General features: G+C 72.1%; 48 protein-coding genes and 1 pseudogene (1 of these 49 cut by a window edge). 25 read left to right on the plus strand and 24 right to left on the minus strand.

Going from position 1 to position 56,988, the window contains the following annotated elements:
• Positions 1–27: 27 nt before the first annotated feature.
• Positions 28–498, plus strand: a pseudogene (locus ABZ862_RS00255) (4'-phosphopantetheinyl transferase superfamily protein); the annotation flags it as partial.
• Between the two features lie 141 nt (positions 499–639).
• Here ABZ862_RS00255 and ABZ862_RS00260 read toward each other — a convergent pair.
• The 4 genes from ABZ862_RS00260 to ABZ862_RS00275 form a co-directional block, all read right to left on the minus strand.
• On the minus strand, positions 640–1,254 hold the full coding sequence (locus ABZ862_RS00260; RefSeq protein WP_360949686.1) for a response regulator transcription factor: 615 nt from the start codon (positions 1,252–1,254) through the stop codon (positions 640–642).
• A gap of 23 nt (positions 1,255–1,277) precedes the next feature.
• Positions 1,278–2,489, minus strand: a complete 1,212-nt coding sequence (locus ABZ862_RS00265) for a histidine kinase (RefSeq protein WP_360949689.1) — start codon at positions 2,487–2,489, stop codon at positions 1,278–1,280.
• Between the two features lie 90 nt (positions 2,490–2,579).
• On the minus strand, positions 2,580–4,847 hold the full coding sequence (locus tag ABZ862_RS00270) for a TOMM precursor leader peptide-binding protein (RefSeq protein WP_360949692.1): 2,268 nt from the start codon (positions 4,845–4,847) through the stop codon (positions 2,580–2,582).
• A complete protein-coding gene (locus ABZ862_RS00275) occupies positions 4,844–5,230 on the minus strand; it encodes a hypothetical protein (protein WP_360949695.1) in 387 nt (128 codons plus the stop codon). Before ABZ862_RS00275 ends, ABZ862_RS00270 begins: the two co-directional genes overlap by 4 nt.
• Positions 5,231–5,476: 246 nt before the next feature.
• Here ABZ862_RS00275 and ABZ862_RS00280 point away from each other — a divergent pair, with 246 nt between their 5' ends.
• From ABZ862_RS00280 to ABZ862_RS00310, 7 genes are all read left to right on the plus strand, one after another.
• Positions 5,477–6,271, plus strand: a complete 795-nt coding sequence (locus ABZ862_RS00280; RefSeq protein WP_360949698.1) for an AfsR/SARP family transcriptional regulator — start codon at positions 5,477–5,479, stop codon at positions 6,269–6,271.
• 265 nt (positions 6,272–6,536) lie between these two features.
• The gene (locus ABZ862_RS00285) at positions 6,537–8,126 is read left to right on the plus strand and encodes an acyl-CoA carboxylase subunit beta (protein ID WP_360949701.1); all 1,590 of its coding nucleotides are present in this window, start codon (positions 6,537–6,539) and stop codon (positions 8,124–8,126) included.
• Between the two features lie 212 nt (positions 8,127–8,338).
• Entirely contained in the window at positions 8,339–9,661 is a 1,323-nt protein-coding gene (locus tag ABZ862_RS00290) for a beta-ketoacyl-[acyl-carrier-protein] synthase family protein (RefSeq protein ID WP_360951337.1), read from the plus strand.
• Positions 9,658–10,872 (plus strand): ketosynthase chain-length factor, encoded by a 1,215-nt coding sequence (locus ABZ862_RS00295; RefSeq protein WP_360949704.1) that lies wholly within the window; start codon positions 9,658–9,660, stop codon positions 10,870–10,872. The genes ABZ862_RS00290 and ABZ862_RS00295 overlap by 4 nt, the downstream gene beginning before the upstream one ends.
• 193 nt (positions 10,873–11,065) lie before the next feature.
• Complete coding sequence (locus tag ABZ862_RS00300; RefSeq protein ID WP_360949707.1) at positions 11,066–11,353, plus strand: acyl carrier protein; 288 nt, start codon at positions 11,066–11,068, stop codon at positions 11,351–11,353.
• Positions 11,354–11,475: 122 nt separating this feature from the next.
• Positions 11,476–13,275, plus strand: coding sequence for an acyltransferase domain-containing protein (locus ABZ862_RS00305; protein ID WP_360949710.1), 1,800 nt, complete (start codon positions 11,476–11,478; stop codon positions 13,273–13,275).
• Positions 13,272–13,499: a DUF6059 family protein gene (locus tag ABZ862_RS00310; protein WP_360949713.1), complete on the plus strand. Its 228-nt coding sequence runs from the start codon at positions 13,272–13,274 to the stop codon at positions 13,497–13,499. Before ABZ862_RS00305 ends, ABZ862_RS00310 begins: the two co-directional genes overlap by 4 nt.
• Positions 13,500–13,675: 176 nt before the next feature.
• Here ABZ862_RS00310 and dps read toward each other — a convergent pair whose 3' ends face one another.
• The 4 genes from dps to ABZ862_RS00330 form a co-directional block, all read right to left on the minus strand.
• Complete coding sequence (gene dps, locus ABZ862_RS00315) at positions 13,676–14,248, minus strand: DNA starvation/stationary phase protection protein Dps (RefSeq protein ID WP_360949716.1); 573 nt, start codon at positions 14,246–14,248, stop codon at positions 13,676–13,678.
• Between the two features lie 102 nt (positions 14,249–14,350).
• Positions 14,351–15,616, minus strand: coding sequence for a phospholipase D-like domain-containing protein (locus ABZ862_RS00320; protein ID WP_360949718.1), 1,266 nt, complete (start codon positions 15,614–15,616; stop codon positions 14,351–14,353).
• Positions 15,617–15,774: 158 nt separating this feature from the next.
• Positions 15,775–16,596: an SDR family NAD(P)-dependent oxidoreductase gene (locus tag ABZ862_RS00325; protein ID WP_360949720.1), complete on the minus strand. Its 822-nt coding sequence runs from the start codon at positions 16,594–16,596 to the stop codon at positions 15,775–15,777.
• Positions 16,597–16,731: 135 nt separating this feature from the next.
• Positions 16,732–17,586 carry a helix-turn-helix transcriptional regulator gene (locus tag ABZ862_RS00330; protein WP_360949722.1) on the minus strand — a complete coding sequence of 285 codons (855 nt, stop codon included), beginning with the start codon at positions 17,584–17,586 and terminating at the stop codon, positions 16,732–16,734.
• 102 nt (positions 17,587–17,688) lie between these two features.
• Between ABZ862_RS00330 and ABZ862_RS00335 the strand changes: the two genes are divergently transcribed.
• Positions 17,689–18,522: an oxidoreductase gene (locus tag ABZ862_RS00335; protein ID WP_360949724.1), complete on the plus strand. Its 834-nt coding sequence runs from the start codon at positions 17,689–17,691 to the stop codon at positions 18,520–18,522.
• Between the two features lie 497 nt (positions 18,523–19,019).
• Positions 19,020–22,598 (plus strand): ATP-binding protein, encoded by a 3,579-nt coding sequence (locus ABZ862_RS00340; protein ID WP_360949727.1) that lies wholly within the window; start codon positions 19,020–19,022, stop codon positions 22,596–22,598.
• A gap of 75 nt (positions 22,599–22,673) precedes the next feature.
• Here the strand turns inward: ABZ862_RS00340 and ABZ862_RS00345 are convergent, their stop codons facing one another.
• Together ABZ862_RS00345 and ABZ862_RS00350 are read right to left on the minus strand one after the other, a co-directional pair.
• Positions 22,674–22,868, minus strand: a complete 195-nt coding sequence (locus ABZ862_RS00345) for a DUF397 domain-containing protein (RefSeq protein ID WP_360949730.1) — start codon at positions 22,866–22,868, stop codon at positions 22,674–22,676.
• Complete coding sequence (locus tag ABZ862_RS00350; RefSeq protein ID WP_360951340.1) at positions 22,865–23,692, minus strand: Scr1 family TA system antitoxin-like transcriptional regulator; 828 nt, start codon at positions 23,690–23,692, stop codon at positions 22,865–22,867. Before ABZ862_RS00350 ends, ABZ862_RS00345 begins: the two co-directional genes overlap by 4 nt.
• A 248-nt stretch (positions 23,693–23,940) precedes the next feature.
• On the opposite strand from ABZ862_RS00350, the gene ABZ862_RS00355 reads away from it, so the two are divergent.
• Entirely contained in the window at positions 23,941–25,374 is a 1,434-nt protein-coding gene (locus ABZ862_RS00355) for an ATP-binding protein (protein WP_360949733.1), read from the plus strand.
• 61 nt (positions 25,375–25,435) lie between these two features.
• On the opposite strand, the gene ABZ862_RS00360 is transcribed toward ABZ862_RS00355, so the two are convergent.
• Together ABZ862_RS00360 and ABZ862_RS00365 are read right to left on the minus strand one after the other, a co-directional pair.
• Positions 25,436–26,878: an NAD(P)/FAD-dependent oxidoreductase gene (locus ABZ862_RS00360; protein WP_360949736.1), complete on the minus strand. Its 1,443-nt coding sequence runs from the start codon at positions 26,876–26,878 to the stop codon at positions 25,436–25,438.
• 66 nt (positions 26,879–26,944) lie between these two features.
• Positions 26,945–27,478: a phage holin family protein gene (locus ABZ862_RS00365; protein WP_360949738.1), complete on the minus strand. Its 534-nt coding sequence runs from the start codon at positions 27,476–27,478 to the stop codon at positions 26,945–26,947.
• Positions 27,479–27,597: 119 nt separating this feature from the next.
• Here ABZ862_RS00365 and ABZ862_RS00370 point away from each other — a divergent pair, with 119 nt between their 5' ends.
• Positions 27,598–28,227, plus strand: a complete 630-nt coding sequence (locus ABZ862_RS00370; RefSeq protein ID WP_360949741.1) for a hypothetical protein — start codon at positions 27,598–27,600, stop codon at positions 28,225–28,227.
• On the opposite strand, the gene ABZ862_RS00375 is transcribed toward ABZ862_RS00370, so the two are convergent.
• Positions 28,203–28,781, minus strand: a complete 579-nt coding sequence (locus ABZ862_RS00375; protein WP_360951343.1) for a TetR/AcrR family transcriptional regulator — start codon at positions 28,779–28,781, stop codon at positions 28,203–28,205. The two genes, ABZ862_RS00370 and ABZ862_RS00375, sit on opposite strands and share 25 nt — an antisense overlap.
• Before the next feature lie 479 nt (positions 28,782–29,260).
• Between ABZ862_RS00375 and ABZ862_RS00380 the strand changes: the two genes are divergently transcribed.
• On the plus strand, positions 29,261–30,286 hold the full coding sequence (locus ABZ862_RS00380) for an LLM class F420-dependent oxidoreductase (protein WP_360949744.1): 1,026 nt from the start codon (positions 29,261–29,263) through the stop codon (positions 30,284–30,286).
• A gap of 65 nt (positions 30,287–30,351) precedes the next feature.
• A complete protein-coding gene (locus tag ABZ862_RS00385; RefSeq protein ID WP_360949746.1) occupies positions 30,352–32,163 on the plus strand; it encodes an AMP-dependent synthetase/ligase in 1,812 nt (603 codons plus the stop codon).
• A gap of 105 nt (positions 32,164–32,268) precedes the next feature.
• Here ABZ862_RS00385 and ABZ862_RS00390 read toward each other — a convergent pair whose 3' ends face one another.
• Entirely contained in the window at positions 32,269–33,408 is a 1,140-nt protein-coding gene (locus tag ABZ862_RS00390) for an acyl-CoA dehydrogenase family protein (RefSeq protein ID WP_360949749.1), read from the minus strand.
• Between the two features lie 104 nt (positions 33,409–33,512).
• Here ABZ862_RS00390 and ABZ862_RS00395 point away from each other — a divergent pair, with 104 nt between their 5' ends.
• The gene (locus tag ABZ862_RS00395; RefSeq protein ID WP_360949752.1) at positions 33,513–34,139 is read left to right on the plus strand and encodes a TetR/AcrR family transcriptional regulator; all 627 of its coding nucleotides are present in this window, start codon (positions 33,513–33,515) and stop codon (positions 34,137–34,139) included.
• Positions 34,140–34,191: 52 nt separating this feature from the next.
• Here the strand turns inward: ABZ862_RS00395 and ABZ862_RS00400 are convergent, their stop codons facing one another.
• The 4 genes from ABZ862_RS00400 to ABZ862_RS00415 form a co-directional block, all read right to left on the minus strand.
• On the minus strand, positions 34,192–35,751 hold the full coding sequence (locus ABZ862_RS00400; protein ID WP_360949755.1) for an aldehyde dehydrogenase family protein: 1,560 nt from the start codon (positions 35,749–35,751) through the stop codon (positions 34,192–34,194).
• Positions 35,748–36,641: an oxygenase MpaB family protein gene (locus ABZ862_RS00405; protein WP_360949758.1), complete on the minus strand. Its 894-nt coding sequence runs from the start codon at positions 36,639–36,641 to the stop codon at positions 35,748–35,750. The genes ABZ862_RS00400 and ABZ862_RS00405 overlap by 4 nt, the downstream gene beginning before the upstream one ends.
• 63 nt (positions 36,642–36,704) lie before the next feature.
• A complete protein-coding gene (locus ABZ862_RS00410) occupies positions 36,705–38,267 on the minus strand; it encodes a DUF6114 domain-containing protein (protein WP_360949761.1) in 1,563 nt (520 codons plus the stop codon).
• Between the two features lie 42 nt (positions 38,268–38,309).
• A complete protein-coding gene (locus tag ABZ862_RS00415) occupies positions 38,310–38,942 on the minus strand; it encodes a DUF6230 family protein (protein ID WP_360949764.1) in 633 nt (210 codons plus the stop codon).
• A 220-nt stretch (positions 38,943–39,162) separates the two neighbouring features.
• Here ABZ862_RS00415 and ABZ862_RS00420 point away from each other — a divergent pair, with 220 nt between their 5' ends.
• The 3 genes from ABZ862_RS00420 (at position 39,163) to ABZ862_RS00430 (ending at position 42,061) form a co-directional block, all read left to right on the plus strand.
• Positions 39,163–40,101 carry an oxygenase MpaB family protein gene (locus ABZ862_RS00420; RefSeq protein WP_360949767.1) on the plus strand — a complete coding sequence of 313 codons (939 nt, stop codon included), beginning with the start codon at positions 39,163–39,165 and terminating at the stop codon, positions 40,099–40,101.
• A gap of 1 nt (position 40,102) precedes the next feature.
• Positions 40,103–41,071, plus strand: a complete 969-nt coding sequence (locus tag ABZ862_RS00425) for an oxygenase MpaB family protein (protein WP_360949770.1) — start codon at positions 40,103–40,105, stop codon at positions 41,069–41,071.
• A 504-nt stretch (positions 41,072–41,575) separates the two neighbouring features.
• The gene (locus ABZ862_RS00430; protein ID WP_360949773.1) at positions 41,576–42,061 is read left to right on the plus strand and encodes a hypothetical protein; all 486 of its coding nucleotides are present in this window, start codon (positions 41,576–41,578) and stop codon (positions 42,059–42,061) included.
• Between the two features lie 142 nt (positions 42,062–42,203).
• Here the strand turns inward: ABZ862_RS00430 and ABZ862_RS00435 are convergent, their stop codons facing one another.
• The 5 genes from ABZ862_RS00435 to ABZ862_RS00455 all read right to left on the minus strand — a co-directional run bounded on the left by ABZ862_RS00435 (position 42,204) and on the right by ABZ862_RS00455 (position 48,813).
• On the minus strand, positions 42,204–43,019 hold the full coding sequence (locus tag ABZ862_RS00435) for a C39 family peptidase (protein WP_360949776.1): 816 nt from the start codon (positions 43,017–43,019) through the stop codon (positions 42,204–42,206).
• 183 nt (positions 43,020–43,202) lie between these two features.
• Complete coding sequence (gene meaB / locus ABZ862_RS00440; protein ID WP_360949779.1) at positions 43,203–44,189, minus strand: methylmalonyl Co-A mutase-associated GTPase MeaB; 987 nt, start codon at positions 44,187–44,189, stop codon at positions 43,203–43,205.
• Between the two features lie 7 nt (positions 44,190–44,196).
• Positions 44,197–46,371, minus strand: a complete 2,175-nt coding sequence (gene scpA, locus ABZ862_RS00445; RefSeq protein WP_360949782.1) for a methylmalonyl-CoA mutase — start codon at positions 46,369–46,371, stop codon at positions 44,197–44,199.
• The gene (locus ABZ862_RS00450; protein ID WP_360949785.1) at positions 46,371–48,203 is read right to left on the minus strand and encodes a methylmalonyl-CoA mutase family protein; all 1,833 of its coding nucleotides are present in this window, start codon (positions 48,201–48,203) and stop codon (positions 46,371–46,373) included. The genes scpA and ABZ862_RS00450 overlap by 1 nt, the downstream gene beginning before the upstream one ends.
• Positions 48,204–48,321: 118 nt before the next feature.
• Entirely contained in the window at positions 48,322–48,813 is a 492-nt protein-coding gene (locus tag ABZ862_RS00455) for a MarR family transcriptional regulator (protein ID WP_360949788.1), read from the minus strand.
• A 126-nt stretch (positions 48,814–48,939) separates the two neighbouring features.
• Here ABZ862_RS00455 and ABZ862_RS00460 point away from each other — a divergent pair, with 126 nt between their 5' ends.
• Positions 48,940–49,458: a YceI family protein gene (locus ABZ862_RS00460; RefSeq protein WP_360949791.1), complete on the plus strand. Its 519-nt coding sequence runs from the start codon at positions 48,940–48,942 to the stop codon at positions 49,456–49,458.
• A gap of 152 nt (positions 49,459–49,610) precedes the next feature.
• Here the strand turns inward: ABZ862_RS00460 and ABZ862_RS00465 are convergent, their stop codons facing one another.
• Complete coding sequence (locus tag ABZ862_RS00465; RefSeq protein ID WP_360949794.1) at positions 49,611–51,284, minus strand: hypothetical protein; 1,674 nt, start codon at positions 51,282–51,284, stop codon at positions 49,611–49,613.
• Positions 51,285–51,549: 265 nt separating this feature from the next.
• Here ABZ862_RS00465 and ABZ862_RS00470 point away from each other — a divergent pair, with 265 nt between their 5' ends.
• The 6 genes from ABZ862_RS00470 to ABZ862_RS00495 all read left to right on the plus strand — a co-directional run.
• Positions 51,550–51,939, plus strand: a complete 390-nt coding sequence (locus tag ABZ862_RS00470) for a cell division protein SepF (protein ID WP_360949797.1) — start codon at positions 51,550–51,552, stop codon at positions 51,937–51,939.
• 187 nt (positions 51,940–52,126) lie between these two features.
• Positions 52,127–53,371, plus strand: a complete 1,245-nt coding sequence (locus ABZ862_RS00475; RefSeq protein WP_360949800.1) for an ATP-binding protein — start codon at positions 52,127–52,129, stop codon at positions 53,369–53,371.
• Positions 53,368–53,763, plus strand: coding sequence for a nucleotide pyrophosphohydrolase (locus ABZ862_RS00480; protein ID WP_360949803.1), 396 nt, complete (start codon positions 53,368–53,370; stop codon positions 53,761–53,763). Before ABZ862_RS00475 ends, ABZ862_RS00480 begins: the two co-directional genes overlap by 4 nt.
• Positions 53,764–53,953: 190 nt before the next feature.
• Complete coding sequence (locus tag ABZ862_RS00485; RefSeq protein ID WP_360949806.1) at positions 53,954–54,427, plus strand: DUF6099 family protein; 474 nt, start codon at positions 53,954–53,956, stop codon at positions 54,425–54,427.
• Positions 54,428–54,549: 122 nt separating this feature from the next.
• Positions 54,550–55,473, plus strand: a complete 924-nt coding sequence (locus ABZ862_RS00490) for an LLM class F420-dependent oxidoreductase (protein ID WP_360949809.1) — start codon at positions 54,550–54,552, stop codon at positions 55,471–55,473.
• A gap of 128 nt (positions 55,474–55,601) precedes the next feature.
• Positions 55,602–56,988 carry the 5' portion of a 3' terminal RNA ribose 2'-O-methyltransferase Hen1 gene (locus ABZ862_RS00495; RefSeq protein WP_360949812.1) on the plus strand. It continues 278 nt past the right edge of the window, so only the first 1,387 of its 1,665 coding nucleotides appear in the window; its start codon is at positions 55,602–55,604; its stop codon lies off the right edge, out of view.

Below are 56,988 nucleotides of genomic sequence, written 5' to 3' on the forward strand. Positions count from 1 at the left end.
CGCGAGCGGTTCGTGGCCTCACGGCTGATGCTGCGGCACGCGGCGGCCGCGGTCCTCGGCACCACCCCCGACCTGGTGGACCTGGCCTACCAGCCGGGCGGACGCCCGTACGTCCGCGGCTGCGACCAGATCGACGTGAGCCTCAGCCACACCGGGGACGTGCTGGTCGTCGGGATCACCCGGCGCGGCCGGATCGGGGTGGACGTGGAGCGGGCCGACCGGCGCCTCGCGCACACCGGCTCGGAGGAACAGGCGTGCACCCCGTACGAGCGGCGGCTGCTGGACGCGGGCCCGGAGGACACGCGCAACGGCACCCTGATCCGGCTGTGGACCCTGAAGGAGGCGTACAGCAAGGCGCTCGGACAGGGACTGCGGTTCCGCTTCACCGAGTTCGGCTTCGCGCTGGACGGCCCGGGGCCGCGGCTGGTGCGCCCCGACGGTTCGCCGGTGCCCGGCGCCGAGTGGCAGTTCGGCACCTTCCCGGCGGGTCCCGGGTACGTGCTGAGCGTCGCCGTCTGCGACACCGGCTTCGGCGACCTCGCGGACCTGTCCGTCCGGACCATGCTGGACGACGGCATGCTCGACGCGCTGCTCGGCGCGTCCGGCCCGGCACGCGGCCCGGACCGAGGCGCGGACCGCTCAGGGCAGCCAGCCGGCCTCCTCGGCGATGCGGATGGCGTCGATGCGGTTGCGGGCGCCGAGCTTGCCGACGATGGCGGTGAGGTAGTTGCGGACGGTCCCCTTGGACAGATAGAGACAGCCGGCTATCTCGGCGGCGTCGGCGCCCCGGGCCGCGAGGCGTAGGACCTCCAGCTCGCGCGGCGACAGCGGGTTCTCCGGGGAGTCCCACGCGGTCAGCGCGAGCTGCGGGTCCACCACCCGGCGGCCGGTCGCCACCGACCGCACGGCCAGGGCGAGCTGGTCGGGCGGTGAGTCCTTGAGCAGGAAGCCGGAGACCTGCGCGGACAGCGCCCGCCGCAGGGTGCCCGGGCGCCCGAGGGTCGTCAGGATGAGGGTGCGGCAGCTCGGCAGCCGCTCGTGCAGCTCGGCCGCCGCCGTCAGCCCGTCGATGCCGGGCAGATCGATGTCGATCACCGCCACGTCGGGCTTGCAGGCCAGCGCGGCCTCGACGATCGTGTCGCCACGGTCGACGGTGGACACCACATGCAGGTCCGGTTCCAGCTGGAGCAGCGCGACGAGCGCACCCCGGACCATGTGAACATCCTCCGCCAGGAGGATTCTCACGGACAACATCCTTACCCCCGGTCAGATGGCTTTCAGGCCAGGGAGGTCTTCTCCCGGCGGGCCGGCTGGAACAGCAGCGGCTCCGCCTCCTCCTGACTCCGTGGCCTGAGCGGTGCCCACACGTCCAGCCGGAACCTGCCGTCCCCCTGGAGCCCCGCGGAGAGCCCGCCGCCGATGGCGGTGAGCCGGCACCGCAAATTGTCCAGACCACTGCCGCCGGAATCGTCCGAGGGGATGTGGCCCTGTTCGTGCGGGTGATCGTTGGTCAGGCCGAGCCGGACCGTCTCCTCGTCCCGCTCCGCCCTGATGGTGCACACCCGTACCCGGCTGTGCCGGAGGATGTTGGTGACGCCCTCGCGCAGCGCCGTCGCCAGCACCGTGTCGACGACCGGGTGCAGCCGCCCGCACCGGACGTCGACCTGCGCCCGGACATCGGCGGCGGAGAGCACCGTGCTCGCCGACTCCGCCTCCTCGGCGAGCGACATGTCGCGGTAGCCGCTGGACACCAGCCGTACGTCGGCCAGTGCCTGGCGTGCCACCTGGAGCACCGAGGCGGTCTCCTCGCGCGCCTTCTCCGGGCGCGTGGTGATCAACCGCTGGATCAGCTCTCCCTTGAGCGTGATCGCGGAGAGACTGTAACCCAACAGGTCGTGCAGGTCGCGGGCGAACCGCAGACGCTCCTGCGCCACGGCCATCCGGGCCAGCTCCTCCCGGGCGTCGTGCAGCTCGCGCACCAGGTCGGTGAGCCGGGTCAGACCGTAGATGACCAGCCCGGTCAGGGCGCCGGCGATGGTGAAGTAGAGCACCAGGTCGACCGTCGCCCCGGCCAGCAGGTTGTACGCCGGGATGAACGCGACGAGCGCGCCGTAGCCCGTCCAGGCGTACCGGGACGGCAGCGTCAGCAGCAGGGAGGCCGCGAGCGGCCCCTCCATACTGCCCCAGCTGACGCCGAACCAGACCAGCGGCGCGAAGGTGAGCAGCGCCTGGAGCCCCAGCATCAGTGCCTTCCGCGAGGTGGGCCACTGCCGGGCGCCCGGGGAGGAGACGGCGAACTGCACCCCGAACAGGGCCAGTACGAGTCCGACACAGACGACGAGCTGCCCCTCCGGCGGTCTGGCGCGCACCACGTTCAGCACCGTCATGGTGCCGTAGAGGAGCAGCGCCACGACGATGATCGCCTGGGCGAGCCGCGGAGCCGGCGCCTGCGACCGGGGAGAGACCGGAACGACATTCCTCGTCGGCATCGCCGCCTCCTAGCGAGGGATCCGTAAGGGCGGACGCATGTTATGCCGTTGCACTGGCCGGTAGCCAGCGAATCGAACCGACGGCCGAACTCAGACGAACAGCGGAATCGGATTGATTTTCCCGTACGGAGTGGGGCGGTCCAGCCGGCCGAGCCGGACCGGTGTGTCGAAGAGACGGCCCGGGGCCAAACGCGCCCAGAAGTGACGCATCCCCGGAATGACCACCTTCACCACGGGAAGCCCCACGTCGGGCCGGGTCTGGTCGAGCACCAGCAGTTCCATGCCGTGCTCGCGTACGAGTGTTTCGGCCAACTCGACGTCGTCGCGGAGGTCTTCACGGAGAGTGAAGGAGTAGGCCGCCGGGGTGCGCGGGACTTCGGCCGGATCCGGGCGGAGATATGGCTGATTCTCCACCGTCGCCCCCCGCCACCAGGCAGACCAGTCAGGGTCGTTCGACGCGAGTTCGTCCGATTCCGCTTCCGTCGGAAGCAGCTGTGCGGCCTCTGTGACCGCTCTGCGGAGCGCCAGCCGGGGATCGAAATGAGCCCCGAACCCGAAGGAGACGCCCTGTACCCCTTCCGTGGTGCGCCGGGACACCGCGGCCATGACCGGGATGCCGAAATCGGCCGTCAGGTCGAGCACCCACAGTTCCCGCCCGAGCCGCTCGTAGGCGAGCCTGGTGCGGGCGAGCCACGGCTCGTCGAACGCGTCGAGGTCCACGGCGGGCTGGCGGGTGCGGTTGTACCACCACAGGGCGACCGCGTCCCGTTCCACCAGTTCCAGGAACCCCTGGACGACGGCGTCCTCCGGGCTGCTGCCCGCCGCGTTGCCGTTGGAGTCCGCCCACGGTGCGGCCGTCACCCCGTCCGGGCCCGGCCCGAAGTACAGCATCGACGTGGGCAGCAGCCGGTGCGTGCGCGAGGTGAGGGACCACACCGGCGTCCAGTCGACCGGCGTGCGCGGGTCGAACGGCGGGGGGACCTGCTGGAAACGCGAGTGCAGCGGGTTCCAGAGATCCCTTTCCCGGAACTGCCGTTCGGCGAAGAGCTGGCAGAGATTGGGGTGCAGGGCGGCGTCACCGAGCCCGGCGAGCGTGTCGCGCACCGTGGGCTCGTCGCCCTGGCGGCTGCCGGAGTAACGTTCCAGCGATTCGCACAGCGCGCCGACCTCGGCCTCCTCGGGAGTGGTCCCCTTGCCGCCGCTCTGGCCGCGCAGTCCACCGCGCAGACCGGCCAGCGAACGGCTGTCGCCCAGCGCCAGGTTGCGGCCGCCGAGGTACCGGTTCAGACCGTCCGGGGAACCCGGGGCGGGACGCAGCTCGGACACCACGCCGGTGACCGGATCCGCCAGGTGCCGGTAGCGGTCCAGCACCGTCCGCGCGCTCAGCGAGCGGTGGTTGCCGCCCACCACGGCGGCCTTGGGACTGGAGACCGGCACGAAGGGACGCCGCACCCGGCGCCCGACGAGCCCCGGGTCACCGCAGGAGGGGCACTGCGGCCGGCGGGACACCGGGTGCCGTTCGGTGGCCAGGGTGCGGGTGTCCAGCGTGCACACGGCGCGCTGGCCCTCGTACCGCATGCCCGCCACCCACTTCGCCGCCTCCAGCACCGCCGCGTTGAGGCCCAGCGCCCGCGCGGTGGCGAAGGACGCCTCCGGTACGGGCACCGTCCCGGCCAGCCCCAGGGCGTGCCGGACCGGCGCCGTCGACGTACGGTGCTCGCGCAGCCGGTGCGCCAGACACGCCCAGCACGGACCGTCCCCGGCACCGAACACCGGCCCCACCCAGGTCTCCCCGCCGTACGGCTTGGCCGGCAGCCAGACCCGGCCCGCCGCCCGGTGCCGGGCGTCCAGCCCGGCCAGCCGGGGATCGAGGTAGTCGTCGCACAGGACCAGCGACAGGACGGCGCCGTCCTCCTCGCCGGGACCCGCCACCCGCAGACCCGCCGCCCGGCACTCGGCCGCCGCCGACTCCCCCCGGCTCAGGTTCACGAGCCGTACGGTGCTGGTACGGAACGAGGCCGACGCGCTCGGGCCGTTCAGCCCGGCGAACTCCCAGTACGCCTCCGTCGAGACGTCCGAGGCCGGGTCGTGGTAACCGACCAGATCGGCGCGGGCGAGTTCGGCGATCACACGGGCCGCGGTCGCCGGCGGCACCGTCGCCGCCGCCTCCCGCAGCACGCCCGTCAGCGTGCGGGTGCCGTCCAGCAGCACCGCGAGTTCCTGGATCTCGCGGCCCTGCAACGCCGTGGTGCCCCGCTCCGAGAGCAGATAGACGGCGTCCCCCTGGATCGCCTCCACCCGCAGATGCCTCTTGAACCCCACCGGCAGCTCGGTGCCCGTCCCCCCGGTTGCGGTCATGCAAGCGCCGTCCCGGCCTCTTCACCGGGCAGGGGCGCCATGCCGGTGGCGCAGCCGTAGCAGCTGCCCGGCGCGGCGAGGCCCGGCCGGTCCAGGTGGTCGATGACCAGCACCCGGCCCGTGCCGCCGGACCCGGCGCCGTACGCCGCGCCGAACACGGCCGCGAAGTCGTCGCCGTACACCGGCTCCGTCGCCGGGAGACCGAACTCGGCGAGCACCGACACCGGGTCGCTCGTGTAGCGCTGCGCCAGCTCGGGCTCCAGGCCGGCCCGGGCGGTGAGCAGGGCGAACCGGTGGTCGCAGGAGAGCGGGACCGTGCCGGGCACCAGGGACGTGCCGGTGCCCCGGACGTCGGATGCGGAGAGATGCGTGACGGTGTTCATGGTGATCCCCCTGTCGGGTCGAACCTCACGAAACTGCGTTCGCTTGCCGGATGCCAGGAGTCTGCGGCCCGCCGGGCGGCACGGCACAGTGCCGGGGTCACCACCGGGGCATGACATTTTCATGCCCGCCGACGTGACCGCCTCACTGGGACTCGAACACCGCAGGTGCGAGGCTCGCTGGAGACTCCGCAGCCCGTGCAGGCCCGCTACGGGACCTGCCGTACCGCACAAGAGGAGGGCGTGAACATGGAGATCCAAGTCCTGGGACCACTGGTGGCCCGTGAGAACGGGGTGTCCGTCGTCCCCACCGCGGCCAAGCCCCGCCAGATCCTCTCGCTCCTCGCCCTGCAGGCCGACCGGGTGGTGACGGTGGCGACCCTGATGGAGGAGATCTGGGGCGAGGACATCCCGCGCAGTGCCGCCACCACCCTCCAGACGTACATCCTCCAGCTCCGCCGCAAGATCGCGGCGGCGCTCGACGGCGACCCGTCCCGCCGCCCCAAGGACGTCCTCGTCACCCAGCACGGCGGGTACCTCCTGCAGGTGCAGCCCGGCCAGATCGACGCGCACGAGTTCACCCGGATCACCGCCGCGGGACGCGCCGCGCACGAGGCGGGGGACCACCGCACGGCCTCCGAACTGCTGGGCCGCGCCCTGAAGATGTGGAAGGGCTCCGCGCTCGTCGACGTCCGGGTGGGCACCGTCCTGGAACTGGAGGTGCTGCGCATGGAGGAGGACCGGATGGCCGCGCTGGAACGGCGGGTGGACGCCGACCTGAAGCTCGGCCGGCACGCCGAGATCGTGCCCGAACTGCGCGTCCTGGTCGCGCGTCACCCGATGCACGAGAACTTCTGCGCCCAGCTGATGACCGCCCTGCACCGCGCCGGCGGTGCCTGGCGCGCGCTGGAGGCGTACCAGCGGCTGCGGGGCACCCTCGTCGATGAGCTGGGGCTCGAGCCCTCCGCCCGCCTCCAGCGGCTGCACCAGGCGGTGCTCTCCGCCGACCCGGCCCTCGACCTCCCGGTGCCCTCGAACGGCTGACCCACCCGAACGACCGGACCGCACGGGTGACGGTCCGGCAGGGGGTGCCGAACCATTGCGGCGACAGGCCCACTTGGGCGACCGGACCGTGCGGGTGGCGGGCCGACATCGGGCGACCGGACCGTCGGGGCGGCGGGTCCACATCGAGCGGCCGAACCATTCCGGCACCGGGCCCACTTGGGCGACCGGACCGTCCGAGCGGCTGACGCGTCCGGCCGGCTGCCGCCTCCAGTCCGTCTCGAGGCCGCGTTCCTACGTTCGGCCGATGACGATCCTCGACGACCTGACGGTCAGCCAGGCAGCCCCCGACCTCCGCCGTGCCACCGCCGAACTCCGGCGGCTCAAGGAGGAGGTGAGCCGCGGTCCCGATCCGGCGGCCACCGCACGGCAGCACGAGAAGAACAAGCTCACCCCGCACGAGCGGCTGGAACTCCTCTTCGACGAGGGCACGTTCACCGAGATCGAGCCGCTGCGCCGGCACCGCGCCCACGGCTTCGGCCTGGAGGAGCGCAAGCCGCACGGCGACGGCGTCGTGATCGGCTGGGGTCTGGTCCACGGCCGGACGGTCTTCGCGTACGCCCACGACTTCCGGGTCTTCGCCGGAGCCCTCGGCGAGGCCCACGCCGCGAAGGTGCACAAGGTGATGGACCTCGCGGCCGACGCGGGCGCACCGCTGGTCAGCCTCAACGACGGCGCGGGCGCGCGCATCCAGGAGGGCGTCACGGCCCTCGCGGGCTACGGCGGCATCTTCCGCCGCAACGTCGCCGCCTCCGGCGTCGTCCCGCAGATCAGCGTGATGCTCGGCCCGTGCGCCGGGGGAGCCGCCTACTCGCCGGCCCTCACCGACTACGTGTTCATGGTCCGGGAGACGGCGCAGATGTTCATCACCGGACCCGACGTGGTGCAGGCGGTCACCGGTGAACGGGTCACCCACGACGGTCTCGGCGGCGCCGATGTGCACGCCACCGCCTCCGGCGTCTGCCACTTCGCCCACGACAACGAGGCCGACTGCCTGGAGGACGTACGGTTCCTCCTCGCGCTGCTGCCCTCCAACAACCGCGAACTGCCGCCCGCGGTGCCCTGCGAGGACCCCGCCGACCGGCGCACCGACCGCCTCACCGACCTGGTGCCGGCCGACCCGGGCCGCAGCTACGACATCCGTGCGGTCATCGAGGAGATCGTCGACGACGGCGAGACCTTCGAGGTCCACGAGGCGTGGGCGCCGAACGTGGTGTGCGCGCTCGCCCGCCTCGACGGCCACCCGGTGGGCATCGTCGCCAACCAGCCGACCGTCCTCGCCGGGGTGCTGGACATCCACGCGAGCGAGAAGGCCGCGCGGTTCGTGTCGACGTGCGACTCCTTCAACATCCCGCTCGTCACCCTCGTCGACGTCCCGGGCTTCCTGCCCGGCGTCGACCAGGAGCACAACGGCATCATCCGGCACGGCGCCAAGCTGCTGTACGCGTACTGCAACGCGACCGTGCCCCGCGTCTCCCTCGTGCTGCGCAAGGCGTACGGCGGCGCCTACATCGTCATGGACTCCCGTTCCATCGGCGCCGACCTCTCCTTCGCGTGGCCCACCAACGAGATCGCCGTGATGGGCGCCGAGGGCGCGGCCAACGTCATCTTCCGGCGCGAGATCGCCGCCGCCGCCGACCCCGACGCCGTACGCGCCCGCCGCGTCGACGAGTACCGCACCGAGCTGATGCACCCCTACTTCGCGGCCGAGCGCGGCCTCGTCGACGACGTCATCGACCCCGGCGACACTCGGCGCACCCTCATCCGCTCACTGGCGATGCTGCGGACCAAAAAGGCCGAAACCCCCTCCCGCAAGCACGGAAATGTACCGACATGACGGGGCGGTCCGGCTGGTCCACGCTCACACGAGTCCGGTTCTAGGGCCCGGACGTTCCATGGCTTCACCGGTCACGGCGACCCGTTACGAGCAGGCCGCCGCCCGGCCCGGCCGGCCGAGAGGGGGTCCACACCCCCGGACCCCCTCCGGCCGCCGCTACCGGATCTCGCATCACGACAGCACGGACGAAGGGATCGACAGTGACCCCCACAGTGCCAACCGGCCGGAGCGCAGCCGCCCACCCGGCTCCGTCGAGGGCCGGGCAGACCCCGCGCAGAGTCGCCATCACCGGCCTGGGCGTCGTGGCGCCGGGCGGGGTCGGCGTCAAGGAGTACTGGGACCTGCTCACGGCGGGCCGCACGGCCACCCGCCGCATCTCCTTCTTCGATCCCTCGCCGTTCCGCTCGCAGGTCGCCGCCGAGGCGGACTTCGACCCGCTCGCGGCCGGCCTCACCCAGCAGGAGACCCGCCGGCTCGACCGGGCCGCACAGTTCGCGGTCGTCTCCACCCGCGAAGCCCTGGCCGACAGCGGGCTGGAGACCGCCGCCCTCGACCCGGGCCGTATCGGCACGGCCGTGGGCAGCGCCGTCGGCTGCACCACCAGCCTGGAACGCGAGTACGCGGTCGTCAGCGACGGCGGCCGCGCCTGGAACGTCGACCACACCTACGCGGTGCCCGAGCTGTACCGGCACTTCGTGCCCAGCTCCATCGCCGCGGAGGTCGGCAGGGCCGCCGGCGCGGAGGGACCGGCCGCGGTGGTCTCCACCGGCTGCACCTCCGGACTCGACTCCCTCGGCCACGCGGTGGAACTCATCCGCGAGGGCACCGCCGACATCATGATCGCGGGCGCGACCGAGGCACCGATCTCCCCGATCACCTCGGCCTGCTTCGACGCGATCCTCGCCACCACCCCGCGCAACGACACCCCGGAGAGCTCCTGCCGGCCCTTCGACCGCACCCGCAGCGGCCTCGTCCTCGGCGAGGGCGCCGCGATCCTGGTCCTGGAGGAGCTGGAGCACGCGAAGCGGCGCGGCGCGCACATCTACGCCGAGATCGCCGGCTTCGCCTCCCGCTGCAACGCGTACCACATGACCGGACTCAAGCCCGAGGGCATCGAGATGGCCGAGGCCATCGACGCCGCCCTCGCCGAGTCCCGCCTCGCGCCGGACACCGTCGACTACATCAACGCCCACGGCTCCGGAACCAAGATGAACGACCGTCACGAGACGGGCGCCTTCAAGCGCAGTCTCGGCGCGCACGCCTACCGCACGCCGGTCAGCTCCATCAAATCGATGATCGGCCACTCGCTCGGCGCCATCGGCTCCCTGGAGATCGCCGCCTGCGCCCTCGCGATGGAACACGACATCCTGCCGCCCACCGCGAACCTGCACGAACCCGACCCGGACCTCGACCTCGACTACATCCCGCTCACCGCCCGCGAGAAACGGGCCGACGTGGTGCTCAGCGTGGGCAGCGGCTTCGGCGGGTTCCAGAGCGCCATGGTGCTGGCCCGTCCGGACAGGAGGACCGCATGACCACCGCAGTGGTGACCGGCCTGGGCGTCACCGCCCCCAACGGCCTGGGAACCGAGGAGTTCTGGAAGGCCACCCTGGCCGGTGAGTCGGGCCTGGGTCCCGTCACCCGCTTCGACGCCGCCCAGTACCCCTCCACCGTCGCCGGGGAGGTGCCCGGCTACGTCGCCGAGGACCACATCCCCAGCCGGCTGATGCCGCAGACCGACCACATGACCCGCCTCGCGCTGACCGCCGCCGACTGGGCCCTCACCGACGCGGGCCTCGACATCGGCGAACTCCCCGAGTACGGCATCGGCGTGGTCACCGCCGCGTCCGGCGGCGCCGTCGAGTTCGGGCAGCGCGAACTCCAGAACCTGTGGAGCAAGGGCAAGGAGTACGTCAGCGCCTACCAGTCCTTCGCCTGGTTCTACGCCGTCAACACCGGCCAGATCTCCATCCGGCACAAGCTGCGCGGCCCCAGCGGCGTCCTGCTCACCGAACAGGCCGGCGGCATCGACACCCTCGGCCACGCCCGCCGTCACATCCGCAAGGGCTTCCCCGCCGTCGTCGCGGGCGGCGTCGACGCGGCCCTCTGCCCCTGGGGCTGGGTGCCGCAGATCGCCTCCGGCCGCATGAGCACCGTCGACGATCCGGCCCGCGCCTACCTGCCGTTCTCCGCCGACGCCACCGGGTACGTCCCCGGTGAGGGCGGCGCGATCCTCCTCGTCGAGGACGCCGGCTCGGCCGCCGCACGCAACGCCGGACAGGTGTACGGCGAGGTCGCCGGGTACGCCGCCACCCTCGACCCGGCCCCCGGCACCGGACGCCCGCCCGGCCTGCGCCGGGCCGCCGAGAACGCCCTCGCCGACGCCGGGATCACCCCCGGGGACGTCGACGTCGTCTTCGCGGACGCCGCCGGCGTACCGGAACTGGACCGGGCCGAGGCCGAGGCCCTGACCGCGCTGTTCGGACCGTGCGGCGTCCCCGTCACCGCGCCCAAGACGATGACCGGCCGGCTGCTCGCCGGAGGCGCCGCCCTCGACGTGGCGACCGCGCTCCTCGCCCTGCGCGACGGCGTCGTCCCGCCCACCGTCAACGTGGCCCGCCCGGCCCCCGAGTACACGATCGACCTGGTCACCGAGGCCCGCGAGGCCGACCTGCGCACCGCGCTGGTCCTCGCCCGCGGCCACGGCGGCTTCAACGCGGCGCTCGTCCTGCGCCGCGCCGCGTGAACCGGCCCGCCCGGGAACCCGCCGGCGCCACGGCGCCGGGTTGCGGTACCGGGGGCGGTATCGGCACCGCCGACACCGCCGGCGTGTCCGGTCCGCCGCGGCCGGGTGTGCCACAGGCCGCCACCGTGCTTCTCCCGTTCGCCCTTTTCCTCCCGCTCCACCACCGCGCCCAACCGAGAGGACGGCACCAGCCATGACCACCACGACCGACACCACCACCGCCATCACCGCCGTGACCCTGGCCGACCTGACCCGCATGCTCCGAGAGAGCGCCGGCGAGGAGGAGGGCGTCGACCTCGACGGTGACGTCATCGACACACCGTTCATGGACCTCGGCTACGACTCCCTCGCCCTGCTCCAGGTCATCGGCGAGATACAGCGCGACTACGGGATCAGCATCCCCGACGACGCCGTGGTCGACGCGGAGACCCCGCGTGCCCTCCTCGCGCTCATCAACGCCGGCCGGGCCACCCACGCCTGAGCCGGACCCCGCGCGGCTGTCCTGTCCCCGTACACCCCCGGCGGGGCAGGACAGCCGCTTCCCGTACCACCCCAGGACAGGCACCCGCGCGGCCCGGTCCGCGGTCCACGGAGGAGGGAACCATGTCACTCACGTCCCAGAGCGCCGTAGTGCGCCGACTGATCGTCCGGCCCGGCCCGGCCTCGCAGCCGACGGGCCCCGTCGTGGCGTCCGCCACCGCCGTGTCGGCCGTCCTGCGGGCCTTCGGCCGGTCCCCCGAGGACCTGCCGGCCCGCACCGTCGTCCTCGTCGGAGCCGCCGCCGAGCCGGGCCCGCCCGCCGGAACCGGCCTGCCCGCCGAGCACGAGGGCTTCGCCGTACGGACCGCACCGTCCCCCGGCCTCGCCCTGCGCCGCGCGCACCACGAACTCCACGACGGCACCGCCGATTTCGTCCTGGTCGCCGGCTTCGGCGAACCCGACGCCGGGACCATCACCGTGTACGCCGTCAAACGCGCCGCCGAGGCGGTGGCCGACGCCGACTCCGTCCTCGGCGTCCTGGACATGAGCGCACCGCACCGCGCGGACGCCGCCCCGCCGCTGCGCCCCCTGCCGCCGCACCCGCGCGGCACCGGCCCCGACCGGCACCGTCTGATCCTCTGGTCCGGCCGCACCGCCGACGACGAGGCCCTGGCACGCGGCACCCTCCTGTCGGCGCTCGACGGCCTGCCCCCGGAGGCGTACCCGGGCCTGCCCACCGCGGTGCCCTGCGGCACCCCGCCCGGACCGGTGCGCGGCGCCGCCGTCGCCGTGTCCGCGCTCGCCGCCCCCACCGTCCGCCGGACCCGCCCCGCCGAGGCCGGCCGACCCCGCCCCGTCGCCCTGCTCTTCCCCGGCCAGGGCTCCCAGCACGCCGGCATGGCCGCCGGCCTCTACCGCCGCGAACCCGTCTTCACCGCGGCCGTCGACGCCGCCCTGTCCCACCTGGGCGAGGAAGGCGCCCGGATCCGCGCCGACTGGCTCGACCCGCACCACGCCGCCATCGACATCGACGACGTGCGCCGCGCCCAGCCCCTCCTCTTCGCGATCGACTACGCCCTCGGCCGCATGATCCTCAGCTGGGGCGTACGGCCCGTCGCGTTCCTCGGCCACAGCGCCGGCGAACTGGTCGCGGCGACCTTCGCCGGAGTGGTCGGCCTGCGCGACGCCGTCGCGATGGTCCAGGCACGGGTCAGGGAGGCCGTGAAGATCCCGGCCGGCGGCATGCTCGCCGTCGCCGCGAGCGAGGAGCGGCTGCGGCCCTACCTCGTCGACGGCGTGGGCATCGCCGCGGTCAACGCCAACCAGCAGGTGATGCTCGCCGGTGCGAGCCGCCCGCTGGCCGCGGTCGCCGCCCGGCTGAAGGCCGACGGACTCACCGCGGTGACCGTCCCGGCCACCAGCCCCTTCCACTCCCCGGCGATGGCCCCCGCGTCCGACGCCGTCGAGGCCCACTACCACGGCATCCCGCTGCGCGAACCGAGGCTGCCGCTCTACTCCGGCTACACCGGCGGCCTGATGAGCCCCGACGACGCGCGCGGCGCGCGCTTCTGGGCCCGCCAGATCACCGACACCGTCCACTTCCGCGACGCCCTGGACGAGCTGCTCGCCGCCGACGACGTCCTGCTGGTCGAGGCGGGTCCCCGCCAGACCCTCACGGCGTTCGCCCGCAGGCACCGCTCGGTCCGGCTCGGCGCCGGCGCGGTCTCCCCGCTCCTGCCGGCCCGCGCGGGCACCCCCGAGGCCGACCGGCAGTCCGTGCTCACCGCCGCCGCCCGCATCTGGTCGGAGGGCCACGACCTGGACCTCGACGCGGTCGCCCGGCTGTGGACCTGGCGCGAGGACGACGCACGCCCGGTGGGCGCCACGGCGCCGCGCGTACCGGCGGAGGTGCTGAGCGCATGAGGTTCGTCAGGAAGGCACTGCACGAGATCTACGGTGCGCTGATCGCGGCGGGCTGGCTGTGGATCGGGCTGCCGCCGGACACCTCGCGGACGCGCCGGCCCCGGGCGCTGCTGGCACAGCCGCCGCGGGGCCATCCGGAGCGGCTGCGCCCGGACATCGCGCTCTCCGCCACCGAACTCTCCCTGCAACGGCAGCTCATGGAACCGAGCGGGGAGCACCGGTGAAGAAGCCGCGCGGCCCGCGACCGGCCCGGTGAACGGCCGGTCCGGTTGACCGCCGGCCTGGTGAACTGGCAGCCCGGTGGCCGGCGCGCCCGGGGCACACGGAAGCGCGGCCCCGCACGCCCCGGCGGGTCCGCCGGCGTGCGGGGCCGCGCACGGGTGTGCCGGCCGCCGGGTCCTCAGCCGAGTGCGGCCCCCTTGGCCGCCGCTTCCTTCTCGGTGCGGGCGTCGCCGGTGGAGAGCACGCCGCCCGCGCTCTCCAGATGGGCGCGCACGAACCACTGGAACTGCTCGAGGTCGCGCAGCTGCTCGATCAGGAGGTCCTCGGTGGCCGGGTCGAGGTCACCGGCCTCCTTGATCGAGGCGCGGATGTCCTCGATCACCCCGGTGTAGACGAGGTCCAGGGCGCCGAGGTGCGCGATCGCGTCGGCGCGGCCGAGGGAGTAGTCGTCCCAGGTGCGCTCGGCGACCAGCGTCCCCGGGGTCCCCGGCGCCACCCCGCCGAGGGCGGCGATGCGTTCGGCGACGTCGTCGGCCATCTCCCGTACCCGGTCGACCTGCGGGTCGATCATCTCGTGGACGGCGATGAAGTGCGGTCCGACCACGTTCCAGTGCACGTGCTTGAGGGTGAGATGGAGGTCGTTCAGGGTGTGGAGCCGGACCCGCAGCAGGCCGATCAGCTGCCCGGCCGCCTCACGCTCGATGCCGGGGACGGTGTACTTCGGGGTCAGGTCCCGGGTCTCCTTGCTCATGGTTCACCTCATGTCACTCGGTAGGGCGTGCGTGTGTTCCCGCGTGTGTTCCTTGCCTGTGCACGGGTTCCCCGGGACGGGCCCGTCAGGCATCCCCGTCGCTCACAGGAAGCGCCGCACCGGGGTGACGGCCGCTTCCTTGGCCCGCTGCACGACCGCCCGCCGTTTCCACCGGCCGAGGTCGATGCTGACGCTCTGCTCCAGGTCCGCGTCGTAGTCATGGTCGAGCAGGGCGGTGAACTTCTCGTCCAGGACGGCGAGCATGACCTCCTCGTCGTGGTCCATGGACCGGCGGTTGAAGTTGGTGGATCCGATGAGGGAGGCCACCGAGTCCACGGTCATGATCTTGGTGTGCAGCATCGTCGGCTGGTACTGCCGGATGTGCACCCCGGCCTCCAGCAGACGCGTGTAGTGCTGCTGCCCGGCGAGCTGGCAGGCCCGCTGGTCGGTGTGCGGGCCGGGGAGCAGGATCTCCACCCGCACGCCGCGCTCGGCGGTCCGGCACAGCAGGTCGATGAAGTAGGTGTCGGGCGCGAAGTAGGCGGTGGCGAGGCGGAAGCGTTCCTCCGCGGAGGTGAGCATCACCCGGATGAGGGTCTGCATGTCCTGCCAGCCGATGCTGGCCGATCCGCGCACCACCTGTACGACCGACGAGCCGGCCTGCCGGTGCTCGGTGAACCGGTCGCGGTCGTCGTAGAGGTCGTCATGGCACTCGGCCCAGTTCTGCGCGAACGCGGCGGCGATGCCGTCCACGGCCGGCCCGCGCACCTGGACGTGGGTGTCCCGCCACTCGCCGGGGTTGCGGGCGTCGCCGCACCACTCCTCCGCGATGCCGACGCCCCCGGTGAAGGCGGTGTCCTCGTCGACGACCAGGGCCTTGCGGTGGCAGCGGTGGTTCTGCTTGAGCGGTGACAGCCAGAGGGGCTTGCGGAACCAGGCCACCTGCACACCGGACTCGTCCATGAGGTCCAGCAGCTGCCGCTCGATCTCCTTGGCGCCGAAACCGTCCAGCAGCAGCCGTACCCGCACCCCCGCACGGGCACGGTCGGCGAGGGCCGCGGCGAAGTCCCGGGCGATCTGACCGCGCCAGTAGACGAAGGTCATCATGTCGATCGTGTGCTCGGCGGCGCGGATCGCGTCGAGCATCGCGGGAAAGATCTCGTCGCCGTTGCGCAGGGGCACCAGCTCGTTGCCCTCGGTGGCGGCCACGCCGATGAGGCGCTCCAGCCGGCGGCGCAGGCGCTGTTTACGGGCCTCCGCGTCGGCCTTCTGAACAGTCCTGGGGGCGGACTCGGTACCGGGCTCAGCACCGGCTTCCGTGCCGGGCGGGGTCCTGCCGGCGGCGGGTGCCGGTATGCCGTCGAGCATCACTGCGTCTCCTGTGGTCCCAAGAGGTGAAGAGCCCCGTGGGCAGGCGGACGCCCCGGGACGGGCCCAGAGACAGATGCCCGGCCGCCGCCGCCTCACTCCCGGGCCCGCCCCGCGGCCGGGAGTGAGGCGCGCCACCGCCGATGGGCGGTACCCCCTCAGGCCGTCCGGTAGCGCGTGGCGAGCTCGGTGCTCTGCCCGCCGAACGCCGCGAGGTCCGCCCGGGACACCGCGTCCAGCAGACCGGCGTCCTCGACGCCCGGGGCGCAGACGGTCTCGCCCAGCTCCAGACCGCGCAGACTGGCGGTGACGACGTCCTCGGCGGTCATCCGGGGGATGCCGCTGAGGTCCAGCCCCTGCCGCTCGTGGAACTCGGTGGCCACCACGCCGGGGCACACGACCTGCACGGCGACGCCGGTGCCGTCGAGCTCCGCGGCCAGCGTCTGCGACATCGTGACGAGGTAGGCGAGGCTCCCGCCGTAGACGACGCGCCGCGGCAGCTGCGAGTGCGGGGCGGGGCCGCTGAAGGCGATCATGCCGGCCACGTTGACGACGGTGCCCCGGCCGCGTTCCTGCATGCCCCCGACTGCGGCCCGGGTGAGCAGGGTGGGGGCGAGGACCTTGACGTGGACGAGTTCGGCGGCCTTCTCGGCGGGGAGGTCGGCCAGCGGCATGTAGTGGGCCACCCCGGCGTTGTTCACCAGCATGGTCAGCGGCTCGGCCGCGCAGATACCGGCGACCGTGTCGATGCCCGCGGCGGTGGACAGGTCGGCGGCCACCGTCCTGACCCGGGTCCCGGGGTGCGAGGCGGCGAACTCCTCCAGGCGGTCCTTGCGCCGTCCGACGATCACCAGGTCGTAGCCGTCCGCGGCGAGCCGCTCCGCGAAGGCCCTGCCGATGCCGGAAGTGGCACCGGTGACGAGGGCGAGTCGGCCGCTCACGGCTGCGGTCTCCGCCGTGCTGTACGTACTCATGCTCATGACTCCAGCCTGAGCGGGGGCGGCGCGGCGAGCCAGCCGTCCGCTTGTCCTGGGAACCGCAGTACCAGCCTCCGCCCGGTTGCCCGGTTGCCCGGTTGCCCGGTTGCCCGGTTGCCCGGTTGCCCGGCCGCCCGGTCACTCGGTCGTGCGTGATGTCTCGCCGCGAGCGGTGAGGCGCTGGCTGCCGATGGCGGCGAGAAGACCGAGCTTGCTGCGCGCGTCCGTCCCGGGCCGGGGCGCGTAGACGACGATGCGCAGATCGGAACCCTGGGTGACGAGGGTGTCGCTGTCCAGGTCGATGTCACCCACCTCGGGATGCTCGATCGTCTTGCTCGCGCCCTTGTGCCCGGCCACCGACCCGAGGGCCCAGAGCTCCCGGAAGCGGGCGCTGCGCCCCAGCCGCTCGACGAGCGCGGCGACGTCCGGATCGCGCGGGTACCGGCTGGTCGTGGTGCGCAGGTCCCCGACGAGGGACTTCTCGAACGCGGCCAGCCCCTCCGGGGTGTAGCGCACTCCGGTCATCCCGCTCTCGAAGAGCCGGATCAACGGGTTCCGCTCCTGTGGGCGCCCTGCGGTCGGGTCGCCGAACGTCGCGGCGAACAGGGCGTTCCAGTGCAGCAGGTGCCACGTCGCGTCGTACAGCGCGACCGGCGCCCCGGCCAGCTGGTCGACGATGCGCTGCACGTTCGCGGGAACGAGCCGGGGCACCCGGCCGGTGCCCTCGGCACGCCCGGCGAGCCGCAGCAGGTGCGCCTGCTCCTCGTCCGTCAGCTGGAGCGCACGGGCCAGCGCCGCGCAGACCTGCGCCGACGGGGACGACGCCCGGCCCTGCTCCAGCCGGACCACGTAGTCGATGGAGATACCGGCCAGGAACGCCAGCTCCTCGCGGCGGAGCCCGGGCGTCCGCCGTGTCCCGCTGTGCGCGAGCCCCAGGGCGGCCGGGTCCAGCCGCTCCCGCCAGGTACGCAGCGCGTCACCGAGCTCGTCCATGCGGCCGACCCTACCCGGCTGCGGCGGCCCCTTCCTGGTACAAGCCGTACCAGGAAGATCCTTCGCTCCCCGCCGCCCCGGGCCCCGTGCAGTCTTGGAGGCATGAACAACGACACCCTCACCCTCGCCGACGACCTGGAACTCACCCGCATGGGCTACGGCGCGATGCAGCTGGCGGGACCGAACGCCTGGGGCCCGCCGCGCGACCGCGCACAGGCCGTGGAAGTGCTGCGCACCGCCGTCGATCTGGGCATCACGCACCTGGACACCAGCGACTACTACGGCCCGTACATCACGAACGAGATCATCCGGGAGGCCCTGCACCCGTACCCGGCGGACCTGAGGATCGTCACCAAGGTCGGCTTCCGCCGCGGCCCGGAAGGAACCTGGGACCCCGCCCCCAAGACCCTCCGCGAGCAACTGCATTACAACCTCGACCGCTTGGGCCTCGACGTCCTCGACGCCGCCAACCTCCGTGTCCCCGGCCCCGGTTCGATCGCCGAGTCCTTCGGCAGGATGGCCGAGCTCCAGAAGGAGGGCCTGGTCCGCCGTCTCGGCCTGTCGAACGTCACCGCGGAACAGGTCGCCGAGGCACGCGAGATGGCGCCGGTCGTCTTCGTCCAGAACCTCTACAACCTGGCGCACCGCACCGACGACGCCCTGATCGACTCCCTCGCCGCGGACGGCATCGGCTTCGTCCCGTTCTTCCCGCTCGGCGGCTTCCAGCCCCTCCAGTCCGCCGTGCTCGCCGAGGTGGCCGCCTCCCTGGACGCCACACCCCAGCAGACCGCCCTGGCCTGGCTCCTGCACCGTTCCCCCAACATCCTGGTCATCCCCGGCACTTCCTCGGTACCCCACCTCCGCGAGAACGTCGCGGCCGCCGACCTCCATCTCCCGGCGGACGCTCTGGACCGCCTGAACCACCTGGCGGACTGACGGCCGGCGCCAGGGCGGGGGAACTCACCGGCACGGAAGAGGGCGAGTGTGCGGCGTGTCCGCATCGAGCGTGCGGGGTTCTTTTGCGGGTTTGAGAGGCTCGTGGTACGACGGGAGAAGGGCCGGTGATGCCCGGCCAATACGGCACCGGCCTTTTCCGGGAATTTCCTTGATTTCGGCGCATCGGCGGCGTATGGGGTGCTTCCCCTGTGATGAATTGCCTCTGGTGCTCCTCTGCATGCCTTGTGATGCATGAATCTCCGGCCGTCAGACAGGGAGCGTTCATGAGTTCCGGTAGAGAGACCAGAGCGAAGAGCCGGCCCGGACCTGAACCGGCCGGGATGTGGAGCCGGGTCTGGTTCCAGATGACCTGGCCCTTTGTGGCCGGTTGGCGAAAGGTGCGTAATTGGTGGCTCAGGGTCAGGGGGGAGCGGAAGGCGCGCCATTGGTGGCGGCTCCGGACCTGGATGGTCGGCGTGTACTATATCCTATTTGTCGTGTACGTGCTGTGGATAGCGTACTCGCTCTGGCCGAACGGGCCACTCGGGGGCCCCTTGGGGTGGGTCGCGCATTGGCTGGACAGTCATGATCTGCAGACCGCACTGTCAGCCATTGGGTTTTCGTCCACCACGGTGGTGGCGGCCGTGGTGTTCCTGATATGGCGTTTCAGGCGTACCCGCCACTACTACCTGCGCAAGGCGAAGCGGCATCCTGATGAGCTGGTAAGACCGGGAACCATCATCGGCGATGTCGTAGGGCGTGACAAATTGTGTGACGCGTTGATGAACAATCTGCAGGACAGTGAAAATCGCCGTCCGCATGTGATTGTCGGTGCCATCGGCGTGGGTAAGACAGCGCTGCTCGTGCGGCTTACTCAACGCCTTGCCGGGAAAGGCGTGGTTCCCGTCGCACTGCAACTCCGTGACGTCGAGATCAACGAAGAATTCAATTTCACGGAACTCGCCAAGAGACAATTCTGCTCCGAGGTGCTGGATCGTGTCTACGCCATGGCAGAGGCAGAGAAAGTCTGGCAGCGGCTGCGATACACCCAGGACCGGGTAGTCGTGCTGGCGGACGGTCTGGAGGATGCTCTGAAAAGAACTCGTGACCGCGACAGCAAGATCCGAAAAGCCATCGATGATGCGCGGGAGGCTGGACTCCCGCTCGTCATCACCTCCCGGCCGCAGAAGTCGCTGGAGGCCATCAACGCGGCCCAGACGGTTCTGGAGCCGCTGAGCGAGGAGGCGGCACTCGAGTATGTCGCCGGAGGCAGCAACTGGAGGTCGGACAAGCAGCGCATGGACTGGGTGGTGGAGGCCGCGGGAATTGCCGAGTCCCCGCTCTACCTCAACATCGCCAAGGATCTCGAGCGCCGCGACCTGCTCGAGCCGCTCGTGGGCGGCGGGCAGGATGAGAACTGCGATCCGCGCGACCAGGATGCGTGGGTGCTGCGGTACGACCTGCTCGATGCCTGGGTCGATGCGCTCGTCGACGGCCACCTCTACCCGGAGCAGCCCCTCTCCTACTATGGCCGTCGCCGGACTGTCGAGTACCTCTCGGCGCTTGCCTGTGCGGCTTTGCACACTAACTCGACCTACGTCCGCTACGGCGCCCTGACGGAGAAGACACCTACACAAGTCAGGGAGAGCGCAAAAGACAGAAACCTCGTCGTCGAGACACTGACCAAGTGGCTCACATCGCTTCAGGACCGTGCCGGAAACAGGGACGGTGCCGTCCGGTATCCGGCCGTGGACAACGGCGAGGCCGACGCGGATCCGGCCCGGGACATCGACGAGCGACTGGCGGGCAGTTGGGGTGCACGTCTGGGGTTGGTGGAAGAGGGGGAAGACGGTGTCAGGTTCCACCACAGCGTGCTGCAGGCGTTCCTCGCCTCTCGCTGCATGGACGCGTTCGTGCGCCCCAAAGCTGGGTCGGGACGGCGTCGGAAGTCCGAATCGCTCGCCGTCGTGTCATCGCAAACATCCCTCGCCTGGGTGGAGACGCTGATCGATTCCACCCTCACTAGCGGGGAATCTGCCGAGTTCGTCACAGATGCCTACTTCAATCACGCTCTGGGATGCCCGGGCCGCGAACTTGCCATGGCGCTCGTTTTTTATACGAGATCTCTCGACGCGCTGTCGGGGTGCCAGGCACGGAACGGGCCTTCTGTGCACTCTCCTGATGGCCGGTGCCCGATCGGCATCGTCCGGAAACGGCTTCTCGAGGCGGCAGCCCGCGCGTTGAAAGAGATTTCCGCGGTTGGCACTGCCGACGAAAATAGTGCCGAGGAACACGGTGACATCGAGCAGGACCCGAAGATCCGAGCGCTGGAGCTTTACTCGGCCGCACTGGACGTGGACAGTTTTCACCACCGGCCCCAGCACCGTGAAATCGTCGGTGAGATCTGTGTCGGGTGGGGCAAGCTGCAGGCCTACAACGACCGTAAGCTCGATGACCCGAAGAAAGCCTTGATCAAACGAATCGGAGCGACAGGACGGCTGCTGAGCAGACGTCAGGCTCTTCCAGCCAGCAGGGAAAACCAGGTCGAGAACGCCACCGCATATGACGTTCTGTTCGATATGGCCGGGAAGGAACCTTCCCACGGAGTGCGGTTCGCTATGGCCCAGGCCATCGGTGACGACGGCAATGCGGCATTTCTCGCCCTCAAGGACAGACTCTCGCCTGATATGGTCGGCCTTTCTTCTTCGTGCCGGAGCGAGATGAAGCTCACCTCCGCGCGAGCAAGCGTCGATGACCTTCTCGACGCCGTCTCCTTCAGCTTCGGATACCGGACAGCAAGGGGAGGCGTGGGGTCCCCACCCTCAGAGATGCCCGTACGGGAAGGCCCCATCGATGCACCGGGTACCACCAGGACCGAGCGGCTGCTGCGTAAGTCGCGATCTGCGGTCCTCGTCGACCGGCGACACGATGAGGAGAGGGCGGAGAAGACGGAGCGGAAGACAGGGGAAGTCGAACGGAGAAAGGACGTCATGCGGGCCTGGCTCGCTCCGTTGTTGGTCCAGTCCTGCTCATTCACTCGGCACGAAGACACTCCGTACGAATTGCTTACCCAGTGGATGCAGTGGATCACCACCCGCGGCTTCGATGACCTTGAGCTACAGGTCGCGCTCGCCCAGGGCTTCCGGCAGGCCGCCAACCACCGCACCCTTCCGACCAAACCCGCCAGAGCTCGCAACTTCCTCAACGAGCAGGCGTGGGAGATGCTCAAGCACACGCACTACTGGGCCGCCCGGCTCGCTCTCCTGCATGCGTTGACCCTGTGGGCGCTCCCGGACGACGTCACGCAGGCGCAGCCCCGGTACGGGCATGGCGCCAGCCCGGCCAAGCAGGTACGGCAGTGGTTGGAACACACCGCCGATCCCAAGATCAAGCGCAAGATCCGGCATGAGCACCCGCTGGTGAGGGCGGCGGGCAAGCTGGCGTGCCAAGCGCTGCAGACCCGGCGTCCAGATCGGTTCCTGTGGATCGACGAGGCGGGTACGGCCTCGCAGATCGGCTCCAAGACCAGCTCGCCGCGCGAATGGCGGATGCACAACCTGTGGATCCCGCCGTCCAGAGGCTGGAGCACGCTGGACCCGAGAGCCCAGCAGCTGCTCGGCGACGTACTCGTGCTGCTGATTCTCACCGAGGAGCGGGGCGACCGGCCAGAAGACGCCCTGAACCGTTTGAAGCACGCGTACCCCAACGAGCGGACTCAGCTTCCCCCGTGTATGGCCAGGGACCGCACTCCCCTCAACCCCATGCAAGCGCTCGTCGTGGACGTCCCGCTCTCCTTGCCCGGCTCCAACTGTGCCGACAACTGCCTGTTCGAGTTCTGCCCGTATCCCCCGAAGGGGCCTCAGTGCCGCACCGAGCTGAACGAGCTCTTCTGCATCCATCAGCGCTCGATGCTCGACAAGCTGCAGTTCCAGGCGTGGCGCTCTCTCAGGTTCCGCCGGCGGCCACCATGGCAGCGCAAGACGTCGGTGCCGAACTTGCGCAGATTCTGGGACGAGATGGGTGCGCGTGCCCGAAACCGCTCGCTCAAGGACGTATCCCAACGGCGGACCAGGTGAATCGCGGGCCGCTGACCGGGGCGGACGAGGAGTTCATGACGGAACGCCATGGGCGGGTACCGGTTTGTCAGAGGCTCAGAAAGGGAGATCGGCCGCAGCCAGGGCTGTGAACGCCGACCAGGTGTCCGGAGACACGGTCAGCCGCCCTCGTTCCTTGTCCTTGGAATCACGGATGTGTATGGCATGGGAGGCCACGGCGATCTCCACGCAGTTGCCGCCTCCCCCTCCGCTGTAGCTGCTCTTGAACCAGCCGACTTCGGTGGTCTTCATGGCGCTCCTCGCATCTGCTCCAGAAGAGCGATCGTGGCGTGGTGGCCCAGAGCCTGCGAACGCATCTTCCCATAGCGCTGGAGCATGGCGCTTGTGGCTTTCGTGTCGGTGACGAGCACACTGCAGTCGTGGGCTTCGACATAGCCCACCCACCGGTTGTCCGCCGTCTCGGCTAGGTAGAGCGGGCCCTCGAAGCCGGAGTGGTCTTCCTGGACCCGGGGCATCACCTGGATCTCCACGTTCCGCAGGCGGCCCACGCTGAGCAGGTGGTCGAGCAAGGTGTTCGTGACCTCCGTACCTGCCAGGCGGCGGTCCAGCAGCGCCTGCTCGACCACGAAGCTGAACGTCGCGTTCGGCCGCTCCGTCAGCAAGCGCTGACGGTCCGTCCGGGCCGCGACCTGCTGCTCGAACTGTTCCTGTGAGAGGGGTGGGAGGCGTCTGTCGAAGAGCGCGCGGATATAGGGCTCGGGTTGGAGCAGGCCCGGGATCACGGCGCACTCGTACGCGTACAGCGAGATCGCCTCCTCCTCGATCCCCGCCCACTGCCGGAACCACGACGCCAGGCCCGCCTTGCGGGTCAGGGTGCGGGCCGCCGCGCCGAGGATGCGTGCCGGCCCTTCGCCCAGGATCTCAGCCGAGCGCACCATCAGGTCGTTGGGCGGGAAGCGTCTGCCCTGCTCGATCTTGGCGATGTATGCCGTCGAATAACGGGTCAGCGAAGCGAACTGCTCCTGTGTGAAGCGAGCTTCCTCTCGCAGCGCCTTGAGGACCGCGCCGAAGGTCTTCAGGCTGTCGGAAAGTTCCGGCTCGCACGTTCCACCCATACCGAATCCGTTGTCCACCGTCGCCACTGCAGCTGCCTCCCGTACCCGCCGTGCTCATTGGCTGTGCGCGCTGCACCTCGCGACAGGAGTAATACTGACGGAAAGTGACGACTTGAGTCCAGTGGGTGAGCGGGTACAGGGGGATCTGTATCAGTGCTGGGTGGGTCTGGTCCCATGGCGCGGCCAGGCCGCCTGCGCCGCGCAGACCCGAAAGGGTCGGTGGGTGAGGATGAGACGACAGTTCTCCGGTGGAGTGGCGGGAGCTGCACGAATTCGTGGGGTCCGAACAGCAGGGTGCCTCGCTGGGGCTGGTCCACGGGCGCCGGAGGCAGGGCAAGACGCTGATGCTCGAGCTGCTGGCGCGGGAGACGGGCGGGTTCCTGTTCGCGGCCACGCAGCAGAGCGAGGCGCAGAACCTGGCCGACCTGGGGGCGGCGTACGCCGCATACCGGGGGCTGCGGCGCCCCGTACTGTTCCGTGACTGGCGAGACGCGCTGGACGAGCTGCTGCGCATCGGCGAGGACGGGTCCGTGCCGCTGGTGATCGACGAGTTCCCGTACCTGGTGTCGGCGACGCCCGCCCTGCCCTCGTATCTCCAGCAGGCGCTCAGCCCGCTCGGGCATGCCAAGGAACACACCCGCACCCGGCTGATCCTCTGCGGCAGCGTGCTGACCACGATGGCCCAGCTGCTCGGCGGGGGCGCGCCGCTGCGCGGGCGGGCGAGCATGGAACTCGTGGTGCGCCCGTTCCGCTTCCGTGAGGCGGCGGCCTTCTGGGGTGTGGCGGAAGACCCCGAACTGGCCTTCAGAATCAACGCGTTGCTGGGAGGCACCCCCGCGTACAAGGAGATGTGCGGCGGCACGGGGCCCGATGGCGTCGCGGACTTCGACCGATGGGTGACCAGGCGGCCGCTCAACCCGGCGTCGGCCATGTTCCGTGAAGGCGGGCTGCTCCTGTGTGAGGAACCCTCGATCGCGGATCCGACCTCGTACGCCGCGGTCCTCGCGGCGGTGAGCGCCGGTCATCACCGGCGGTCCGAGATCGCGGGTGCGCTGGGAAGGCCGAGCAGTGCACTCGCGCATCTGCTCTCCGGACTCCAGGACATCGGACTGCTGGAGCAGACCGAGGACGCCATAAGGGAGAAGCGGAGTGTCTTCCGGGTGGCCGAGCCCGTGGTGCGGCTGCATCAGCTGGTGACCCAGCGGCATGAGCCGGAGCTGGTGGTGGGGCGGGCGGGGCAGGTGTGGGAGGAGAGCGCGGACACCGTCGCGGGGAAGATCTTCGGTCCCCACTTCGAGGAACTCGCCCGGCAGTGGTGTTTCGAGCACGCGGCGCCGGAGAGTCTCGGCGGCCGTCCGAGCCGGGTGCGGCCCACCGAGATCGCGTGCAGGGAACACCGCCGAGGGCACGAGCTGGATCTTGTCGTTGCGGAGTCTCCCGCCTTCGGGGCTGACCGGATCACCGCGATCGGGGAGGCCAAGGGGACACTTGCCCCGGTGGGCCTGCCCCAGCTGGAACGGCTGGAGCACCTGCGGGGGCTGCTGCCCGCGGTGCGGGTGGGTGCCCTGCCCAGGCTGCTGCTCTTCGCCCGTTCAGGATTCTCCGGCGATCTCCGCCGTGAGGCCGGCCGGCGCGGGGATGTGGAGCTGATCGACCTGCAACGGCTGTACCAGGGGGACTGAGACGACCCGAGGGCGCCTCCTCGGGCGCCCTCGGGCCGTGCCTCGGCCAGTGCCGGGGCGGCTACCGCTTCCGGCCGCCGGACGGCTTCGGGTCCGGCTCTTCCCTCGCCGGTTCCGGGGTCGGCGTGATGATGGGGGAGGGGTCGGCCCCCTCGTCGGCGGCGCGGTGGGTGGGGGTCGGGTCGGTGCGGCGTGCGGGGGCGTCCGGGATGCGGGCGAGTTCCGGGGACGCCGTGTCCAGCGGTACCGACCAGGACCGTACGAGGCCCAACTGGACCGCCTGACGCGGCAGTACGGCGTCCAGGAGCCAGTCGGCCGCCACGCGGACCCGGTTGCCGGGGAGGGCGGCCAGGTGGTAGCCGCGGGTGACGAGACCGGCCGGCAGCCCCGAGAGGGGGAGGCCGAACGGGTTGGCGGCGGCCTGAGTGCCGCCCAGGTCGACGGCGAAGCCCAGGTCCTTGTGCCGGTACGGCCGCAGCTCGCGGCCGGTCAGTGAGGCGGTGATGTTGGCGGCGGCGGTCCTCCCCTGCCGCCACGCGTGCTGCGCGGTGCCCGGCGTGTACTTCCCGGGGTTCTCCAGGTCGGGCACGGCCGCGGCGTCACCGCACGCGAACACCTCCGGCCTGCCCGGTACCCGCAGGGTCGGTTCGACGAGGAGCCGCCCGCGCTCCATCGGCAGGCCCAGGGACTCGGCGAGCGGATCGGGCCGTACGCCCACGCACCACACCACGGTGCGGGTGTCGACGAACTCACCGTCGGTCAGGAGCACTCCGTCGGCGGTGGCCTCCTTCACGGAGCTGCCCGTCCGCACCTCGACCCCGCGGTCCCGCAGCACCCGGTCCGCCGTCCCGGAGAGCCGCTCGTCCAGCTCGGGCAGGACGCGGGGAGCGACGTCGAGGAGGATCCAGCGCGGGCTGATCCCCTGGTGCAGAGGATGGGCGCGTTGCAGGGCCGCCGTGAACAGCTGCCCCTGCGCCGCGACCTCGGTGCCGGTGTACCCGGCGCCGACCACGACGAAGGTGCATCGTGAGGTGCAGGCGGCGGCGTTCTCGGCGGAGGCCGCCAGCTCCATCTGCCGGGTGATGTGGTCCCGCAGATAGAGCGCCTCCGGCAGCCCGCGGAAGCCGTGGGCGTGCTCGGCGACCCCGGGGATGGGCAGCAGCTTGTTGACGCTGCCCGCGGCCAGGACGAGACGGTCGTACCACAGGGTGCCCGCGTCGCCCTCCGGCCCGGCGTAGTGGACCGTGCGGGCATCCAGGTCGATCCCGTCGGCCTCGCCCAGCACCAGCCGTACCCCCGGCAGGGTGCCGGGCAGTGACACGGTGATCCTGCGGGGCTCGAGGATCCCCGCGGCCACCTGGGGGAGGAGGGGGAGATACAGGAAATGGTCGGTCGGGTTGAGCAGGGTGATCTCGGCCCGGCCGCGGGCGGCCCGCTGCAGGCTGCGGGCGGTGCGGTAGCCGGCGAAACCGGCTCCTACGATCACGATGCGAGGTCGGCTCACCGTAGTCCCTCCGTGAGGTGTGACAAGGGTCTGCCGGGCGGGGAACGCGTGTCCGCGCCGCCGCGGTCACGCCCTGTGGTGCGGTTCCCCGGGATCGAGGGGGCCACCGGCGTGGGGAGCCTCACCGGGCGCTCCCGGCTCCGCGGCCCCGGTGCCGGGGACGACGGGCGGGATCGGCGGGACGGGCGGGACCGGCCGGTGGGGCACGCCGCCACCGGCCGCCGTGCCGGCCGACGGCATTCCTCCGATCCGCTCGGCCGGATGTGCTCCGGCCCCCGCGCCCGGCGCCGATCCGGACGGCGCGGAGGCGTGCGGCCGGGCCAGGGCGCGCAGCATGTACGCGACGGCGCCCAGGACGGCCGCGGTGATCAAGGCCGCCGCCCAGCCGGGCAGGCCGATGTCGAGGGCCAGGCCCAGCGCGAGCGCCACCGCCGCGCCCGCGTACAGGGCGGCGGCGCCGGACGCCGCGTAGAACGCCGCCCGGCGGCGCTGCCTGCGCGTCTGCTCCCGCAGCTCGTCGCGGATCGTCTCACGCGCCACCTGCGCCAGCTCGTCGACCAGGTGTTTGTCGAGATGCTCCAGGTGATCGGTTCCTTTCATGCGCACCGGGTACCCGCGGTTCCGGGCCCGTAACGCCGCGGCCCGGCGCCCGGCGTCCCGACGCGAGTACGCCGTCCCATGCCCCCGCCCGTGTCCGCCGTCCCGAAGGGAAGATCCTCATGAGCAGCAAGTCACTCCGAGCCCACGGCACCCCGCCGCTTCTCAGCGTGTACCTCAACGACCATCTGGCCGGAGCGACGGGCGGTACGGAGCTGCTGCGCCGTGCGGCCCGCTCCCACCGGGACACGGAGTTCGGCCCCCCGCTGGCGGCGCTGGCTGAGGAGGTCGCCCAGGACCGGGAGAGCCTGCGGGAGATCATGACCGATCTCGGTGTGCCCGTGCTGCGGCACCGGGCGGCGGTCGGCTGGCTCGGTGAGAAGGCGGGCCGCCTCAAGCCCAACGGGCGCCTCGTCTCGCGGTCACCCCTGAGCGACCTCGTCGAACTGGAGGCCATGCGGCTGGGCGTCGAGGGCAAGCTGTGCGCCTGGCGCTCCCTGCTGGCCCTGGCGGACACCGACCCGCGCATCGGCCGGGCACGGGTCGGGGAACTGCTGGGGCGGGCGGAACGGCAGATCGAGACCCTGGACGCGCTGCGTGACCGGTGCGCGGCGACGGTCCTCGCCACGGACCTGGCCGCCACGGCCACGGTCGCGGCCCGGGCGGCCGCGTCACGCGGGGACACGGCACCCGCAGACACGGCACATGCACCCGCGGCCGCCGGACGTCAGCCCGTCGCCGGCCCCCGGTAGCCGACCGTCCCCAGGCTCAGCAGTACCTGGCGTCCGGCGATCTCCGCCGGGGCGAGCGGGCCGTCCGGGCGGTACCAGTTGGCCACGCCCTGGCACATGACCAGCACCGCGCGGACGGCGTCCTCCGGGATGGGGGTGGTGAAGACACCCTCGGCGATACCGGCCCGCACCGTGTCCAGGAGCATGTGCTCCAGGTAGTCCCGCAGGGCGACGTAGCGGGCCCGGTTGGCGGGTTCCAGGCTGCGGATCTCCGTGTCGAGGAAGGCGAGACCCTTGCGGTTGGCCATGTAGAGCACGATCGACTCGACCATCGAGCGGAAGCGGGCGAGCGGATCCTCGCCCGCCTGGGCCGAGGCGGCCCGGCTGCGGTCGAGGACGTCCTTCATCGAGGTCTCGAGCAACGTGGCCAGCAGGGCTTGCTTGTTGGCGTAGTGGTAGTAGATCGCGGGGACCGTGACACCCACCCGGGCGGCTATGCCCCGCACCGAAGTGCCGTGGTAGCCCTGCTCGTTGAACGCCTCCATCGCGTGCCGCAGGATCGGGTGGAGGTCCAGCGGGCCGTAGACGCGCCAGTGTGCCGCCGTGGCCCCCGGGGCCGCCGTCGGCGTCGCTGCCGCGGCCTTCGCGGTGGCCGCGGTCCGTCCCGCCGGCCGCGCACCACCGGACCGTATGCCCGCTCGCGCGCCCGGGAGCGAGCCCGGCAGCGAGTCCGGGAACGAGTCCGGCCGGAGGTCCGACCGCGTGTCCGGCTCCGTGTCCGGCTGAGTGTCCGGCTGCGTGCTCAACGGTGCTCCCTCGGTGCGGTGTTCACCGGCGACATGGTACGTCCGGCGGAGGCCGGAGCGACGGTCTTCCCCCTTATCGTCCGTTCAGTTTCCGTCCTGTCAACTCCCTCTCCAAGTAATCCTGTTGCAGGCATTGACCGCTCTGTCGCCCCTCTCTACCGTCTTAGCGAGCGCTCAGTAGGTCGCATTCCCGCGGCTGCCCGGGGACGCCCCGGAACGGCCCGCAACGCATCCAAGGACGGACACCGATGGAACTGTCCACCACGCTGCAGTACGCCGGTGACCCGCGCACCGCCGCCGACGAGGCCGCCGCACTGGAGTCGGCGGGGCTCGACGCGATCTGGGTCGCCGAGGCGTACGGCTTCGACTCCCCGACGATCATGGGCTATCTGGCCGCCCGCACCGAGCGGCTGAAGATCGGCTCGGCCATCCTCAACGTGTACTCCCGCACCCCCGCCCTGATCGCCCAGACCGCCGCCGGACTCGACGCGATCACCGGCGGCCGGGCCCTGCTCGGCATCGGGGCGTCCGGACCGCAGGTCGTCGAGGGCTGGCACGGGCGCCGCTACGACAAGCCCGTCGGCCGCACCCGCGAGACGATCCAGCTCGCCCGGCGCATCTGGCGGCGTGAGGTGATCGAGCACCACGGCATCACCGACATGCCGCTGCCCGCGTCGAAGGGCGGCACACTCGGCAAGCCGCTGAAGCTGCTGACCCGCCCGGTGCGTGACACCATCCCGGTCTACGTCGCCGCGCTCGGCCCCGCGAACGTCCGCATGACCGCCGAACTGGCCGACGGCTGGCTGCCGTTCCCCTTCGTGCCGGAGCACGCGGCCAAGGTCTGGGGCGGCTCCCTCGCCGAGGGCAAGGCCCTGCGCGCCCCCGAACTCGGGCCGCTGTCGGTCGTGGCGGGCGGCCTGCTCGCCATCGGCGACGACGCCGCGCAGATCCGCGACCTGATCCGCCCCGTCATCGCCCTCTACGTCGGCGGCATGGGCGCGCCCGGCCGCAACTTCTACTACGACCTGGTCTGTTCCTACGGCTACGAGGCCGAGGCCGCCGTCATCCAGGAGCACTTCCTCGCCAGCCGCAAGCGCGACGCGGAGAGCGCCGTACCGGCCGAACTGTGCGAACTCGTCAGCCTGGCGGGCCCCGAGGGCCATGTGCGCGAGCGTGTCGAGGCGTTCCGCGAGGCGGGCGTGACCATGCTCAACGTCACCCCGGTCGGCCCGGACCCGGCCCGGCTCGTGGAGCAGGTCAAGAGCTGGCTCTGAGGCAGAGGCGACCGCCCCTCCCCCCTTTCCACCACCCCACCCGCACAGCCCGTCAGGAGGCCGCCATGACACCGGAACGCGGGGAAGAGACGGAGCGCACGACACTGCCGTCGCTCCTGGCGCGCAACGCCCGTGAGTACCCGGACCTGCCCGCCCTGTCCTGGCGCACCCCCGGCGACACCGGGTGGACCACGCTCACCTGGGCGGAGGTCCGCGACCGTACGACCCAGATCGCCGCCGGGTTCGCGGCGCTCGGGGTGAGCCGCGGCGACCACGTCCTGCTGATGATGTCCAACCGTCCCGAACACTGGCTCTCCGACCTGGCGCTGGTGCGCCTCGGCGCCGTGCCCGTCAGCGTCTACGGCACGGCGGCGCCCGAGCAGATCACCCACATCGCCCGCAACTGCCGGGCGCGGGCGGCGGTGGTGGAGGGCGCCGCGCAAGCGGCCGTATGGGGCGCGCTGCTGGCGGACGAGCACACCCCCCTCGACCGTCTCGTCGTCGCGGTGGACGGCGAGGAGGGCGCCCATCTCCCGTTCGCGGCGCTCACCCGCGAACCGGTCCCGGAGGGGTTCGGCAAACTGCTGGACGCGGCCGCCCCGCGGGACCCGCTGACCGTCGTCTACACCTCGGGCACCACCGGCGAGCCCAAGGGCGTGGTCCTCACCAACGAGCAGGTCTTCGCCAACGCCCGTGCCCTCGACGCGGTGGTGGACCTCCCGCCCCACGTCGAGCACATCTGCTACCTCCCCTTCGCCCATATCGCGGAGCGGATGCTCGGCATCTACCTGCCCTGCCACCGCGCCGCGCACGTCCATCTCTGCGCCGACCCGGCGGCCGTGGCCGACGCGGTGCGCGAGGTGCGGCCGCGGCAGTTCTTCGGGGTGCCGAGGATCTGGGAGAAACTGGCCGCCACGGTCCGCGCCGGTCTGTCGCTGCTGCCGGACGAGCAGCGCAAGGGCGTCGAGGACGCGGCGGACGTGGCACGCGAGTTCGTCGGGTTCCGGGAGCGGGGCGAGGAGCCGCCGGCCGCTCTCACGGCGGCCTACGAGCGGTGCCGGGAGCAGGTGCTGCTGCCGCTGCTGGCGCTGGGCGGTCTCGACCGGGTCAGCTGGGCGGCCAGCGCGTCGGCGCCGATGCCGCTGGACGTGGTGCGGTTCTGGGCCGGCTTCGGCATCGTGATCATGGACGCGTGGGGGCTGACGGAGACGACGGGCGTGGCGACGTCCAACAGCCCGCGCACCGGCTTCCGGCTGGGCTCGGTGGGCCGTGCGGTGTCCTGCGTGGAGGTGCGGACGGCGGAGGACGGGGAACTGGAGGTACGCGGGGAGTCGGTCTTCGCGGGCTATCTGCAACCGGACGGCTCGGTGCGGGCGGCGGTGTCGGAGGACGGCTGGCTGAGCACGGGCGACATCGGCCGGATCGACGAGGACGGCTACGTCTGGATCACCGACCGGAAGAAAGAGATGATCATCACGTCGACCGGGAAGAACGTCTCCCCGGCCCTCGTGGAGAACGCCCTGAAGGAACACCCCCTGATCGGCCAGGCGCTGGTGCACGGCGACAACCGCTCCTACCTGGTCGCCCTCCTGGTCCTGGACGCGGAGACCGCCCCGGCGTGGGCGGCGGCCCACGGCATCGACGCGGGCACCGACCCGGCGGTCCTCGCCGGACACCCCGCCGTCCTCGCCGAGATCGAGCGGGCGGTGGCCGCGGCCAACAGCCGCCTGAACCGCACCGAACAGGTCAAGCGCTACCGCGTCCTGCCCCGGGAATGGGGCCCCGCGACCGGCGAACTGACCCCGTCCCTGAAGATGCGCCGCAAGGTCATCAAGGACAAGTACACCGCGGAACTCACGGACCTCTACGACGCCTGAACCACACGCCCGGTGACCGGCCGAGACGTAAGGCCGGTGACCGGCAGAGGGCCGCCCCGCCGGAGAACGCGGGGCGGCCGTGAGCCGGTCGAGGCCGGGGCGAGGTCAGAGGCCGTAGGTCTTGCCGATGATGTCGCGCTGGATCTCGCTCGTGCCGCCGTAGACCGTCGAGACCACCGCGGCGCGCAGATGGCGTTCCATGCCGTACTCGGTGGCGTAGCCGTAGCCGCCCATCATCTGCATGCACTCCAGGGCCACGCGCTTCGCCGTCTCCGTGGCCTTGAGCTTGGCCATGGACGCCTCCCGGGGGAACAGCCGGGCCGGTTCCGCGTCGCAGTCGGCGGCGACCTCGCGGATCAGGAGGCGGGTGCACTCGATCTCCGTGGCGAGGTCGGCGACGCGGTGGCGCAGGGCCTGGAACGTGCCCACCGGGCGGCCGAACTGCTCACGGTCCGAGACGTACGCCACCGCGTCGTCGAACGCCCGGCGGGCCAGGCCCAGCATCGTGGCCGCCAGGAACAGCCGCTCGTTGTTCAGGCCCGCCATCAACTGGCCCCAGCCTGAGTCCACTTCGCCCACCACGGCGTCGGCCGGCAGGCGGACGTCGGTGAGGAAGACGTCGTTCACCTCACGGCCGCCCATCGTCTCGATGCCCCGCACCTCCACGCCGGGGGTGCTCATCGGGACGTGGAACATCGTCAGGCCTTTGTGCTTGTCGCCCGAGGTGCGGGCCACCAGCAGCATGGCGTCGGCGATGTGGGCGTTGGAGATCCACGTCTTCTGGCCGTTCACCAGCCAGGTGCCGTCCGGGTCGCGCTCCGCCCGGCAGCGCAGCGCGCCCACGTCCGAGCCCGCGCCCGGTTCCGACATCGCGATCGAGAGGACCGTGCCGTTCGCCGCGCCGCCCAGGACGGCGCGCTTCTGCTCCTGGGTGCCGAACCGTTCGTACGCCTTCGCCGTGATGACCGTCGTGATGAAACCGCCGGCCGGCACCATGCCGTACGCGACCTCCTCGAGGAACACGCACGCGTCCGCGAGGCCGCCGCCGGAGCCGCCGTACTCCTCCGGCAGGCACACGCCGAGCCAGCCCAGCTCGGCCAGCATGGCGTAGATCTTCGGGTTGTGGGGTTCCCTGCCGTTCTGGGTCAGCGCGTCCCGCTGCTCCTTTGTCCCGCACTCGCGTGCGGCGAAGTCCCTCACGGCGGCGGTGAAGTCCGACTGCTCCGGGGTGAGACGGCTTCCCATGCGTGCCTCCAGAATCGTGTGGTTCCACTGAGGATAGAGATACATAGTTATTATCTGTGTAGCTGTGTTGCTTGTCTCGCACATGCAGGTACCTTGAAAGGACCATGAAGATTTCTGCGAACGACTCGCTGCTCGCCCGGGCCATCGCCCGGCCGGAGACCGAGGAAAAACTGGCGCGGCGGATCCTCGACGCCGCACTCGAGCAGTTCACGACCTTCGGACTGCGCCGTTCCTCGGTGGACGATGTGGCCAAGCGCGCCGGTGTGTCACGGGTGACGGTGTACCGGCGCTTCCAGAACAAGGACGGGCTGGTGGAGGCGTGCCTGCTGCGGGAGGGCAGCCGGTTCTTCCAGGAGCTCGACTCCGCCGTCGCGTCCCTGCCGACCATGGCGGACCGGGTCGTCGAGGGCTTCGTGGTCACCCTGCGCCACACCCGCGCCCATCCGCTGTTCGGGGGACTGCTGCGGCTGGAGCCGGAAGTCGTGCTGCCCTACTTCACCGTTCAGGGCAGTTCCTCCCTCACCGCCACCACCGAGTACCTCACCGGGCATCTGCGGCGCGCCCAGCAGGCCGAGGGACGGCCCGAGTCCGACCCCCGGCCGGTGGCCGAGCTGATGGTGCGCATCGCCGTGTCCTTCCTCCTCAACCCGGCCGGCTGCATCGAACTCGACGACGAGGAGCAGGCCCGCGCCTTCGCCCGCCGCTATCTCACCCCGCTGCTGGACGCCTGAACGGACCGCCGTCAGGCCCGCACCGCCGGCGGTCCGGCGCCCCGCAGGCGGGTCAGCGCCGCGTGTGCAGCTTGCGCATCAGGGCGATCGCGCGCGCCTTCGCCGCCGCCGGGGTGCTGAACGACGTCAGGTCCACCGGGGAGGCGAAGCGGCGGACGGTCATCGACTGCGGTGCCGTGAACGCCCGCAGGCCCTCCGCCCCGTGGATCCGGCCGAAGCCCGAGTCGCCCGAACCGCCGAACGGCAGCGCGGGTACGGCGGCGAAGCCGAGCACCGAGTTGACCGACACCGCACCCGACCGCAGCCGGGCCGCGATCGCCGCGCCGGTGCGGCGGCTGCCGCAGAACACCGCCGCGCCGAGCGCGTAGCGCGACGCGTTGGCCCGCTGCACGGCCTCGTCGACGTCCGCCACCGCGTTCACCGCGACCGTCGGGCCGAACGTCTCCTCCGTCATCGCCGGTGAGTCCTCCGGTACGCCGACCAGGACGACCGGTGCGACGAAGCCCCCGGCGTCGCCCTCGGGCACCGAGTCCGGGCCGCCCAGCGCCGCGCCGGCGCCCGCCGCCAGGGCGTCGTGGACATGGCGCCGGATCACCGCCGTCTGGTCCGGCATCGTCATGGGACCGTACGTCGCCTCCGGGCCCGTGCCGGGGTGGAGCGCACGGGCCCGCGCCACGACCCTCTCCACCAGCTCCGCGTGCACCTGCCGCACCGCGTACACGCGTTCCACGCCCGCGCAGGTCTGGCCCGCGTTGCCCATCGCGCCCCACACGATCGCGTCGGCCGCCGCGTCGAGGTCCGCGTCCGCCGTCACGATCACCGCGTCCTTGCCGCCCGCCTCCGCGAGGAAGGGGGTCAGGGAGGCCGCGCACGCCGCCATCACCTTGCGGGCCGTGCCCGGGGAGCCGGTGAAGGCCACCTTGTCGACACCCGAGCGGGTCAGCGCGTCGCCGGTCGGGGCCGCCCCGGTGACCACGGTGAACAGGCCCGCGAACTCCGGTACGGCCGTCTCGAACAGCTCGGCGAGGAGCGCGCCCGTCGCGGGGGTGTACTCGGAGGGCTTGAAGACGACCGCGTTGCCCGCCGCCAGCGCGTACCCGATGGAGCCCATCGGGGTGTAGACCGGGTAGTTCCAGGGGCCGATCACGCCGATCACACCGAGCGGGCGGTAGGCGAGGGACGCGGACTGGTTCACCGCCGCGAGTCCCGGGCGGACCCGGCGCCTCCGCAGCACCCGTTCCGCGTTGCGGGCCGCCCAGTTCAGGTGCTCCAGGGTCAGCAGCACCTCCAGCTCGGCGTCCTGGCGCGGCTTTCCGGTCTCCTCCGCCACCGTCTCCGCCACCCGGTCCAGTGACGCCGCCAACTGCCGCTTCCAGGAAAGGAGATGGGCGCGGCGCTGACCGGCCGGGAGGGCCGCCCAGCGGGCGGCCGCGGTACGGGCGCGGGCGACCGACCGCGCGATGTCCTCCGCGCCGTGGACCGGGTGGTCCGCCAGCGGCTCGCCGGTGGCGGGGGAGCGGGTGGTGAACGTCTCCACGAGGTGGTGCGCCTCCGCTGGGATGTGCACCTCGGCGGGGGCGTGCGCCGTGGTGTTCCGGGTCGTGTCCGTCATCGCTGTTCCGTTCGTGTCGTCTCCTCGGCCAGGGGCTCCAGCGGCCTGTTCTGCGCCCAGTGCGGGCCCAGGTCGTCGAGCGTCCAGCCGAAGGGGTAGGTACGGGGCTTCGGGCGGCTCGGCCACCAGCCGGGGCGCGCCGGCATCAGCCGTACGGCCCTGGCGCGGGCCCGCAGCGCGCGGTGGGCGGTGTCGCGCAGCCAGCGGGGCTGCGGGGGGAGACCGAGGGCGGTGAGCAGGGGTTCGTCCAGGACGGCGAGCGAGGCGCGCACCACGGCGGGACGCAGCGGGCGCGGGAACCAGCCCGTGATGACCCGTAAGGTCGCCGCCGCCACGCGCCTGTTGGCGGGGTCGTACGCGAACATCTCCTTCTCGTAGGAGTCCAGGAGCTGCTCGAAGCCCGCGTAGTCGTCCGGGAGGCCGGTGATGCCCATCATCTCGCCCATCCGGCGCCCGACCTGGGCCAGGCTCTCGGTCTCCTGCCAGACCAGGGGGCGCCAGCCGTAGCGGTCGATCCAGCGCTTCGGCCCGACCACCGTGGTGGCGAGGACGTAGAGGTAGTCCTCGTTCGGTATTTGGTAACGGCCGTGGATCCGGTTGAGGTGGCGGGCGGTGGAGCGGCCGTGGTCGGAGTCCATGCCGTCGCGGACCAGTTCGTAGGCGATCAGTACGGTGTCGTCGTACCGCTTCTGTCCGGCGCGCTCGAACTCCTGCGTGCGGTCGAGCAGTCGGGAGATGCGGGGGACGCCGTAGTCGCGCAGGAACGCGATCGCGACGCCCTGCCGGTAGTCCCAGGGGAACTCGTAGTCGGTGAGCAGCCGGAAGATCTGTTCGTAGTCCTGGTGCGGGTCCAGTTGCCGGATCCGGCGGAGCCGGCCGTAACGGCTCATGACCACGGTGTGCCTCCTTCTCCTGTGTGAGGGGTGTGCCTGGTCCCCGTGCCTGCCGGGGCACTAGCTCGTGCCGGTGTGCGCGCTCAGATCGGAGAAGTTGACCGTCTCGGCGTCCACCAGGACCTGTCCGGCCTCCACGGCGGTGACCGACAGCTTGGGGAGCTGTACGGCGATCGGCAGGTTGGCCGGGACGATGTCCGCGCCGATGCAGATGCGCGGGGTGGACACGTTGATGAACGGGATGGTGATCGAGCCGGTGAGCCGGGTGACGTAGATGTCGACCTGCGGGATGTCGAGGTCCGTGTCGATCGTCTGGACCTGGCCGCCGGTCCTGAGCCGGAAGGCGTAGTTGTCGGCGACCAGCCGGTCCGCGTGCACCCACAGGACCTTCATCCGGCCGCCGTCGGCCGTCGCGAGGTAGGTCGCGCCGTGGATGATCGCCCCGTAGGCGGTCAGGCTGTCGGCGCCGACCTCCGGGTACACCTTGTTGACCGGGTACGTGGCCCGGGGGCGGCCCGGCTGCGCGCCGATGACGACGGGCGGGCGCAGGGCCGTGAGGTCGCCGGAGTCGGTGGGCATCCTGCCCGGCTCCGCCGCCGGGATGCCGGGGTCCGGCAGGCCGCCGGTGTCCACTCCGGTGAGGCAGGGGAGGGTGACCTGGGTGCCTTTGGACGTGGCGCCGGGGGAGGGGCTGGCGGAGGGGGCGGGGGCGGACGTCCCTGACCCCGCCCCGGTGCCGGTGCCGGTGCCGGTGCCGGTCGGGGAGGGAGACGGTGACGGCGACGGCGACGGGGACGTCGTACCGCCCTGACCGGTGTCCCACGGCCAGCTGAACGTCGGCCACGGGAACGGGAAGAGACCGGTGCCCGGCTCGGCGGTGGCGGCACTGGCGGTGGCCGGGAGCATGGCCGCCGACAGCGCCGTGCTCAGGGCGAAGAGGACCGCACCCCGCGTCCGGGCCCGGCGCCCGGCGCTCCGGGCCGGGCGGCCCCCGCCGGACGCCGCGGCGGCGGCACGGCCCTCATCCCCTTTTGGGAGGCGGTGCCTTCCTTCCGCCGCCGCGGTCGCCGTGCCCGTGCCCGTACCGGTCGCCGCGGTCGCCGCCGCGGCGGTCGTCGCGGGCACCTCACCGGCGGGTGCCGCCGCCCCGCCGTTCGCCGTCTCCGCGTCCGGGCCGGTCTCCTCCCCCAACGCGTGTCCGGGCTTCGGCAGCCACCCGAACGCCATCGACGACCCCACCAGCCCCGCCATCATGCCCATGCCGAAGCCGCCGAGGTTCGTCGTCGCCATGGACGTCAGCGATGCGACGGCGGTGACGATCGACACGAACATCCGCTGTTCGGGCTTGACGAGGAAGAAGACCCCGCCCGCGACGAGGACGACGCTGATGCCGACGGCCGACATGGCGCCCACCCCGACCTTGATCATCAGCGGCAGCGGGGCGAGCGGGATGGCGACCATCTCCACACCGCCCGCGATCACCCACACCGCGGCCCAGAACGGCCGTGTCCTGCGCCAGCCGCGCAGGGCGCGCCGCAGCCGGGGCGCGGGCAGGATCCGGTCGAGCCAGGCACCGGTCTCCCGGGCGAGCTCCGACAGGAAGCCGGCAACGAATCCGAACATGACCGAGTCCGTCCGTCTCTCGCAGTCCTCTCGTCGTCGCCGTCAGAAGCACTGCTTGCCGCTGCGGCTGAACTCGATGTCCAGCTTCTCCAGCGTCAGCGTGCCGCCGTTGGCCGAGTACGCGGTGCTGTGCACGTCGTGCGCGGTCGCGGTGTCCGCCTGGACGCCGAACGTGCCCTTCGGCCCGGTCACCCCGGGCGCGCCGTCCAGGGTCGACGCGTCCCGGCCGGCCTGGACGCCGGTGACCTTGCCGCCGCCGCTGGTGAGGGCGTCGGCGTTCACCACGAGGTTGCTGCCCGCGAGCGGCTTGTCGGCGCCCGAGTGCACCAGCATGGAGACCTCCCCGACCAGGGGCAGCTTCTGCCTGAGCGAGACGCAGGTGTTCGAGACGGTGCCGTTCTTGACGGCGGCCAGCAGGACCGGCTTGGCGTCGCTTGAGGAGCTGCCGATGGAGGACGGGAACGTGGACACGCCCTCGGCGGTGATCTCCGAGGCGGACACCTTGAACGCGGCGCCGGACACGGCGAACGACGCGGCGACCGCGCCTTCGGCCAGCGCGATCCCCAGGGCGCCCACGGCGGCTACGCAGGGGACGAAGAGCAGGGCGCTGCGCTTCCAGTACGTACGCCCTTCGCCGGAAGGGGTGGTGCCGTCATGTGCAGCTCTGTCCCTCATGTGGGGTTCCTTGTCGATAGTCCCGCTAGGGGGAGATAAGGGGGCATGCGGGGAGGGGTGGTGCCGTGCCGGATCCGGGGATTCCATCGGGAAGAGTCGAAGATACAAAAACTATTGACTTGTTTCACGCGCCACGTCAATACTCCGGACACGACGGAGAAACGGAGGCGTCATGACGGGCGTGCCGCACACGTCAGACGGATCGGTCAACCTGCCCCGCATGCCATTCGAGGACGCGTCGCCCAGGGCGGCGCACACCGCGCCGCACCCGGCCGAGGTCTCCGCGCCGGTCCCCTCGCAGATCCGCGCCCCCCGCCGGGGCGGGGCGGTCTGGCGCTACTTCGGTGACGCCCGCGCCACCTTCATGGCGCCCCAGCTGCTGCTCCTGCAGGTCTCGCACCCGGTGGTCGGGGCGGGGGTCGCGGACCACAGCGCCTTCCGCGCCGACCCCTGGGGCCGCCTGATCCGCACCCTGCTCTCGCTCACCACGGTCGTCTACGGAGGCCAGCGGGCCGCCACCGCCGAGGCCCGCCGCCTCATCCATGTGCACGCCCCGATGAAGGGCACCGACTCCGAGGGCCGCCGCTACCACGCCCTCAACCCGGAGGCGTACCACTGGGTGCACGCGACCCTCGTCAAGGGCCCCGTCGACGCGCAGCGCCTGTTCGGCAAGGGCATGTCGGACACCGAACTGGCCTCGTACTACCGGGGAATGCGAGACGTCGGCCGCGTGTGGGGCCTGAAGGAACATCACCTTCCGCCGGACTGGCCGTCGTTCACCGAGTACTACGACGACATGGTGGCCAACCGCCTGGAGCACAACCAGTCGGTGCAGGACGTCCTCGACGAACTGAGCCACCCCGCGAAGCCGTACCGCTGGATACCCGGCTTCCTCTGGACGCCCCTGGCGCGGCTCGCGGCGCACTACGCGCTGCTGGTCACCGTCGGCACCCTGCCGCCGGTCCTGCGTGAACGGCTGCACCTGGACTGGAGCGGACGCCAGGAACGCGCCCTGCGCCGCTTCGCCCGCCTGGTGCGCATCCTGACGGCTCTCGTCCCGCCGCCGTTCAGGATCGCCACATCCCTTCTCATCGCCTACTGGGCGACCCACCGGCCGGGCACCGACCCGGCCGAACGGCGCCCTCTCGGAGCGTGGTGACATGACCGCCGAGCCCGCACGTACCCACACCGGCCCGGACGCCGGCGCCCGCACGGACGCCGCCGACGGCACCCGCGGCGGACGTGACAGCACAGGCTCCCGCCCCGCACCCGACGGCACCGGCACGGCCGTCCGGCACGCGGACGACCCCGTCCCCTTCGCGCCCGGCTCCCTCCTCTGGGACATCGCCGGCGACGTCCGCCTGTTCTTCTCCCTCCCCGCCGCCGTACTCCTCCAGGTCGCCCACCCGGCCGTCGGAGCCGGTGTCGACGAGCACTCCGTCTTCCGCACCGACCCCTGGGGCCGCGCCCAGCGCTCCCTGGAATCACTCCAGTTGTGGGTCTACGGCGGACAGCGGGCCATCGAGGAGGGCCGCAGGCTCCGCACGGTGCACAAGACCATCAGCGGCAAGGACACCCACGGCCGCGCCTACCACGCGCTGACCCCGTCCTACTACGCCTGGGTGCACGCCACCGCCTTCCCGTCCTTCCTCCAGGCCGCCCACTACCTCTCCCGCCCCCTCGACGCCGCCGAACAACGCCGTCTCTACGACGAGTTGCTGCGGCTCGGGGACATCCTCGGCATCAACCGGCGCGACATGCCGGCCACGGTCGAGGAGTACTGGCCGTACTTCGACGCCATGCTCCACGAGGAACTGGAGAAGACGGTCGTCGTGTCCGAACTGCTCGACCCGCGGCGGCCGATCCCGCCGCCCGACGGCGCGTCCCGCCGGCTGCGGGCCCTGTGGCCCGTCATCCACCCGCCCCTCGCGCGGCTGCACGTCTTCGTCACCACCGGCCTGCTCCCGCCCGTCGCCCGCGAGCACTTCGGCCTGGCCTGGACCGACCGGGACGAGCGCCGGCTGCGCCGCTTCGGCGCCGTCGTACGCACCGTCGTCCCCCGGCTCCCCGAACGCCTGCGCTACCTCCCGCTCGCCTACGAGGCCCGCCGCGCCGCGTCCCGCGCGTGACGTCGAGCCCCGCCTGCCGCCCGTGTGACGGAGTGGGGCCCAACGGCCCTGTCCCGCGCGGAGCGTGAGGCGGTTCACTGGGCGACGGCCCGGGTGGAGTCGTCTTCTCCTCCACCCGGGCCGTCGGCGGCAGAGCGCCCGGACAGCAGGTCCGTCAGATGCCCAGGACGCGAAGTGGACCGCCCGTTGCCCGAAGCCGGAACGGGCTCATCCGCGATCACCGGCGAATCAAGGCCAACCGTCAACAATTTACCGGCATGAACGTGCGCCGATTCGTTAGGCCATAAGTGGACACCTCCATTACGCCTCGGTACGGTCGAATTGAAGACGCCGCGCATGCGGGAATTCCCGTGAGCAGAGAAGTCGGCGTCTGAATCCACGATCCGGATGATGTCAGCACATCGCATCGATATACCGATGCGGTTCTCCGGTCCAAGTCGTGCACGTCATGGTTCGACCATCGACGAACATCCATGCTTGACGGTGTCGAAAGAGGAGATACCTATGCGCGCGAAGCGAACCCTCGCACTGGCGGCGAGCCCCTTGATCGCGGCCGCCGCCCTGGCCCTCGCACCTGCGGCCGTCGCACAGGCCGCGGACACCTCAGTGGTGACCGTCTCTCCCACACCGGCCCAGGGCACGCAGGACGGACGGCAGGCCGGGACGCTGGACGGACCGCTCTGCACCTACCACGGCGACAACTACAAGGCGCTGCTGAAGCCGACCGGGGACTCGCTGTACGTGGGCGCTTTCAACGATGCCTACGACGTCAACTACAAAGCCCGCTGCAACGAGGGGGGAGCGGGAGTAGGACCTACGCAGGCCCAGGGTACGCAGGACGGACGGACGGCCGGGACGCTGGACGGACCGCTCTGCACCTACCACGGCGACAACTACAAGGCGCTGCTGAAGCCGACCGGGAACTCGCTGTACGTGGGCGCTTTCAATGACGCCTACGACGTCAACTACAAAGCCCGCTGCAACCAGTAGAGCGCGTCGCGAGCGGGTGCTGCCGAACGCGGTCGGTTCCTGACCCGGCTTGCCCGTACTTCCTCCTTGCCCCGCCACGGCACACGGCCGTGGCGGGGCAAGCCCTGGGACGACCGTGTGCCGCCGGAGGGGACGTCCACCGTCACTGCACGATCACGGCCATGTTCCCGTAGGTGGCGTACGCGCCGGCGAACGAGGCCAGGGGGAGGGACAGCCTGCCCCGGGCGGGGTCGTTGACCGTCACGGTGCCGCCGGAGAATCCGGTGACGACGACGCTGTGCTCCGCGGGCCCGGCGTACGGGACGCGGGTCCCGTCATAGGCCGTGTAGGACGTGAGTGCCGCCCGGCGCCACAGGTAGTCGACCCAGACGATCGCCGGATGACCCTGCGTGACCTGGGATCGCAGCAGGTCCAGCGAGATGCCCTGCCCCGCCGCCGACACGCCGAGCCCGTAGGAGCGGGCCGCGGCCGCCACCGGCGGATGGTAGACGCCGAACCCGGTACCCGCGACCTCCGAACCGTTCGGGTCTCCCACGAAGGAGCGGAACGGGTCACCGGACAACGGCCCGGAGTCGCCGAACCGGTAGTGGACCCGGTCGACCCCGATCCGGTTCAGGATCTCCTGGTCCGTGGCCCGGACACCGCGCGCGGCGAGGACCATGCGCAGGGCCGTCGCCTCGCAGTCGTTGCGCAATTGCATGCCGTAGAGGGGGACGTCACTCGATGACACGGCCGAGCGCGGCCGGGTCGGAGACTGGGCGGGGTGCGCCGGGTTCCCCGGCGCGGAGAGGGCCGGCGAGGTCTGCCGCGACGGCACGCCGTCGGGGGCCAGCGCCAGGGCCGGGGTGCCCTGCGCCAGGAGCACGGTGCCGAGAGCCAGGCCGCAGGCCGTCATCCGGGCGGTCTGCGGGCCGGGGGGTATTCGGAGCGTCGGACTCTTCGACGGCTTTGTCCGCATGAGGTCGTCCTCCTTGGGACTGCTACCCCGAGTCACTTGCCACCACTTTATGTGACGTCGCCGTGCCGGGCCCGCGCTCGTGCGCCGTACGGGCGAAACACCGCTCGGCAGGGCGTCCGGTCCCTTTCGCCGCCCGGCCACCGCGGGGCTTCCGCACGGTTCGGCGGGTCTGGGACCGCGGTCTCAGCCGGCCTGGCCGAACGCCTTCAGGATCTGTTCCGCCGCGCGGGTCGCCGTCAGCCGGCCCTCCCGTACGGCCGCTTCGAGGTCCGGCGTCAGCTCCCGTACCGCCGGGTCGGAGCGCAGCCGGGTCAGCAGTTCGTCGTGGACCATCGACCAGGTCCAGCCGACCTGCTGGTCGCGCCGCTTCGCGGCGAGCCGTCCCGTGGAGTCCAGCAGGGAGCGGTGCTGTTCCAGGCGCTCCCAGACGACTTCGAGGCCGGTCGACTCGCGGGCGCTGCAACTGAGCACCGGAGGCGCCCAGAAGGGGTCCTTGCCGTGCATCAGCCGCAGCGCGCCCGACAGTTCACGGGCGGCGGCCTTCGCGTCGCGCTCGTGCGGGCCGTCCGCCTTGTTGACGGCGATCACGTCGGCCAGCTCCAGCACCCCCTTCTTGATGCCCTGGAGCTGGTCCCCGGTGCGGGCCAGGGTGAGCAGCAGGAAGGAGTCCACCATGCCGGCGACCGCCGTCTCCGACTGGCCGACGCCGACCGTCTCCACCAGGATCACGTCGTACCCGGCCGCCTCCATCACCACCATGGACTCCCGGGTGGCCTTGGCGACCCCGCCCAGCGTGCCCGCGCTCGGGGACGGCCGGACGAAGGCCGCGGGGTCCACCGCCAGGCGCTCCATCCGGGTCTTGTCACCCAGGATGGAGCCTCCGGTACGGGTCGAGGACGGGTCGACGGCGAGCACCGCCACCCGGTGGCCCAGCGAGGTCAGCAGCGTGCCGAACGCGTCGATGAACGTCGACTTGCCCACGCCCGGCACCCCGCTGACACCGATGCGCCGCGCCCGGCCGCTGTGCGGGAGCAGCTCGGTGAGTACCTCCTGCGCCAGCACCCGGTGCTGCGGCCGGGTGGACTCGACGAGCGTGACGGCGCGGGCCACGACCGCCCGCCTCCCGTCGAGCACACCCTTCACGTACGCGTCCCGGTCCATCGCTGCCACGGGGATCCTAGAGCTCGTGGCCGAGGCCGGCCGCAAGACGTTTCACCAGGTCGTACGCCGCGTCCGGGATCACCGTCCCGGGCGGGAACACGGCCGTGGCGCCCATCTCCAGCAGCGTCGGCACGTCCTGCGGCGGGATCACCCCGCCGACCACGATCATGATGTCCTCCCGGCCCTCCTCGGCGAGCTGCTCGCGCAGTGCCGGTACGAGGGTGAGGTGCCCGGCGGCCAGCGAGGACACGCCGACCACATGGACGTCGGCCTCCACCGCCTGCCGGGCGACCTCCTGCGGGGTCTGGAACAGCGGGCCGACGTCGACGTCGAAGCCGAGGTCGGCGAAGGCGGTCGCGATCACCTTCTGGCCGCGGTCGTGGCCGTCCTGCCCCATCTTCGCGACCAGGATGCGCGGACGGCGCCCCTCGGCCTCGTCGAAGGCGTCCACCAGGGCCCGGGTGCGGTCCACGTCCGGGGACTCTCCTGCCTCGTTGCGGTACACGCCGGAGATCGTACGGATCTGGCTCGCGTGCCGGCCGTAGACCTTCTCCAGGGCGTCGGAGATCTCGCCGACGGTCGCCTTGGCGCGGGCCGCGCGCACCGCGAGCTCCAGCAGGTTGCCGTCGCCGTCCGCCGCCCGGGTCAGCGCGTCCAGCGCGTCCCGGCAGGCGCCCTCGTCGCGCTCCGCGCGCAGCCGCCGCAGCTTCTCGATCTGCTGCGCGCGCACCGAGGAGTTGTCGACCTTGAGGACGTCGATCTGCTCGTCGCTGTCCACCAGGTACTTGTTGACCCCGATCACCGGCTGCCGCCCGGAGTCGATCCGGGCCTGGGTGCGGGCCGCCGCCTCCTCCACCCGCAGCTTGGGGATGCCGGCGTCGATGGCCTGCGCCATGCCGCCCGCCTCCTCGACCTCCTGGATGTGCGCCCAGGCGCGGCGCGCGAGGTCGTGGGTGAGCCTCTCGACGTAGGCGCTGCCGCCCCACGGGTCGATGACCCGGGTGGTGCCCGACTCCTGCTGGATGAGGAGCTGGGTGTTGCGGGCGATGCGCGCCGAGAAGTCGGTGGGCAGGGCGAGGGCCTCGTCGAGGGCGTTGGTGTGCAGCGACTGGGTGTGGCCCTGCGTCGCGGCCATCGCCTCGACACAGGTGCGCGTCACGTTGTTGAACACGTCCTGCGCGGTCAGCGACCAGCCCGACGTCTGCGAATGGGTGCGCAGGGAGAGCGACTTGGTGTTCTCCGGCTCGAACTGGGCGACCAGCTTCGCCCACAGCAGCCGGGCCGCCCGCAGCTTGGCGATCTCCATGAAGAAGTTCATGCCGATCGCCCAGAAGAAGGACAGCCGCGGCGCGAACGCGTCGACGTCCAGGCCGGCTTCGCGCCCCGCCCGGATGTACTCCACTCCGTCCGCCAGGGTGTAGGCCAACTCCAGATCGGCCGTCGCGCCCGCCTCCTGGATGTGGTACCCGGAGATCGAGATGGAGTTGTAGCGCGGCATCCGCTGCGAGGTGTACGCGAAGATGTCGGAGATGATCCGCATCGACGGCTTCGGCGGATAGATGTACGTGTTGCGGACCATGAACTCCTTGAGGATGTCGTTCTGGATGGTCCCCGCCAGCTTCTCCGGCGGCACGCCCTGCTCCTCCGCCGCCACGATGTACAGCGCCAGCACCGGCAGCACGGCACCGTTCATCGTCATCGACACGGTCATCCGGTCGAGGGGGATCCCGTCGAACAGCTGGCGCATGTCGTAGATCGAGTCGATCGCCACGCCCGCCATGCCGACGTCACCGGTCACCCGCGGGTGGTCGGAGTCGTAACCCCGGTGCGTGGGAAGGTCGAACGCGACCGACAGACCCTTCTGCCCGGCGGCCAGGTTGCGCCGGTAGAACGCGTTGGACTCCTCGGCGGTGGAGAAGCCCGCGTACTGGCGGATCGTCCAGGGCTGGTTGACGTACATCGTCGGGTAAGGGCCGCGCAGATACGGCGCGATGCCCGGGTAGGTGCCCAGGAAGTCCAGGCCCTCCAGGTCACGGCCGGTGTAGAGCGGCTTGACGGCGATGCCCTCGGGCGTCTCCCACAGCGGCTCCCCGGAGCCGGTGGCCGCCTCGAGGGCCGTGTGCCAGGCGTCCGCGCCGCCCTCGGCGGCCGGGGTCCCCAGGCCGATCCCGGAGAAGTCGGGGATTCCCATCAGGACACTCCCATGCGGTCGAGGGTCGCGGACAGCACGGCCACGGCGTCGCAGCCCGCGAAGACGTACGCGTCGACCGTCGGGTACCCGGCCGGGCGGCCCGCGAGGAACACCTGCGCCGCACCGGCCGACTTGAGCGCCGCGGCGGTCTGCTCGGCCTGCTCCCCGTACAGCGCGTCGCTGGAGCACAGGACGGCCTCGGTGGCGCCGCTGTCCTCGAACCGGCCGTCGGTGACCGGCTCGATGCCGCCCGCCCGGAAGAGGTTCGCGGCGAACGTGACCCGCGCGGTGTACGCGGCGGCCGGTCCCAGCGTGGCCAGGAAGACCCGGGGACGGCTGCCCGTCGCCGCGAGATGGGCGTCGGAGCGGGCCCGCAGCGCCTCGAACGCCTCGTCGCGCCGCACCCGGGGCAGCCCGCCGGACGGCGGTGCGGGCGCCGGCTCGCGCGTCATGGGCTTCTCCGCCGGATCCGGGAACTCGCTGACCCCGGTGACCGGTTCGCGCCGGGTGGCGAGCCTCGCGCTGCGCGCCTGCCAGGTCTCGGCCAGGTCCTCGCCGAGCCGGCCGGAGCGCAGTACGGCCGCCTGGCCGCCGTCCCGTTCGATCCCGCGGAAGAACTCCCAGGCCGCGTGGGCGAGTTCGTCGGTCAGCCGCTCCACGTACCAGGAGCCGCCCGCCGGGTCGATCACCCGCGCCAGATGGGACTCCTCGATCAGGATCGCCGAGGTGTTGCGGGCGATACGGCGCGCGAACGCGTCCGGCAGGCCCAGCGCGTGGTCGAACGGCAGCACCGTCACGGAGTCGGCGCCGCCGACCCCGGCGGCCAGGGTGGCGACCGTGGTGCGCAGCATGTTCACCCAGGGGTCGCGCCTCGACATCATCACCGGGGACGTCACCACGTGCTGGAGCTGGGCGCCCGCGCCCTTCGCGCCGCTCACCTCGGCGACCCGCGCCCACAGCCGCCGGGCGGCGCGCAGCTTGGCCACGGTGAGGAACTGGTCGGCGGTGGCGGCGTAGCGGAACTCCAGCTGGCCGAGGGCCTGTTCCACCGGCAGCCCGGCCTCGGTCAGCGCGCGCAGATAGGCGACGCCGGTGGCGAGGGAGGCGCCCAGCTCCTGCGCGGCCGAGCCGCCCGCCTCGTGGTAGGGCAGCGCGTCCACCGTGAGGGCCCGCAGTCCCGGGTACCCCTCGGCGCAGCGCAGGGCGAGTGCGGCGGCCGGGGCGAGGCCGAGCGCCTCGCCGGTGCGGGCCTCGTGGGCGAGCGGGTCGGCGCCGAGGTTGCCCCGGGCCTCCTTCGCGGCGACCCCGCGCTCCTCGTGGACGCGCCACAGCTCGCGGGCGGCGGCCTCGGCCTCGGCACCCGGGTCGAGGACGACCGGGGCCAGGTCGAGGTGCACGCCCTCCAGGACGGCGCCCAGCGAGGTGACGGGGATCCCGCCGTCGCCGGTGACCAGCCACAGGGAGGTCGCGCCGTTCTCGAGGTCCGTGAGGACCGCGCCGCCCCGTGCCGCCGTGTGGCGCTGGCGCACGTCCCAGCCGCCGGTGAGGTTCCCCTCGGCACGGCCGCCCCGTACGTACGGGGCGAAGCCGGGGAAGCCCGGGTCGGGCACGGGGCCGCGTCCGGTGCCGTCGTCGGGATCGTTCGCGGTGTAGAGGGGCCGGGTGCGCAGCCCGTCCTCCAGCGTCGTGGACAGGGCCTCCTCTGCGGCCGTGCCGGAGACTTCCTTGCCCGACTTGCGCAGTACACCCTCGACGAGGCGTTGCCACTGCTCATGTGTCGCGTCAGGGAACTCGGCGGCCAGGGAGAGCCCGTTCTCAGGCAAGACCGTCATGCTCGGATGCTAGGTGCGCGGACTAAAGCCGGGGCGGTACGGAGCCTGTGACCTTGCCCTCGCCGGGGTTGTGACGTGGGCCTCCCGGAGCGCGCGCCGCGGGTTGCGCGGCACGGTGTCAGTGCTCCACGAGTCCGGGCAGCAGACCGTGGACCGCCTCGCGCTGAGCGGGGCCGACGAACTGCTCCACCGCCCGTTTGACGGTCTCGGCGAGCGTCCCGGAGGCGTCCGAGAGCAGCTCGCGGGCCTTGCCGGTGAGGGCGACCTCCACACCGCGCCGGTCCCCGGAGACCGCCTTGCGGGTGACGAGTCCGGCGTGCTGGAGACAGGCGATCTGATACGTCAGCCGGGTCTTGGGACGGCCCAGCAGCTCCGCGATCCGCGTCATGCGCAGACCGTCGGCGGGCTGCTCGGCCAGCAGGCACAGCACCAGGAACTCGTCGTGCGAGACGCCCAGGGCCCCCTTGACCACGGACCGCAGCTCCTGCTCCACCGCCCCGGTCGCCGCCGTGAGGATCATCCAGGCGCGCAGCTCCGCCGGGAGCAGTCCGCCGCCCTGCGCGGAAGGGCACCCGGGCTGGTCGGCGGCGGGTTCTGCGGGCTCGGCCATGGGGTGAGTCTACCGCGTTGTCCATTTTTGAATGAGGCGCCACCGGGGGGTTGTCCACATTTGGATGACCGGCTAGCTTGAGGTCATTCAAATTTGGATGATCTGATCCTGGGGAGTGGAACGACCATGACCACCGCTGTGGAGACCGGGCCGTGGCAGCTCGATCCGACCGCCTCGACCGTTGTCGTGCGCCACCGGACCATGTGGGGGCTGGTGACCGTGAAGGTCCGCTTCGGCACCGTCGCGGGCCGCGGCGAGGTCCTGGCCGACGGCACCGCCACCGGTACGGTGACCGTCGCGGCGGACTCCCTGGACAGCCGGAACGGCGGGCGCGACAAGCACCTGCGCTCCGCCGACTTCCTCGACACCGGGACGCATCCGGAGATCGTCCTCACGGTGCGCGGCGCCGGGCCGCTCGCCGCCGACGGCACGGTCCCGGTGAGCGGCGAGCTGACGGTGCGCGGCGTCGCACAGCCGCAGGACCTCGTCGCGCGCGTCACCGGGGCGGAGGACGGGGCGGTCACCCTGGAGACCGAGTTCACCGTGGACCGGGAGCGGTTCGGGATGACCTGGAACCAGCTGGGGATGGTGCGCGGCCCGGCCACGGTCGTCGCCACGCTGAGGTTCACCCGCACGGAGGCGTGACCGGCCCGCCGACGGTGGCGGACCGGGCGACGGCTTACCGGCCGGCGACTTACCGGGCGGCGACGGACCGGCCGGCGGCGGGTCGCCGATGACGGCGGCGGCGAACGGGCCGGGAGGCCGCCCGGGGCCCGCCCGCCGCCGCGTACGGCCGCCTACCGCCGCTGGGGCAGCCGTACGTCCGAGGTCGACAGCGTCTGCGGGGCCGCCGTGAACGCCCGTACCCGGATCCCCACGCCCTTGTGCGGCAGGTCCCACCGCCCCGACACCGGCCGGAGCTCGACGTGCGCCGTGCTGTGCGCCGCCAGCGTGGCCGGACCCCTGACCAGGTCCCAGAACCTGCCCATCCCCTGACCTGCCGTGATCATGAAGTGCGGGGTGAGGGCGCTGTTGCCGGCGTTGGTGACTTCGAGGGTCACCCGGGACAGGGCGGTCGCCGAGGCGTGTCCGGCCGCGAGGACCCGCATCCGCAGCGGGGGAGTGCCCGTGACGGCCAGCGCCGCGCTCACCAGCGCCGGTGCCACCAGCAGCGCCGACACGGCCGCCAGGGCCGTACGCCGGTGCGCACCGGTGAACGGGCGCGGCCGCGGCTGCCAGGCACCGGCGAACTCGGCGGCGGGCGCGGTGACGGCCGCGGCCAGCCACAGCGGGGTCATCAGTATGTAGTAGCCGTCCTGCGACCGGGTCGCCAGGAAGAAGGCGAGCCAGGGCAGCACGGTCGCCGCCGGGCCCAGCCGCCGCACGAACAGGACGAGCAGCGCCAGCAGGGCGGCCGCGAGCAGCAGGCTGGCGTGTCCGTACCAGTCGACCCGGTCGCTGCCGTGCGTCAGGTACAGCGACACGCCGACCAGGCCCTGGCCGTGCAGCACGGCGCCCTGCGTCAGCGGCAACGCGATGCCGGTCAGCCACGCGCCCGGCTCGTGGGCGATGAAGTAGGCGTTGACCAGCAGCCACGCCAGGGCGGCGATCCCGGTGAACCGGAGCACCACGTACGCCGCCTGCCGGGCGCCGAGTTCGCCGCGGCGCACCGCGTGGACACCGGCGATCAGGAAGGGCGCGACGAACCAGGGCAGCTGCTGCGCGGCGCAGGCCAGACCCAGGCACACGGCCCGTGCGACACCCGGCGCGCCGAGCCGCCCGCCCCGCCCGATGCGGGGGAAGCGCACCACCACGGGGATGAGCAGGGCCAGACCGAGGATCGCCGGGTAGCCCTGGCGGGCGTAGCCCGGCAGGAAGGAGAAGCCGAGACAGGCCATGGTCGCCGCCGGCCGCCAGGGCGCCGGCAGCATCCGCCACAGCACGACCGTGCCGGTGAGCAGCGCGCCCGTGGCGACCGCCGTCGCGGGGCTGCCGCCGTGGCGCAGCCACAGCAGGGGTGCGGCGAGCAGCATGGCGAGCGGGGGATAGCCGTAGGTGTAGTCGTAGCCGCCGGTCACCGTCTGGGTGAGCGCGACGCCCTTCTGGGCGAACAGGAACGGCCACGGTTGCCCGTAGGCCGCGTGCCCGGCGACGAGTTCCCTGGCGGCCTGGGTGGTGAGCACGGCCTCGTCGCCGCCGTTGTGCGACATCACCCAGCCGGAGAGGACGAGTGTCACCGCCGTGACCAGGACGATCAGGTCCAGCCGGACCAGCGAGCGTGTCCTGCGGACCGTCAGTGCGAGGACACCGCACACCAGGATCGAGGCGTAGCAGAGGGAGATGAGGGCGGCCAGGGCCGGACGGTGGGTGGCGGCCGAGGTCCAGATCGTGCGGGTGCCGATGAAGAGGCTCACATCGGCCAGCAGGGTCAGGACCCGATGCCACTGCGCGGGGGGTTCCGGGGCGGACACCGCCGACTGTGTCCGCCGACCGGGTGCCACCCGCTGAATTTCTGCCAAGTGCACGACACCTGAAGGTAGTCGGGGCCGGTGAGGGGGGCGCCGACGGACGTGAAGAGTCCGGTGTGAGCGCGGTAAGAACCACCGGAAAAGTAGCAGATCGCCGCAAAGGCCACCACTAGGGTGGCGCACCGTGTCGGTGTTGGGCCGATCGGGTGACTTGACGTAAGAATTGCCCGGTGCAGGCAACAGAAGCGAGTCAGGTCGGGGGAAACCGGTGAACCGTCGCGACGTCACCGACGAACAGTGGGAAGGGCTCGCCCAGGTCGTACCGCTGCGCGGTCGGGACGCCTGGCCGTCCGCGGTGGGCCACCGGGCGCTGCCGGACGCCGAGACGGCGGCCCGGCGCCGCTTCGTCGTCCTGCGGGTCAACGTCTTCGCGGACGCGCGCGAGGTCGCCGAGACCCTGATGTCGGGCATCCCCGTGCTGCTCGACCTGACCGGCGCCGAGGGCGACGTGGCCAAACGCGTCCTGGACTTCAGCACAGGCGTCGTCTTCGGCCTGTCCAGCGGGATGCACCGGGTCGACCGCAACGTCTTCCTGCTGACCCCGCCCGGCACCGAGGTCAGCGGACTGATGGCAGGCGCGGGACTGCCCACGGGCTGACGGCCGGGACGGGCCGCGCGGGCCGCGCGGGGCGCGCGGCCCGTGCGGGGTGTCGCGGCCGGCGGGGTCGTGAAGGGGCGGTGCCGGGGCGCTCGGTGCCGGAGCGTCAACTCCGGCTGTCCCCCGCAGGCGGGAACGCCGGGCCGGAGGAACGATTCCGCCCGCGGGGAGGCCGTACGGTCCGCACATGACCGTGCCCCACGCGGCACCGGCCGGTGCCCTCGCGCTCCCTTCCACCCCGTCCCCCGCCCCGGAACCACCGTCGCGGTCCGTCGCCGGACCGGGCGGCCACGGCGGCCCGGGACTCTCCGCAGGATCCCGGCCGCACGTCAGCGAGCTGCATCTCGCCGCGTTCGCCGGACACCGGCGGGCCGGGTTCCCGCTCGGGCCGGTCACCCTGTTCGCCGGACCCAGCGGGTGCGGCAAGACCAGCGCGCTCAGGGCCTACGAGGCCCTCGCACGGCTCGGCGGCGGCGCCATCCTCGGCGAGGTGTTCCCGGACGCCGCCGCCTGCGTACCGGAACGCGTCGGACCCGACGCGCAGCGCCGCCGCGGCTTCCGTATCGGCTGCACCGCCGACGGCCCCGCCGGACCCGTCCGGCTGGACGTCGCCGTCCAGGCCGAACCCGTGCTGCGCATCGTCGGCGAACGGCTCACGTCCGGCGGGCTCGTCCTCCTGGAGACCGCCCCGCGCGACCCGGCGCGGCCCGTCGTGCACGCCGTGTGCCACGCCGCGCCCGAGCCGGTGACCCGCGCGCCCCTGCCCGACGACCGGCTCGCCACCGCGCTGCTGCCGCTGCGCGTCGCCGGGACGTCGCGCGGCCAGCGCCATGTCCTCGCCGCCGCCGAGCAGATGCTGGTCGCCCTGCGGTCCGTCTTCGCCTGCCGGCCGCGTCCCGGCCGGATGCGCACCCCCGCCCCGCTCGGCTCCGGGCGGCTGCTGCACGACTGCGCCAACCTCGCCGACGTACTGCGCCGCACCCGCACGGAATGCGCCCAGCGGCACGCCCAGCTCGTCGCCGCGGTCCGCGAGGGGTGCTCGGGCCATGTCGCCGACCTGTTCGCCGAGCCGCTGCCCGACGGGACGGTACGGGCGCTCCTCGACCGCGGCGACGGCTGCCGTACGGACCTCGGACGGCTCGGCCACGGCGAACTGCGCTACGTCGCCGTCGCCCTGGTGCTGCTCACCGGGCCCGGCGTCCTGGAGGTCGACCCGGCCGGTGAGGTGCCCGCCGCCCTCCAGACGCTCACCGTCCTCGTCGACGGATTCGACCTGGGCCTCGACCCCGGGCAGCGCGTCCGGCTGCTGCGGCTCGCGGCACGCATGGGCCGGCGTGGCCACATCCGCTGTGTCGGCGCGGTGAGCGACGCCTCCTGGGTGACCCGGGCCGCGGGGGTCACCGGGGTCACGGTGGTACACCTGGACGCGTGAACCGAGACCCCGGGCGGCAGCTGGACGTGCCGCGACTGCAGCGCAGGCTGGCCGAGTTCGCCGCCGCGCGGAACTGGCAGCCCTACCACACCCCGAAGAACCTCGTCGCCGCGCTCAGCGTGGAGGCGTCCGAACTGGTCGAGATCTTCCAGTGGCTGACGCCCGAGGAGTCCGCCGACGTGATGGCCGACCCCGGCACCGCGCACCGCGTCCGGGACGAGGTGGCCGACGTGCTGGCGTATCTGCTCCAGCTGTGCGAGGTGCTCGGCGTCGATCCGCTGGCGGCGCTGGACGCGAAGATCGACCGTAACGAGCTGCGGTTCCCGGTGGCCGGGGAGCGGCCGTTCCCGGCGCCCGACGGTGAGTCGGACAATGCGTCCGGCGGTGAGTGAACAACCGGCGTCCGCGGGGAGGACGGCGAGGAGCCACACCATCCGCTTTCACTCTCCGGAGTCAAAATGGGCCCGTAAATCGATTTGCTGTCCACAGATTTCCGTCTTCCTCTGGCTTTTCGTCTCAAGGACCCTCACTCTGGGTAGTGGACGCGCGAACCAGTGCGACGGGGACGGACGGGGACAGCGCATGGATGCGGTGCGGCTCATCGTGAAGAGCAGACGGGCCCTGGCGGGAAGCGGTGATGTGCCAGGGGTGATCAGGGAGGTGTGGCAGGCGCAGGCCCTCGCCCAGGCGATCGGCAGCCGCCTGGCGGTTTTCGGCCCGCCGGAACTGCGGGGCGAGGCCCTCAGACTGACCGAGCTGGCGGGGCGGGGATGCGGGGTGCTGGACGTCCCGCCGATCGGGACGGCCGACCTGCGGGCGGCCCGGCTGACCGAACTGGGCGACGCCCGGCAGGCGCTGCTGTGCCTCGCCGGACTGCTCGGGGAGGTGGGGATCGCCCTGGTGGGCGCGGGGTGCGCCGCCGGGGCGGAGGCGACGTACTGGCAGTGCATGGAGGCGACCGACGCGGCGGACGAGGCGCGGGACCGGGTGATGGACATGCTGCGCAAACTGGCGGACCGGGAGGCGGTGACGGAGGCCATGCCCGAGGCGGGATAGGAGGCGCGACAGGGGATGCGGCGAGGGACGTGTCAGGGGACCGTCCGGGACGGGCAGGGCCGCTGGAGATCACCGGGCGGGTCGAACATGTGCCCGGTGTCGGTGGGATGCAGGATGGGGGTATGGATCTCCGTATCTTCACCGAGCCCCAGCAGGGGGCCACGTACGACACGCTGCTCACCGTGGCGAAGGCCACCGAGGAGCTGGGCTTCGACGCCTTCTTCCGGTCCGACCACTACGTCCGCATGGGAGACGTCGACGGCCTGCCCGGGCCCACCGACGCCTGGATCACGCTCGCCGGGCTCGCCCGTGAGACCAGCCGTATCCGTCTCGGCACGCTCATGACGGCCGGCACCTTCCGGCTGCCCGGCGTGCTCGCCATCCAGGTCGCGCAGGTCGACCAGATGTCCGGCGGACGGGTCGAACTCGGCCTCGGCGCGGGATGGTTCGAGACGGAGCACACCGCCTACGGCATCCCGTTCCCCAAGGAGAAGTTCGGCCGGCTCGAGGAGCAGCTGGCCATCGTCACCGGGATGTGGCAGACCAAGATCGGCGACACCTTCGACTTCCACGGCACCTACTACGACCTCACCGACTCGCCCGCGCTCCCCAAGCCCGCCCAGGCGAAGGTCCCGGTCCTCGTCGGCGGTCACGGAGCCACCCGCACACCCCGCCTCGCGGCCCGTTACGCGGACGAGTTCAACATGCCTTTCAGTTCCGTCGAGGACAGCGCACGCCAGTTCGCCCGGGTGCGTGCCGCGGTGGAGGAGGCGGGGCGCGCCGCCGACGATCTCACCTACTCCAACGCCCTCATCGTCTGCGTCGGCAAGGACGACCAGGAGGTCGCCCGCCGCGCCGCCGTCATCGGCCGTGACCCCGACGAGCTCAGGGCGAACGGGCTGGCAGGGTCTCCGGCCGAGGTCGTGGACAAGATCGGGCGTTATGCCGAGATCGGCTGCCGGCGTGTCTACCTCCAGGTCCTCGACCTCCAGGACCTGGACCACCTGGAGCTGATCGCCGCTCAGGTGCAGTCCCAGCTGTCGTAGCAGGACGAAGGACCCACCGGGTCCGGGCGGCCGGGACACCGCGATAACCGAAGGCGCTCACATGATCGATATGACATGTTGGGCCGGTCGTCGCGGTTCCGGCCGCCCCACCCACCCTAGGCCCGCCCATGTTCCTGACCCTCACCACCACCGGCACCCCCGACCGCCCGGCCACCGACCTCGGGTTCCTGCTGCACAAGCATCCGGGGAAGACGCAGGCGTTCAGCACCTCCTACGGTACGGCCCACGTCCTGTACCCCGAGGCCGACGCCGAACGCTGCACGGCGGCCCTGCTCCTGGAGGTCGACCCCGTCGCGCTGGTCAGGCGCGGCAAGGGCAAGGGCCGCGGAGGCGCCCCCGACGCGGCCCTCGCGCAGTACGTCAACGACCGCCCCTACGCCGCCTCCTCGCTGCTCGCCGTGGCGCTCGGCGCGGTGTTCTCCAGCGCCGTACGCGGGGTGTGCGCCGCGCTGCCCGAGCGTGCCGCCGCGCCCCTGCCGCTGCGCGTCGAGGTGCCGGTGCTGCCCGCCCGCGGCGGACCGGAGCTGGTACGGCGTCTGTTCGAGCCGCTCGGCTGGCACGTCACCGCCGAACCCGTCCCGCTGGACACCGAGTTCCCCGAGTGGGGCGACTCGCGCTATGTGCGTCTGGTCCTGGAGTCGGAGACCCTGACCCTCGCCGCCGCTCTGCGTCATCTGTACGTCCTGCTCCCCGTCCTCGACGACGCCAAGCACTACTGGGTGACCTCCGAGGAGGTCGACAAGCTGCTGCGTGCCGGTGAGGGCTGGCTGCCGGGCCATCCCGAGCAGCACCTCATCACCCGCCGCTATCTGGCTCGCCGCTGGTCCCTCACCCGTGAGGCGATGGACCGCCTGGAACTGGTCCGGCTCGCCGAGTCCGACGACACCGGCGTCGAGGAGATCGACAACGCGGTCCCGGAGGAGGAACAGGGCGAGAACCACAGCGGGAACGAAGGCAAGGGCGAGGGCGACGGCGGCGAGGGCGACGGCGCGGCCGAGGGGACGAGCGGAGCCGGGGGCGAAGGAGAGGGCGGCAACGGTCGTGGTGCCGGGCCGGAGGACGCCGGCGACCGGCCCGTTCCGCTCGCCGTCCGCCGCCGCGAGGCGATCCTCGCCGTGCTGAAGGAGTCCGGCGCCGCCCGTGTCCTCGACCTCGGCTGCGGGCAGGGCCAGCTGGTGCAGGCCCTGCTGAAGGACCCGGCGTTCACCGAGATCGTCGGTCTCGACGTGTCGGTGCGGGCGCTCGCCATCGCCTCCCGGCGGCTGAGGCCGGACCGCATGGGGGAGCGGCAGGCGTCCCGGGTGCGGCTGCTCCAGGGCTCGCTCGCCTACACCGACAAGCGGCTCACGGGTTACGACGCCGCCGTGCTCAGTGAGGTCGTCGAGCACCTCGACCTGCCCCGGCTGCCCGCCCTGGAGTACGCCGTGTTCGGCGCCGCCCGCCCCCGCACGGTGGTCGTGACCACGCCGAACGTGGAGTACAACGTCCGCTGGG

The sequence above is a fragment of the Streptomyces sp. NPDC047000 genome (assembly GCF_040644295.1).
GTDB lineage: Bacteria > Actinomycetota > Actinomycetes > Streptomycetales > Streptomycetaceae > Streptomyces.

Coding starts and splice junctions, on each gene's coding strand:
- ABZ862_RS00260 (WP_360949686.1), bottom strand. CDS start 1,254: ATGTTGTCCGTGAGAATCCTCCTGGCGGAGGATGTTCACATGGTCCGG.
- ABZ862_RS00265 (WP_360949689.1), bottom strand. CDS start 2,489: ATGCCGACGAGGAATGTCGTTCCGGTCTCTCCCCGGTCGCAGGCGCCG.
- ABZ862_RS00270 (WP_360949692.1), bottom strand. CDS start 4,847: ATGACCGCAACCGGGGGGACGGGCACCGAGCTGCCGGTGGGGTTCAAG.
- ABZ862_RS00275 (WP_360949695.1), bottom strand. CDS start 5,230: ATGAACACCGTCACGCATCTCTCCGCATCCGACGTCCGGGGCACCGGC.
- ABZ862_RS00280 (WP_360949698.1), top strand. CDS start 5,477: ATGGAGATCCAAGTCCTGGGACCACTGGTGGCCCGTGAGAACGGGGTG.
- ABZ862_RS00285 (WP_360949701.1), top strand. CDS start 6,537: ATGACGATCCTCGACGACCTGACGGTCAGCCAGGCAGCCCCCGACCTC.
- ABZ862_RS00295 (WP_360949704.1), top strand. CDS start 9,658: ATGACCACCGCAGTGGTGACCGGCCTGGGCGTCACCGCCCCCAACGGC.
- ABZ862_RS00300 (WP_360949707.1), top strand. CDS start 11,066: ATGACCACCACGACCGACACCACCACCGCCATCACCGCCGTGACCCTG.
- ABZ862_RS00305 (WP_360949710.1), top strand. CDS start 11,476: ATGTCACTCACGTCCCAGAGCGCCGTAGTGCGCCGACTGATCGTCCGG.
- ABZ862_RS00310 (WP_360949713.1), top strand. CDS start 13,272: ATGAGGTTCGTCAGGAAGGCACTGCACGAGATCTACGGTGCGCTGATC.
- dps (WP_360949716.1), bottom strand. CDS start 14,248: ATGAGCAAGGAGACCCGGGACCTGACCCCGAAGTACACCGTCCCCGGC.
- ABZ862_RS00320 (WP_360949718.1), bottom strand. CDS start 15,616: ATGCTCGACGGCATACCGGCACCCGCCGCCGGCAGGACCCCGCCCGGC.
- ABZ862_RS00325 (WP_360949720.1), bottom strand. CDS start 16,596: ATGAGCATGAGTACGTACAGCACGGCGGAGACCGCAGCCGTGAGCGGC.
- ABZ862_RS00330 (WP_360949722.1), bottom strand. CDS start 17,586: ATGGACGAGCTCGGTGACGCGCTGCGTACCTGGCGGGAGCGGCTGGAC.
- ABZ862_RS00335 (WP_360949724.1), top strand. CDS start 17,689: ATGAACAACGACACCCTCACCCTCGCCGACGACCTGGAACTCACCCGC.
- ABZ862_RS00345 (WP_360949730.1), bottom strand. CDS start 22,868: ATGAAGACCACCGAAGTCGGCTGGTTCAAGAGCAGCTACAGCGGAGGG.
- ABZ862_RS00350 (WP_360951340.1), bottom strand. CDS start 23,692: ATGGGTGGAACGTGCGAGCCGGAACTTTCCGACAGCCTGAAGACCTTC.
- ABZ862_RS00365 (WP_360949738.1), bottom strand. CDS start 27,478: ATGAAAGGAACCGATCACCTGGAGCATCTCGACAAACACCTGGTCGAC.
- ABZ862_RS00370 (WP_360949741.1), top strand. CDS start 27,598: ATGAGCAGCAAGTCACTCCGAGCCCACGGCACCCCGCCGCTTCTCAGC.
- ABZ862_RS00380 (WP_360949744.1), top strand. CDS start 29,261: ATGGAACTGTCCACCACGCTGCAGTACGCCGGTGACCCGCGCACCGCC.
- ABZ862_RS00385 (WP_360949746.1), top strand. CDS start 30,352: ATGACACCGGAACGCGGGGAAGAGACGGAGCGCACGACACTGCCGTCG.
- ABZ862_RS00390 (WP_360949749.1), bottom strand. CDS start 33,408: ATGGGAAGCCGTCTCACCCCGGAGCAGTCGGACTTCACCGCCGCCGTG.
- ABZ862_RS00395 (WP_360949752.1), top strand. CDS start 33,513: ATGAAGATTTCTGCGAACGACTCGCTGCTCGCCCGGGCCATCGCCCGG.
- ABZ862_RS00400 (WP_360949755.1), bottom strand. CDS start 35,751: ATGACGGACACGACCCGGAACACCACGGCGCACGCCCCCGCCGAGGTG.
- ABZ862_RS00405 (WP_360949758.1), bottom strand. CDS start 36,641: ATGAGCCGTTACGGCCGGCTCCGCCGGATCCGGCAACTGGACCCGCAC.
- ABZ862_RS00410 (WP_360949761.1), bottom strand. CDS start 38,267: ATGTTCGGATTCGTTGCCGGCTTCCTGTCGGAGCTCGCCCGGGAGACC.
- ABZ862_RS00415 (WP_360949764.1), bottom strand. CDS start 38,942: ATGAGGGACAGAGCTGCACATGACGGCACCACCCCTTCCGGCGAAGGG.
- ABZ862_RS00420 (WP_360949767.1), top strand. CDS start 39,163: ATGCCATTCGAGGACGCGTCGCCCAGGGCGGCGCACACCGCGCCGCAC.
- ABZ862_RS00425 (WP_360949770.1), top strand. CDS start 40,103: ATGACCGCCGAGCCCGCACGTACCCACACCGGCCCGGACGCCGGCGCC.
- ABZ862_RS00430 (WP_360949773.1), top strand. CDS start 41,576: ATGCGCGCGAAGCGAACCCTCGCACTGGCGGCGAGCCCCTTGATCGCG.
- ABZ862_RS00435 (WP_360949776.1), bottom strand. CDS start 43,019: ATGCGGACAAAGCCGTCGAAGAGTCCGACGCTCCGAATACCCCCCGGC.
- scpA (WP_360949782.1), bottom strand. CDS start 46,371: ATGGGAATCCCCGACTTCTCCGGGATCGGCCTGGGGACCCCGGCCGCC.
- ABZ862_RS00450 (WP_360949785.1), bottom strand. CDS start 48,203: ATGACGGTCTTGCCTGAGAACGGGCTCTCCCTGGCCGCCGAGTTCCCT.
- ABZ862_RS00455 (WP_360949788.1), bottom strand. CDS start 48,813: ATGGCCGAGCCCGCAGAACCCGCCGCCGACCAGCCCGGGTGCCCTTCC.
- ABZ862_RS00460 (WP_360949791.1), top strand. CDS start 48,940: ATGACCACCGCTGTGGAGACCGGGCCGTGGCAGCTCGATCCGACCGCC.
- ABZ862_RS00475 (WP_360949800.1), top strand. CDS start 52,127: ATGACCGTGCCCCACGCGGCACCGGCCGGTGCCCTCGCGCTCCCTTCC.
- ABZ862_RS00485 (WP_360949806.1), top strand. CDS start 53,954: ATGGATGCGGTGCGGCTCATCGTGAAGAGCAGACGGGCCCTGGCGGGA.
- ABZ862_RS00490 (WP_360949809.1), top strand. CDS start 54,550: ATGGATCTCCGTATCTTCACCGAGCCCCAGCAGGGGGCCACGTACGAC.